Raw genomic sequence first — 55,979 nt, forward strand, 5'->3', positions numbered from 1 at the left:
CCTCGGCGAGACCCACGACCCCCGCTACCGCGACCTCAGCCGGAGCGAGCTCGTCGCCGAGGTGAACCGGGCCGCGGCGTTCGTCACGACGGCCGGCCAGCACTACACCGCACCTGTCTGGTTCAGCGAGTTCGGCATCGGCCACGCCGCCGACACCGGAGCGCTCGACAAGGCGTGGTGGGTGAACTTCACCGACATCCTCGCGGCCAACGACAGCGACTTCGCCGCGTGGCCGCTCGTCGCCCAGGCCGATGCCGCCGGCAACTTCGCCGACGGCTACGCGCTGCTCGCCTACAAGCCCGACGGCACGAAGCTCAGCATCGCCGACGACTGGCGCTACCCGCAGTGGGTGAAGCTCGTCAACGCGAACGGCAAGACCGGCCCCGTGGCCTCCGTGCCGCGCTGGAACATGATCGGCAGCGGCGGCTTCGTCGACAGCCAGTCGTCGCTGCGCATGCTGCAGGCGGGTGACTGGTCGCCGGGTCAGTGGAAGGGCACCTGCCCCGACAGCCAGCGGCTCCAGGGCATCGCGCGGAGCACGAACCGCGGCCTCTGCACCGACGTCGGCGGCATCGCCACGTCGAACCCGCGCGTGCAGAGCGGGCAGGGCAACATCACGAACGACTGGGCCTCGGGCTACGACAAGCTGCAGTGCAACCCCGGCGAGGTCGCGGTCGGCTACAGCCTGGGCACCGGCACGGGCACCAAGGCCGCGATGTGGAAGCTCGTCTGCGCGACGAGCACGACGGCCCTGCCCGCGAGCCAGGGCCGCCTGGTCTGGTTCGACCAGGGCGACAATCGCCCGGCGGGCGCCGGTTCGACCGCCAGCGACTGGGCACCCGGGTATTACAAGGGCCAGTGCAAGGACACCGAGTACATCGCCGGGGTGGCGTACACCTACCGCTGGATGCACGGCGGAGTGCCCGACGCGCTGCTCTGCAAGCCGCTGAGCTGAACCGCCGCGCTCGCCGTGCATGACGGAGGGCCGGGTCGCCATGGCGACCCGGCCCTCCGGCCTTCGGGCTCGCTCAGCCGAGCGGCGTCAGGCGCACCTCCTGCAGCACCGCGCCGCCGAGGTCGCGGAGCGTGAGCACGAGCTCCTCGGCGCTCGCCTCGCCGTCGATCCACGCCGCTGCCTCGTCGGAGTCGACCTCGACGTCGGGGCCGCCGCCGATGAGCTGCCCGTAGGGGAACTCCTCGGTCGCCGGCATCCACGTCTGGTAGTGCGTGTGACCCGACACGACGATCTGCGCGCCCCAGGCGACGAGCGCGTCGTGCCATGCGTCGCGGCTCATCCGGCTGAACCAGTCGTAGCCCTCGGCGTCGTAGTCGACGACCGCCTCGTCGATCCAGCGCAGCGGGATGTGGCAGAAGACGACCCGATACGGGGCATCCCGGAACTCGGGGCGCGCGGTGACCTCGCCGATCCACTCGGCCTGCTCGGCGCGCAGCGGCTCGAACGCGACCCGCCCCTCGAAGGTCGGGTGGGCGTCGGGCTTGTCCTCGCCGGTGTGCAGCACGAGGCACGCGACCGGGCCGATGCGGAACGCCGTGAACGGCCGCCCCTCGGGCGTCGCCACGAAGTCCTCGAGCTGGTAGGCCCACGTGCCGCGGACGTCGTGGTTGCCGACGACGATCGCGAGCGGGCGCCCCGCACTGACGTCGAGACCGGCCGGGTTCAGCACCGTCGTGGTGAACCACGACGGGTCCTTCCAGTCGTTGCAGAGGTCGCCGTTCCAGACGAGCACGTCGACCTCGGGGGTCGCCTCGTGCAGCGCGCGCAGGGTGTCGTCGCGCTGGTGCGTGTCGTTCCAGACGGCGAAGCGAGCGCGGTCGGATGCCCCGTCGAGCGTGCGCACCGGCTTCCACTCGCTCTCGTGCCGCTCGAGGGGCGCCCCGACCGCCTCGGTCACGGCCCGGACGCGCAGCGCGGTGCCCGCGGCCCATCCGGCGGTGCGCACGCGCAGCACCCGGTCGCCCTGCGGCACCATGCCGAAGGCGTCGGCCGTCGCCGTTCCGCGAGTGCCGTCGGCCGCCTCCCATTCGATCCATCCGCGGCTGAGCCGGCTCACGCCCCACACGACCTCGAACCCGTCGGCGCGCGGCGCCATCACGACCGGCGGGCTCGTGACGAGCGCGGCGGTCATCGGGCAGCTCCGAGGTCGAGCACGAAGCGGAACCGGAGGTCGTCGTCGAACCACATCGTGAAGTTGGTGCCCCAGACGTTGTTGTGCAGGTTCACGTGCATGCCCTCGCCGGGGTCGGGCACGGTGTTGTCGAAGCGGTAGAGCGCCGGGCGGCCGACGGCGACGAGGGCCGCGTCGACGGGCTCGAGCGAGAACGTGCGCGCCGCGGTGTGCGTGACCCCGGCGACGGCGTGCAGGCTGCGGTTGCCGTTGCGCACGACCGACTGCGGGTCGACCGCGGTGCCGAGCTTGTCCAGCCGCCAGTCGCCGGGCTCGACGCGCGGGCGGAAGCCGAGCCATCCGGCCTCGGGCAGCCGCGACGCGTCCTTGTCGCGGAGGTCGAGGGTGATGCCGATCGGGCCCGGTTCCGCGGGGAGGCGATAGGCGAGACGGATGTCCCGCGGCCCGCCCCAGTCCTCGCACGCGGCCTCGGGCAGCGCCAGGCGCAGCGACACGATCGTGTCGCTGCCGTCGGCCACGCGCTCGGCGGCCACGACGGTCGGGGCGAACGTCGTCGCCGGCAGCGTCTCGGCGATCGCGAGGCCGGGCTTGGCCTGGTCGGGCACCGCCCAGAACGCGGTCTCGTCGAGGTCGCGGCAGTACTCCTGCACCCATCGGGCCTCGTCGCGCTCGTCGAAGGTCTCGTAGCGGTAGGCGGCGAGCGGATGCTCCGGGCCCGCCCACTCCGTTCCGCCGGCGTCGACCAGCGAGACGAGCGAGCCGTCGGTGCCGAACCGCACCCGGTAGGCGCCGGCCCGCAGCTCGGCGTCGAGAGCGATCGGCTCGCCGGGCGTCGGCACGGCCGTGTCGTCGGCGGGGCGGGTCTCGGCGATCGCGGCCTCGGCCTCGGCGCGGCGCTCGGGCGAGAGCGCGGCGAGCGCACGGTCGAGGTGCGCGCGCTGCTCGGCCCACGAGCCCTCGAACGCCGAGTAGCGGAGGCCGTCGGGGTTCGGGTGCTCGGTGTACGCCCAGGCGTAGACGTCGAACTCGGCGGGATTCAGTGCGGGATCGACGACGTCGGCCGCGCGGGCACGCTGGAAGTCGGCCTTCTCGTAGTGCACGTAGTCGGCCAGGTGGGTCTTGAGGTCCTTGCCCCAGGTGTGCTCGGGCACCAGCAGCAGGCCGTCGCTGAACGCGTCGCACTCCTCGGTGCCGGGGACGAGCGCGCCGTCGGCGAGCCACGCCGCGCGGAGGCGGAGCAGGGCCCGGAACCGGGCCGTCTGCACGGGATCGCTCGCCACGCCGTGGATCCACGAGTCGCCGATCTCCTGGTCGAGCACGGGCAGGCTCGCTCGGTTCGCCACCGCTTCCGCGCTGAAGGCGTCGAGCGTCGAGGCGATCACCCGCGCATCGGGGTACTCCGCCTCGAGCTGGGCGAACAGCTCCTCGACCTCGTCGACGGAGGGCGGGCCGAAGTTGTCGCCGGTGTGGGCGAGGTGCAGCGCGTCGGAGCCGCCCGGCATCACGGCCACGCCGAGCTCGGTGGCGCCGTAGCTCTGCGCGTAGTTCACGACCACCTCGCTGCCGTCGGGCGCGCGCCACACGAAGAACTCGGGCACCTCGGGCACCGCGGAGGCGCCGTTGACGCCGAGGTGCAGGAAGTCGAGGCCGCCGCGGGCGAGGAAGGGCACGAGGCCGATGGTGTGCCCCGGGACATCCGTCATCTTGGCCGCCGTGGTGCGCCGGCCGAACCGTGCGTCGAGCCCGCGGCCGATCGCGATGCCGTGCTCGACGAGGCCCGCGTCCATGAGCTCGGTGTGCGTGGTCATCGGCAGGCCGTGCCAGGCCACGTGCCCGGCGCGGATCGCGCGCTCGAGCGCGGCGCGCTCGTCGGGACTGCCGAGCCGGAGTGCCTCGTGGATGAGCCAGGACCCGGTCGTCCAGATGAACCTGGCCCGGCCGCCGCGGCGCTCGAGCTCCTCGGCGAGCGCGATCGCACGGGGGAGGTACTCGTGCACGTAGCGGTCGGTGACGTTCGCGGCGGTGTCGGTGAAGCCCAGGTCGAGGTGGGTCTTGAACACGACGTGGAGGGTGGTGATCATGCGTGCATCCAAACGGCGTTGTCGAGGGGTGGGGACATGGTCGGCCCCGAGGGCCCGATGAGCGGCGGGCCACTCGTCATTCAAGCGCAGTCCGATCGATCGGATGCACCTCCGGACCACCGGGATCACGCGGAATCCGTGGTGCGTGATGCCATCGTGACCTTCGGATCATCCGAACGTGTTTGCGCAAACATCATCCTCGCCTATACTGCGATGGGAACGCAAACATTCACGAAGGAGTGCGGAAGCGCATGACGAAGACGTCGCCAGCCCGAGGCGCGGGAGCGGGTCGCGGATGACCGCGGCGCAGGTTCATCCGCAGCAGCCCGCCGGGGTCTCGACCGAGACCTACGCGAGCATCGCCGTGACCGGCGGCGCGTCCGGTGGCGCGTCGGGCGGCCGCCCCAGGCGTGCGCGGCGCGACTGGTCGGGCTGGTGGTTCGTCGGTCCGTTCATGCTCGTCTTCGGACTCGTCTTCATCGCACCGCTCGTCTACGCGATCTACCTGTCGCTCTTCCGCGAGACGCTCATGGGCGGCAACTCCTTCGTCGGGCTCGAGAACTACGCCCAGGCTCTCGTCGACCCGAAGTTCTGGGAGGCCATGGGCCGTGTCTCGATCTTCCTCCTCGTGCAGGTGCCGATCATGCTCGGCCTCGCGCTGTTCGCGGCCCTCGCGCTCGACAGCGCCCGACTCCGCTGGGTGCCGTTCTACCGGCTCTCGATCTTCCTGCCGTACGCGGTGCCCGGTGTCGTCGCGGTCATGATCTGGGGCTACATGTACGGCTCGCAGTTCGGGCTCGTCGCCGACCTCAACCGCTTCTTCGGCGTCGACCTGCCCTCCCCGCTCGCCGAGAACCACATCCTGCTGTCGATCGGCAACATCGTGACGTGGGAGTTCGTCGGCTACAACATGCTGATCTTCTTCTCGGCCCTGAAAGCGGTGCCGCAGGAGCTCTACGAAGCGGCCGAGATCGACGGCGCCGGCACGTTCCGCACCATCTTCTCGATCAAGCTCCCGTCGATCCGCGGCGCGATCGTCATCGCCACGATCTTCTCGGTGATCGGCAGCTTCCAGCTCTTCAACGAGCCGTCGATCCTGCAGACGATCGCCCCGAACTCGATCACCACCTACTTCACGCCCAACCTCTACGCCTTCAACCTGTCGTTCGCCGGCTCGCAGTTCAACTACGCCGCCGCGATCGCGATCGTCTCGGGAGTCATCACCATGGTGGTCGCCTACCTCGTCCAGCTCGCCGGCGAGAAGAAGGGGGCGAAGGCATGAGCGCCGTCGAGACGGGCGCCGTGACCGGCCGTGCCCCGAGCCGGCTCGCGAGCGGCAAGGTCCCGCGCACCGAGCCCAAGCGGGCGAAGACGACGCCTCGCCACAAGCGCGCCTCGATCACGCTCGGCATCCTCATGACGCTGATGCTGCTGTACTGCCTCGTGCCGCTGTGGTGGCTCATCGTCAACTCGACCAAGACGATGGACTCGCTCTACAACTCCTTCGCCTTCTGGTTCAGCGGAGAGTTCTCCCTCTTCCAGAACATCGTCGACACGTTCACCTACCAGGACGGCATCTTCCTGCGCTGGCTCGGCAACACGCTGGTCTACGTCGTCATCGGCGCAGGCGGCGCCACGTTGCTCGCGACCCTCGCCGGGTACGGTCTGGCGAAGTACGACTTCCCGGGACGCAAATGGGTGTTCGCGATCATCCTCGGCGCGATGGCCATCCCTGCGTCGGCGCTCGCGGTGCCGCAGTTCCTGCTCTTTAGCGGGCTCGGGCTCACGAACACGCCGTGGTCGGTGATCATCCCGTCGATGGTGAGCGCGTTCGGCCTCTATCTCGTCTGGGTGTACGCCGCCGAGGCGATCCCCGACGAGCTGCTCGAGGCCGCCCGACTCGACGGCGCCGGTGAGATCCGCATCTTCTTCGTCATCGCGCTGCGCCAGCTCGCGCCCGCACTGATCACGGTGCTGATGTTCACGGTCGTCGCGACCTGGAACAACTACTTCCTGCCCCTGATCATGCTGAGCGACCCCCTGTGGTACCCGCTGCCGGTCGGCCTCGCCCAGTGGTCGGCGCAGTCGAGCGCGATCGGCGGCCAGGCCATCCCGAACCTCGTGATCACGGGCTCACTGCTCACCGTCATCCCGATCTCGGCGGCATTCCTCTACCTGCAGCGCTACTGGCAGTCGGGACTGACCGCCGGGAGCGTCAAGTAGTCCGGCTCGCCCGGCAGAACCACCCAAACACCATGAAGGGAACCACAGCAATGGAACGAAACACCACGCGCCGATGGGCGCGTCTCGGTGCCGCACTCGGCACCGGTGCGCTGCTCGTCGGAGTGCTCGCGGGCTGCAGTGGCGCAGCGCCGGGCGCCGACAGCGGGTCGACCGACACCGACGCGGCGCTCGAGGAAGACGTCACGCTCACCTGGTGGACCTGGAGCGACAACACCCAGGAGCAGGCCGACGCGATCTCGAAGAAGTACCCGAACGTCACGTTCGACGTCGTCAAGCTCGAGAACCCCGACGCCGTCGTCACGAAGCTCCAGAACGCGATCAAGGCGGGCAAGGGCGCGCCCGACATCGTCCCGGTCGAGTACCAGACGATGCCGCAGCTCACCCTCGGCGGTGCGCTCGCCGACCTGACCCCGTACGGCCTCGCGGAGTACGAAGACGCCTTCACCGCGTCGACGTGGAACTCGGTCAACGTGGAGGACCAGCTCATCGGCCTGCCCGGCGACTCCGGCCCCATGGTCATGATCTACAACACGGCGCTCTACGAGAAGGCCGGCATCACCGAGGCCCCCACGACGTGGGACGAGTTCGCCGTGGCGTCGGCGGCGATCCACGCCGCCGACCCCGAGGCCTACATCGCGAACAGCGGTGACGCGGGCTTCTTCACGAGCATGATCTGGGCGTCGGGCGGCCAGCCGTTCAAGACCGACGGCGAGAACGTCACCATCGACCTGCAGGACGAGGGCACCAAGAAGTTCGCGGACTTCTGGGGCGCGCGCCTCGAAGCCGGCGAGCTCTCGGGTCTCGCGACCTGGTCGGACGAGTGGACCAAGGCGCTCACGCAGGACAAGCTCGGCACCCTGCTGATGGGCTCCTGGATGATCAGCGGCGGCATGGAGGACTACGGCCCCGCGGGTCGCTTCAAGGTCGCACCGATGCCGACGTGGGACGGTCAGCCCGCCTCGGCCGAGAACGGCGGCTCCGGCCTCTCCGTCACCTCGCAGAGCGAGCACAAGGCTGCTGCAGCCGGCGTCCTCAAGTACCTCGCCGAGGGTGAGGGCCGTGAGCTGCTGAACGCGAGCGGATTCCCCTCGACCGTCGCCGACCTCGAGAACCCCGAGTGGCTCGACTACCCCTTCCCCGGGTACAGCGACCAGCCCGCCAACCAGATCGGTGCGGCCTCGGCCGAGTCGGTCATCTCCGGCTGGCAGTACCTGCCCTACCAGGGCTACGCCAACAACGTCTTCTCCGACTCGGTCGGCAAGGCGCTCGGATCGGGCGGCGACCTCAACGAGGCGCTCCTCGAGTGGCAGGACACCCTCGTCCAGTTCGGCAACGAACAGGGCTTCTCGGTCAACGAGTAGCACCAACGCACCACTCCGCGGGGCAGTCGCCGTCACGGCGGCTGCCCCGCGGTCCATTTCTCGACCCAGGATCAGCGCATGCCCACCTTCTCCATCGGCGACACCGACTTCCTCCTCGACGGCACGCCGCACCGGGTGCTCTCCGGTGCGCTCCACTACTTCCGGGTGCACCCCGAGCAGTGGAGCGATCGCATCCGCAAGGCCCGGCTCATGGGGCTCAACACCATCGAGACGTACGTGCCGTGGAACGAGCACGCTCCGACGCGCGGCGAGTTCCGCACCGACGGACAGCTCGACCTCGCGCGGTTCCTCGACCTGGTGCACGCCGAGGGCATGCACGCGATCGTGCGCCCCGGCCCCTACATCTGCGCCGAATGGCACGACGGCGGCCTGCCGTCCTGGCTGATCTCCGACCCCTCGATCGTCCTGCGCTCGAACGACGAGGCCTACATCGAGGCCGTCGGCGAGTACCTCGACGCGGTCTACGCGATCGTTCGTCCGCGCCAGATCCAGCACGGCGGACCCGTCGTGCTCGTGCAGATCGAGAACGAGTACGGCGCGTACGGCGCCGACCAGGCGTACCTCCGGCGCCTCGTCGAGCTGACGCGCGGGCACGGCATCGACGTGCCGCTGACGACCGTCGACCAGCCCCTCGAGCACATGCTCGTGCGCGGCAGCCTCGACGGACTGCATCGGACGGCCTCGTTCGGCTCGCGCGCGGGGGAGCGGCTGGCCGCCCTCCGTCGCCACCAGCCGACCGGCCCGCTCATGTGCTCGGAGTTCTGGTGCGGCTGGTTCGACAGCTGGGGCGAGATCCACCACACGACCTCGGCCGACGACGCCGCCCGCGAGCTCGACGAGCTGCTCGCGGCCGGGGCATCCGTCAACGTCTACATGTTCCACGGCGGCACGAACTTCGGGTTCACCGCCGGGGCCAACGACAAGGGCACCTATCGCGCCATCGCGACGTCGTACGACTACGACGCGCCGCTCGCGGAGGACGGCACCCCCACCGAGAAATTCTGGCGCTTCCGCGAGGTCATCGCGAAGTACGCGCCCGTGCCCGACGAGGTTCCTGCTGAACGGCAGGATGCCCCCGTGCTCGACGTGCGGCTCGACCGCAGCGTGCCGCTGTGGTCGGTGCCGATCCTCGCCGCCGAGCAGTTCGACGAGCTTCCGGTCGCGGCCGAGTTCGGGGCGACGCGCGGCTTCGCCGTGTACTCGACCCGGATCGCGCACGGCGGCCTCCTGGCCTTCGGCGAGGTGCGCGACCGGGCGCAGGTGTTCCTCGACGGCGCGCTCGTCGGGGTCCTCGACCGCGAGCTCCACGAACGGGTGCTCCCGATTCCCGAAGGGCCAGGCGGCGAGCTGACCGTGCTCGTCGAGCTCCTCGGCGGGGTGAACTACGGGCCCCGGCTCGGCGAGGCCAAGGGGCTGATCGGCCCCGCGACGCTCGACGGCGTTCCGCTGCGGTCCTGGTCGGCCGGAGCGGTCTCGCTCGAGGCGCTCGACCGCGTGCGGGCCGCCCTCGCGACCGCACCCGCCATCGAGCCCGTCGCCGGCGCCCCCGCCCCGCTGTCGGGCCCGGTGTTCGCGCGGGGCAACTTCGTGCTCGACGAGGCGACCGACCTCCACCTGGGCCTGCCGGGGTGGAGCACGGGCGTCGCCTGGGTCAACGGCGTGAACCTCGGCCGGTACCGCAGCCGCGGGCCGCAGCGGACGTACTACGTGCCCGCACCGGTGCTGCGCGCGGGCGACAACGAGCTCCTGGTCTTCGAGACCGTCGGCGCGGCGTCGGCGAGCACGCGCTTCGTGACCCGCCCCGAGCTCGGGCAGACCGAGGCGTGAAGGTGCGTCTAGCGCCCGCCCCGAACCGGCCCCGAGCTGTCGCGCACGACGAGGCTCGTCGGGATGAGGAGCTTCTGCTTCGTCTCGGCCTCGCCGTCGATGAGCGAGAGCAGCAGCCTCGTGGCGTGCCGGCCGACCTGGTCGAAGTTCTGGTGCACGGTCGTGAGGGCGGGCCAGTACAGCGCCGCCTCTTCCGTGTCGTCGAAGCCGACCACGCTGAGATCGCCGGGAATGCTGAGCCCTCGCTCGTGGATCGCGTGCATCACGCCGAGCGCCATCTGGTCGTTGCTGGCGAAGATCGCGGTCGGCGGTTCGTCGGTCGCGAGCAGCTCGCGCGCCCGGGCGAGGCCGGATTCGGCGCTCCAGTCGCCGACGAGCACCGGCCGTGCCGGCAGGCCGGCCGCGGCCATCGTCTGCCGGTACGCGTCGGCGCGCCGGCGCGACGAGAACGAGTTCTCGGGGCCCGAGATGTGCGCGATGTCGCGGTGACCGAGCTCGAGCAGGTGCTGGAGTGCGATCTGCGCGCCCTGCTCCTGGTCGGTGTCGACGATCGTGTACGGGAGCTGCGCGTCGGAGTCGACGATCACGAGCGGCAGGCCCGCGGTGAGGCCCCACTCGTCGAGCGCACCGACCTCGGCCGACATGACGAGGATGATGCCGTCGACCGCCTGCTCTTCGAGGCGACCGAACGCGCCGGCGACGTCGAGCTGCGTCGGGTCCATGACGGGCAGCAGCGTCGTCGTGTACCCGGCCGCTTCGGAGGCCTCGGCGACGGCGTTGAGCGTGCGCTCGTTGCCGAGCGTCGCGAGGTTGAAGGTGACGAAGCCGATGCTGCGGAAGCGGCCCGACTTGAGGTTGCGCGCCGCGCTGTTCGGACGGTACCCGAGCGCCTGCATCGAGGCGAGCACCCGATCGCGGGTGGCGGGGCGCACGTTCGTCTGGCCGTTCGCGACGCGCGAGACGGTCTGGGCGGAGACCCCGGCATGCACGGCCACATCGTTGATGGATGCGCGCGCCTTCGGCGACGACGCCGGCCCGGACGAACTGTTCGATTCACGCGACATGGTGACGTAAACACTACCCTGCAGGCCGCTGCGAGAGGAAACCTGAAATGACCCGAACCTCCGATTTCGGCGTGGTGATGCGCGCCGCCGGCGTGGCCCTCGTCCTCGACCTCGGCGACGGCACTCTCCCGTCCGTGGTGCACTGGGGCGCCGACTGCGGCCCGCTCGACGAACGCGGGTACGCCGCGCTGCGCGAGGCCGGTGTGCTGCCGGTCGCCGCGAGCGAGGTCGACGTCCCGGTGCGCCTCTCCCTCCTCCCCGAGCACGCACGCGGCTGGATGGGCCGCCCCGGCGTCAGCGGCTCGCGCGAGGGCGCCGCGTGGTCGCCGTTGTGGCGCGTGAGGTCGGCGACGCTCGACGGCACGGTGCTCGCCGGGGCATCCGATGCGCTCGTCGTGAACCATGGCGCCGGGTCGCTCGTGGTGACCGCGGTCGATGATGCCGCCGAGCTCGGGCTGACGCTCACCGTCGAACTGAGCGAGGCCGGTGTCGTGCGCGCGCGCGCCGAGATCGAGAACCTCGGCGATGCGACGTACCAGCTCGACGACCTCCTGCTCTGCCTGCCGACGCCCGCGATCGCGAGCGAGGTGCTCGACTTCGCCGGGCGCTGGTCCGGGGAGCGCGCCCCGCAGCGCCGGGCGATGACCGTCGGCACGCACCGGCGCGAAGGTCGCAGGGGGCGCACCGGGCTCGACTCGGCCATGGTCCTCTCGGTCGGCACGCCGGGCTTCGGCTTCGCGCACGGCGAGGTCTGGGGCATCCACACCGCCTGGTCGGGCAATCACGTGCACCAGGTCGAACGCGTCCTCACCGGCGAGCAGCTGCTCGGCGGCGGCGAGCTGCTGCTGCCCGGCGAGGTGCGCCTCGCGCAGGGGGAGCGCTACGAGAGCCCGTGGGTGTACGGCATCTACGGCGCGGGGCTCGACGATGCCGCGAGACGGATGCACCGGCACCTCCGTGCGCGCCCGCAGCACCCCCGCTCGGCCAGGCCGGTGACGCTCAACGTGTGGGAGGCGGTCTACTTCGACCACGACGCCGACACGCTCGTCGAGCTCGCCGAGCGGGCCGCCGAGCTCGGCATCGAACGTTTCGTGCTCGACGACGGATGGTTCGGCGGGCGCCGCAACGATCGTGCGGGTCTCGGCGACTGGACGGTCTCGAGCGAGGTCTGGCCGGACGGCCTGCACCCGCTCGTCGACCGCGTGCGCGCGCTCGGCATGGAGTTCGGCCTCTGGTTCGAACCGGAGATGGTGAACCTCGACTCCGACCTCGCGCGGGCCCATCCCGAGTGGATCATGTCGACGGGCGACCGCCTGCCGGTGGAGTCGCGGCACCAGCAGGTGCTCGACCTCGGGATCCCCGAGGCGTACGCGCACGTGCGCGACGCCATGTGCGCCATCCTCGACGAGTACGACATCGCCTACCTCAAGTGGGATCACAACCGCGACCTCGTCGACGCGGGCGGATCATCGGGCCGGCCCGGGGTGCACGAGCAGACCCTCGCGTACTACCGCCTCGTCGACGAACTGAAGTCGCGGTACCCGGGGCTCGAGATCGAGTCGTGCTCCTCGGGCGGCGGCAGGGTCGACCTCGGCGCCCTCGACCGCACCGACCGGGTCTGGGTCTCCGACAACAACGACCCGATCGACCGCCAGCAGAGCAACCGCTGGACGACCCAGCTCGTGCCGCCCGAGCTCATGGGCGCGCACGTCGCCTCGGGTGCCTCGCACATCACGAACCGCCTCCACGCCCTGTCGTTCCGGGCCGTCACGGCGCTCTTCGGGCACCTCGGGGTCGAGTGGGACCTCCGCACCGCGAGCGACGCCGAGCTCGCCGAGCTCCGCGAGTGGATCGAGCTGCACAAGGCCCACCGCGAGCTCCTCCACGGCGGCGAGGTCGTGCGGCTCGATCACCCCGACGCCTCGCTCTCGCTCAACGGCGTCGTCGCCCGCGACGGCTCGGCGGCGCTCTACGCGTACGTCTCGCTCGCGCGATCGAGCGTCGCGAGCCCCGGACGAGTCCGGCTGCCCGGCCTCGACGGCGAGTCCGTCTACCGGGTGGAGCCCGTGCTCATCGGGGGAGTGCCGCACGGCGCCGAGCCTGCGCCGTGGTGGCAGCAGGGGCCGCTCGAGACGAGCGGACGCGCGCTCGGCGCCGTCGGCGTCGTGATGCCGGCGCTTCGGCCCGAGCAGGCCGTGCTGCTGCGCGTGGCTCGCCTCACGTGAGCGGCCTCGTCCTCGCCGCGGTGCTCGGCGCCGCCGTGCTGCACGGCACGTGGAACGCGCTCGCCAAGGCGATCCCCGCGCGCCTCGTCTCCTCGGCGCTCATCGGCCTGGTCTACCTGTTGGTGGGGGCGGTGGGATGCCTCGTCCTCCCGTTCCCGCCGGCAGCGGTGTGGCCCTACCTCCTCGTCTCGGCCGCGGTGCAGACCCTCTACCTCGTGCTGCTCACGGCCGCCTACGCGCGGTCGGAGTTCAGCCGCGCCTACCCGCTGACGCGCGGCGTCGCCGTGCTCGGCATCACGCTCATCTCGACGACCTTCCTCGGCGAGCGGATGACGCCGGCGCAGCTCATCGGCGTCGCCGTCGTCGCCGCGGCGCTCTTCGCGCTCTCGTGGTCGCCGAAGGGCCGCGGCGGCGCGACCGGCACGCTGATGACGGTCGCCGTCGGCGTGACGGTGACCGCCTACTCGGTGATCGACGGCATGGGCGTGCGGCTCTCGGGCGAGCCGTTCGCGTACGCGTCCTGGCTCTTCCTCCTCCAGGGGCTGACGCTGCCGATCGTCTGCCTCGTGCTGGCCCGCGACCGCCGCGAGATGCTGCGCGGGATGCGCCGGCACGCGCCGGTCGGCGCGCTCGGCGGCGTGCTCTCGCTCGTCGCCTACACGATCGTCGTGTGGGCTCAGTCGCTGGCGCCGCTCGCGGTGGTCTCCGCCCTGCGGGAGACCGGCGTCCTCGCGGCCGGTGCGATCGGCTACTTCGTCTTCCGCGAGCCGTTCAGCAGGTGGCGGATGGCGGCGACGGTGTTCGCCGTCTCGGGGATCGTGGCGATCCGGCTCGGCGGCTGAGGCGCCTCGGATCGATCGGTCAGGATCTGAGAAGCGACCCCGACCGGCCCCGAAATAGCGTGATCGACATGAACACGATCACCGCTTCCACCGCCATCGACTCCATCGTCATCGAGGCCGACGACCCGGCCGCGACCGAGCGCTTCTACGCCGACGCATTCGGCCTCGGGTCGCGCATCCGCGTGCGCGCCGCCACCTCGCCGTCCACCGGATTCCGGGGTCACGTCGCCTCCCTCGTCGTCTCCCAGCCCGCCGCCGTCCGCCGGATCGTCGAGGCGGCCGTCGCCGCCGGCGCGACCGTCGTGAAGCCCGTCGCGAAGTCGATGTGGGGCGTCGGCGGTGTCGTGCAGGCGCCCGACGGCAGCATCTGGAAGATCGCGACCTCCGCCAAGAAGGACACCGCACCCGACTCCGGCGAGATCGACCGGATCGTGCTGCTGCTCGGCGCCGACGACATCCTCGCGAGCAAGCGCTTCTACGTCGACCGCGGATTCAGCGTCGGCAAGAGCTTCGGCCGCAGCTACGTCGAGTTCGAGAGCCAGGGCGGGGCGATCCAGCTCGGCCTCTATCGTCGGGGACCCCTCGCGAAGGACGCCGGCGTGCCCGAGGAGGGCTCGGGCTCGCACCGCCTGGTCCTCATCGGTGGCGGATCGGCCGTCGCCGACCCGGACGGGTTCGAGTGGGAGCCGGCCGGCCGCTGATCCGCAGACCCCGATCCCGACGCGCGGTGCCGCTTCACGACGGCACCGCGCGTCGCGCGCGCCTGCACGCGATCCAGCGGCCCTCGACCGCTATCGTGGTCTCACCCGCGGCGCCGCGACGTGCGAACGGGACCGAGGAGGCGACGATGATCCGCAGCACCCCCGATCGCGACGGAGCACGCTCGTGAACCTCGATCCGGCCGTGTTCTGGACGATCGTGCTCGTCCTCGCCGACTGGACGATCCGCATCATCGCGCTCTTCATCGTGCCGAAGGACCGCAAGCCCACCGCCGCGATGGCGTGGCTGCTCGCGATCTTCCTCATCCCGTTCATCGGCGTGCTGCTGTTCCTCATCATCGGCAACGCGAGGCTGCCCGAGAAGCGACGCAAGCGCCAGCAGGAGGTCGACGCGATCATCGCGCAGAACGTCGACGCCCACGACTACACCGTCGACCGCGCGACGTGGCCGGCGTGGTTCGCCTCGATCGTGCAGCAGAACCGCACGCTCGGCGCCCTGCCCGCCTCTGGCGGCAACCGGGCCGAGCTCATCGGCGACTACCAGGCGTCGATCGACCGCATGGCCGCCGAGATCGACACGGCGCGGTCGTGGGTGAACATCGAGTTCTTCATCGTCGCGTGGGACGACACCACGCGCGAGTTCTTCGCCGCGATGGAGCGGGCGGTGCAGCGCGGCGTGAAGGTGCGCCTGATGATGGACTACATCGCCTCGGCGAAGGTGCCGATCCACAAGCAGACCATCGCCGAGCTCGACCGCATCGGTGTGGAGTGGAAGTACCTCCTGCCGGTGAAGCCGTTCAAGGGGCAGTTCCAGCGCCCCGACCTGCGCAACCACCGCAAGCTCGTCGTCGTCGACGGGCACGTCGGATACACCGGTTCGCAGAACCTCATCTCGCGCGACTACGACTCGCCGAAGAACCAGAAGCGCGGCCTCAAGTGGCAGGAGCTCGTGACGCGGGTCACCGGGCCGACGGTCGCGGCGATCAACACGGTCTTCCTCTCCGACTGGTACGCCGAGACGGGCGAGAACCTCATGGACACGGCCCACGTGAAGGTCGGCGAGCTCGAGTTCGACGAGTCATCCGAGGCGCTGGTCTGCCAGGTGGTGCCGAGCGGCCCGTCGTTCGACGAGGAGAACAACCTGCGCATGTTCCTCGGCCTCGTGAACGCGGCCCAGGAGAAGGTCATCATCACGAGCCCGTACTTCGTGCCCGACGAGGCGATGATGTACGCCATCACCTCGGCGAAGTTCCGCGGCCTCGAGGTGCAGCTGTTCGTCTCGGAGATCGGCGACCAGGGCATGGTGTGGCATGCGCAGCGCTCGTACTACGAGCCGCTGCTGCGCGCGGGCGTGCGCATCTTCATGTACCCGGGGCCGTTCATCCTGCACTCGAAGCACATGACGATCGACGACGACATCGCGTTCATCGGCTCGAGCAACATGGACATCCGCTCGTTCCTGCTGAACTTCGAGATCTCGATGCTCGTGCGCGGCGAGTCGTTCGTGCGCGACATGCGCGAGGTCGAGGAGGGCTACCGGGCGATCAGCCGCGAGCTCACCCTCGAGGACTGGCTGCGCGAGCCGACGAGGGCGAAGTTCCTCGACGGGGTGGCCCGGCTGACGTCGGCGCTCGAGTAGTTCGGGCATGGATCCCGAGGATCTGCCGCAGATCGGACCGATCGCCGTGGCGCCCGCAGCGCTCGCCGAGCGCGGCGAGCCCCTGAGTGCGGTGCTCGCCCGCTTCGAGGTGGCGGCTCCGACCTCGGATGCGACGACCGAGGGCGTGGCGGCACTGCCCGCCGAGGGATGGCGCGTACTCCACCGCGACCGCGGCATCGTCATCGGCGCACCCGCCGACGGCACCGGGCGCTCCTGGCGCATCGTCAGAGTCGAACCGGTGTCGGCCGAGCGCCCGGTGGGCCGCGTCGACATCGTGCCCGACGAACTGCCGCTGCGGCCGAGCCAGGCAGACCGGCGCAGGGGCCTGCGGCTGCGATGGCCCGAGGTCACGGCGTCGGCGCCCGATCTCGAGCGGCTCTGGATCGACGTCGTCAACGACGGCGGCGAACGCTGGGTTCCGAACGGCGACGGATTCCACGTCGCCGCCGCGATAGTACGGCCGGGGCACGACGGCGTCGGCTTCGCCTTCGTCGCCGGGCGCGACGCTGCCTGCCCCCTCGGCCCGGGCGACTACGCGCGGGTCCGCGCCCATCTCGACCTGAACGGGCTCGATCGGCTCGAGCCCGGCGAGTACGAGGTGCACGCCTGGCTCGTCGACCTCTCCGTCCGAACCGAGGATCCGCTGCTGATCCTCGTCTCGCCCGACATGATCGCCCGTCGCCGTGCGGCGATCGCCGCCCGCCCCGCACCGCCCGCTCCGCACGACCAGGCCGCGCGAGTACGAACACGGATCTCGATGCTGAGCGCGCTCGTGGCCGCGCGCGACCGCCTGCCCGAACTCGCGGAGCTCGTGCTCGAGCATTCCGGGGACTCCGAGCAGCTCACCGTCCGCATCGCCGAACTGCTCGGAATCACGAAGGTCGATGCGGCGGGCATCACCGCGGTGCCGCTCAGCCGCTTCGCCCAGCCGCTCGCCGGTCGCACCGAGACCGAGCTGCGTGAACTCGAACAGATGCTCGGCGAGCTGGAGAGATGAGGGCCCGGGGTTCGTCGATCTCGAACGCCCGGGCCCGCTTCAGTCGAGCCCCCACTCGTTCGAAGCCCGTCGTCGCGAACGACGACCACCTCATCACACCGCACCGGGATGCGATCCGGTAGGGATTGACAGCGACCGCCCCAGCTGCTGGTGGCGGCGGTCCGGTGAATCGGGCCGCGCCGGCGGCTCACTCGTCGCCCGGCTCGAGCAGCGCGAGACCGAGCCGCGAGCAGATCGCGGGTCCGGAGGACGGCACGACCGCCGTGCTGCCGTCGCCCATGCGGCAGAGCACGAACGACTCGGGCACGACGCCCGAGGGATTCGTGAGCGACGTCGGGTCGAAGCCCGACTCGAGCGACCCCTGCTCCCACATCATCGTGCACACCTCGACGGCGTGCTCCGCCCGTTCCGCGCCGTCCGAGAACGCGATGTAGGCCATGGCGTCGGGCCGGTCGCCGTCGGGGAGCGCCTCGGCCCTGAAGCAGTGGATGAGCTGATCGTTGGAGACGAGCTGCGACTGCAGCCAGACCACCGCGGCCGTCGCGGCGATGCCCGACACGACCAGGCCGCCCCCGCCCCAGGCGAACCAGCGGTGTCGGCGTCGGCGCGCGTCCCGCTCCCGCGACTCCTCGACGTGCCCGAGCACGAGCCCGCGGATCGCCGCCTCACGCTCGGGTCGCGCCTCGGAGCGGGTCTCGTTCACCGCATCGCCCACGCCCCGACGGCCTCGCAGCCCGGCGTGCATCGCTCGAGTTCCACCTGTGGTTCCTCCGCGCTCGGACAGTGTCGCGCTCACCGTACCGACCGCAGGGTCGCGGGCGCCAGCCCTTCCGGAGGGTCATCGATCTCCACCCGGCGAGTGGTGGCCGGTGCCTCGGACGACACCCGGCCACGCCGACGCGTGCGCTCAGTGCATGTTGTCGTTGCCGGTGACGTGCGTGGCGTAGCCGGCGCAGCCGGCCTCCTCCCACCGATAGGCGGACCCGGTGCCGGTGTCGCCGTACATCGCGAGCTCCCACGTCATCGTGCCGTCGCCCGTGCCGTCGGCGTTGAAGCCCTTCTCGGCCATGCAGGCGTCGACGGCCGCCCAGTATCCCGCGATCTCCTCCTTCTCGGTCGGTGCATCGGGGTCGAGCTCGGGCAACGGCGCCGAAAGCGGGGTGCCGGCTGCCCGGGCGACGGCGACCGCGTGATCGCCGACCCCGACGCATCCTCGCCGTTCCCATTCGGAGGACGGCACCGACCAGCTCTCGCGCATCTCACCGTAGAGGGCGTTGAGCCAGATGATCGACTGCTCGTAGCTGAGGCCCTTGGGCTGCGCGTCCTGGTTCAGCCAGGGCGCGGAAGGCAGGTACTCGACGTTCTGCTCGGCCATGCACTCGGCGATGACCTGCTCACGGCCCATGTACTCCATGCGGTCCTGGTCCGACTCGAGCCCCGTGCCGAACGGGTCGACGACCACGACGCCGTCGTCGGACGTCGCGCTCGCCGAGCCCGCCGCACCCGCGACGGGCGCGTCGCCGCCGGTCACGGCCGTCGCGGTCTCCGCCTCGCGCGGCAATTCGAACGGCGTGACCCCGTACGCGCCGGCCACGGTGAGCCCGGCGGCGACGGCGCACACGACGAGCCCGCCGACCGCGATCGGCGCGGTGAGTCGCCTGAGATTCATCGCGGCGCCTCCTTCGACGGCTCGGATGCCTCGGGCGATGATGCCGGGCCCGCCCACCACAGGCTCATCGAGAGGAAGAAGAGCACCGCCGCGCCCGTCGCCAGACGATTCAGCAGCACCATCTGCGCCGTCGATGAGGCGTAGAACTCCGTGAAGGTCGTGCTCGTGTCGACGAGTGCGTAGGTGCCGAAGCGGATGAGCAGGTAGGCCGCGACCGCGAGCACCAGCCCGGCCATGCCTCGGCGCCGGGCGACGAGGAGCAGCCACGACCCGACGACCGCGAGCGCGAGCCCCACGACCGTGAGCTCGGCCACGTCGGCCGCACCGTGCCAGGTGCCGAGGAGCATGCTGTTCGCGACCCGCCAGATGACGAACGCGCCCCAGGCGACGAGCGAGATCGCCGCGAGGTGGGCGAGCGCGGGCATCGCGAGCGGCAGCGTGCCGCGCGGCGCCCCGAGCGAGGCGCGACGCAGCCGGGCCCCGCGCCAGGCGAGGTCTGCGGGTACGCCGCGGATGGCGCGCCAGATGATGGACCCGCTCGCGCCCGCGCCCGAGTGCGCGCGCTCCTCGAAGAGGTCGGAGGCGAGTTCGGCGCGGCGTTCGGCGGCGACGTCGTCGGGCAGGTCGGCGGTGTACCAGCGGCCCCACGCGAGCACCGCGGCGTCGACGCGCCCGGCAGCGGTGTGCTGTCGACGAGCGGATGCCTCGAGCTCGAGCACTTCGTCGGATTCGAGCGTGACGGCGGTCATGCGAAGGCCGACCGGGGCTTCGGGACGGCGGCGGACGCCGTGCGCAGCTCGGTCTCCGCGCGGCACGCGGCGGCGCCGACACCGGTCACCCGGTAGAGGCGGCGGCGCGGCCGCCCTTCGGTCGCGGCGATCTCGGGATCCTCCCACTCGGATTCGACCATGCCGCGTTCGGCCAGGCGGCCGAGCGCCTTGTAGAGCGTGCCGTGCGCGGTGAGCGACGAGGCGCCGGATCGGTCGGCGATGCGCTTCGCGAGCGCGAAGCCGTAGAAGTCGCCGTCCTCGGCCTGGAGCTCGATACCCGCGCCGAGGATGTCGACCTCGAGGTCGACCAGTCGGCCTTCTCGTCTGCGTGGCATGGGGCCAGTATAGGAAGATATCTACTGGCTGTATAGGAAGATATCCATTTCGCTATAGGAAGATATCTGCCCATATGCTAGCGTCCCCTTCGAGCCGCCCGATCGGGCGGCGCAGAAGGGAACGACATGAACACCAAGAGGGTGATGTTCCAAGCCGCCGTCGGGGTCGCGCTGACGGTGACGCTCACCGGGGGATCCGCGCTCGTCGCCGGGGCGCTCGATGCCGGCGTGACGCCCGTGGCTGAGGCATCTGCACCCGTCGCCGCGCTCGCCGCCGACGTCGTGACGCTCGAGGCTCGCGCGACCACCGCCGCGCTGGCGGCCGCGGAGGCCGCCCCGGTGCAGGCTGCCGGCGACACGCACCGGAAGGACCGCGCCAAGCCGGTCGGCCCCGTCCACTGCGAGGACGCGCAGCTCACCATGGACTACGTCGAGCGACCCGACCGCTCGACGGACGCGACGAACGCCTTCGACCTCGTCTTCACGAACACCGCGTCGCAGCCGTGCTCGTTCGACGGGTGGCCCGGCCTCGTCGCGGAGGACGCCGACGGTGCGCTGCTGACCTGGGCGCTCACGTCGGGCGCGACCAGCACGCTGGCCGTGCTGCCGCCGAACGGCGGCCGTGCGGTCGCCGAGGGAACGGCCGACGTTCCCGCGGCGGTCGGATGCGCCGAGGCGACCACCGACCGCCTGCGCGCCTACATCTCGTCGGACGGCGCGGGCGGCGGCATCGTCGACGACGTGCAGATCCCGGTCTGCATCGACGGCACCTGGTCGCTGTGGCTCGGGCCGTTGACCCCGCTCCACGGCGCGCCCGGCGACGTGACGCAGCCCGCCGAGCCGCAGCCCGAGCCCGAGCCGCTGCCCGCCAAGTGCCAGGACGAGCAGCTGGGTCTCGAGTTCGTCGCGCGGCCCGACCGCTCGGCTGACGGTGCGGAGGCCTTCGAACTCGTCTTCACGAACGTGAGCGACGCGTCGTGCGCGATGTGGGGATGGCCCGGACTGGTCGTCGAGGCGGCCGACGGAACCCGGATCGGATGGTCGTCGGTGGTCGGAACGGACGGGGAGCCGTTCGTACTCGCGAACGGCGATGTCGCGACCGTGTTCGGCACGGCGCTCACCCCGAAGTCGCTGGGCTGCGAGGCGATCACCGCTGATCACGTGCGGGCGTACGTCACCTCCGACGGCGCCGGACCGGGCGTCGTCGCGCCGGCACCGTTCGAAGTCTGCGCCGACGGCTCGAGCGTGCTCGAGATCGGGGCGCTGACCGCGGCCTGAGCTGAGCCTGCACCCTGCCTGAACGGCGTCGCGAGCCCGCTCGCGGCGCCGTTCGGCGCGGTGCAGACGGAACGCGCCGACGACAATGGGGGTATGCCTGCCGAGCTGCTGGTGACCAAGATCGCGAACGCGCGTTGATCGAAGACGTGAAGGTCAACGTGCGCTCGCCGGTACTCGGCGCGTTCCGGTCGGCCTGGGGTGGACTGTGGGTCGGCGGTCGGGTCAGGCTCACGACGGAGGCCGTCAGCTTCGCCGCGAACGGGCTCAACCGCATGGTGCAATCGGGAACGCTCGACGTCAGCGTTCCGCTCGCGGACATCATCGGCGTCGACGTGCTCCCGGGATTCATCACCAGGATCGTCGCCATCACGACGCCCGATGTCACCCTGAAGGTGCGCTGCTACGGGGCGGCCCGCTTCGCGGAGGCGGTGCTGGCTGCTCGGGGCCGGCTCGGGTGAGCAGGTGCATCAGCTCGAACGCACGACGTCATCGTCGCTGGGGCGCCTGAGCACGTCCCGTTGTGTCCATTCGTAGCCGGTGGCGTTGGGCCCGGCCCAATTCAGCCCGACGAAGAAGCCGTCGTGTTCCAGGCCTGCGAGCCATCGCTCGGCGAACTCTTCGCGGCTCAGCCCGCGACATCGACCGACGACGCTCGGCTCCGACGGATGGAGGGGCACCGCCGTCGTCCTCGATCGCTGGCCGTCACGGACTGAAGTTCGCGCAGGGGTGCCAGCGACATGCCCGCACAGCGCTACTGACCGGCCGCGCGATCACGTACGCGTCCCCAGAACGCCGACTCCCATTGCGCAGGGTCGGCGTCATAGCTGAGTGCCTCGGCTTGGTACTCCGCGAATCCGGCCTGCGCGGTCTCGGCGTCCCACGGTCTGATGGCTGCGTCGTTCAGGAGCTGCGCTCCGTAGTGGACGATCTCGTCGCGGTAGGAGGCGAGCGCCGCTGCGACCCATTGCTCGTGGTCATCAGCGGGTCGGCCCGTCGACAGGTACGCCGCCCACCTGGCGTCCAACTGATCGCGGAACGGATCGGCCGACTCGTCGGTACTGCTGTCCATGGCTGGAGCGTATCGTCCTCCCGCCGGCGGCTTCTCGGAAGAACCCCCTGAAATAGAAGACCCCCGGCGGCCTGGGCGGTTCTCACTCAATTATTCTCGTTGTGATATCGCTCTGATCAGGGATTCTTCAGAACGGTCACATTGGGTTCAGATGGTTTTCGCGCATCTAATGGCACATTCTTAATGGCACAAGACCGAGCGGCAGCGAGCTTCAGGCAAGGCGTCGGGTGACCAAAGCATGACAAACGTACGCCAGCGGAGCTGGACCGATGGACGTAGTGCCCAGCCAGATTGGATCATCAGCTTCACGTCAGCTGATCACTAAGCCACCTGGAATTTGAACTTGGCGGGGCGCCATATCACCGGGCATCTCTTCAGTGTCTGCCAGACGGGAATCGAGCGCATGAGCAGCTTCACCGCCACAGTTCGGCGACTCAGCGCGCCGACCGAACCGCCTATCAGGCAATCATCGACCATCCAGAAGACCTATCTCGCTCGCGAGGATGGGGCTATCGTTGGCCGCCGCCGCCCCCATCAGCTCAGAACTAATCTGATCGCTGCAGCAGCGATCCGTCATCGCCTACATAGCGCCGCCCAAGTCTGCGCCCGACCTCCAGGAGGACTTGGATCATGGCTCGCCGCTCGGTGCCACTAGTCATAGAAAACTGCGGAAGCAGTCGGCTTTCAACCAAGTCTTCTGTTGCAAGCCGCGAAATTAGCGGACCACGCCAGTCATCCGTCGGCACTATGGCTTGAGCGAGAAGCCACTCTAGCGACGCATCATCGAAGTCTTCCGGTCCGAGGCTGGGAATGCTCGGCAGTACGAACTCGTGGAGAAGCTGTCGATCATGGGGCGTAGCCGAGAACAGGTTGATCAATGCGACGCGAGTGCCATTGTCGGTTCGGCGCGCGAGGAAATCCCCGATGCCGCTTGCGTAAAACCACTCGTGCTTGGACGCTCGACGCAACCAATCGACCCATGCGCCCAGATCGACGATCTCGACCGCCATCTCAGTCGCATCGTCGGTGCGCAGGGATTCCAATATCGGTCGTGCAAGTGCGTCATCTTGCAGATCCAGAAGTGCCAGGAGAGACTCTGGATTCCAACCCTCGATCGCTTCCAGAGCCGCGACCGGTTCTTTGCTCCAATCTCGGTCAGCGGACGCCATGGCGACGAGCATCTCGTTGAATGCGGTTTCGTCTCCGACGGCGTACAGCAGCAGGGCCCGTTCAAGGCCTTGTGCGTCGGCCGCTCTAAGGGCATCTGCGACGACCGGGTGAACATCCGTCATCAACTTGAGCGTCGACAGAGACCATCGGCCAACCGAATCGTTTTCGAGGAATGAGCGGAGCGATTCGATAACCCGTGAACTAGGCGGTTCCAGTAGCCCGAGTTCGGGTTTGCCGAACTGGAGTTGAAAGTACTGTGTCACAACGGCAAAGCCGCTTCCATGCTCGATTTCTTTGCGCACGTAGTCGACTGCAACTTGATTTCGCCGATATCGGAGTGCGGAACAGATGACGACGCGCTCGAGCGTTGAACCGGCCTTCCTCGCAAGACCGACGAGCGTTTCGTCGTCGATCTGGTAGAGGACTTCCTCGCTCGCACTCACGACAGCGGTCAGTTCTCCGAACTCACGCCCACCGAGCAGCGCGGCTTCTTGCGCGCGGTCGATGGGTCGCTCGCCGAGTTGATGAAGGAGTCTGACTGCGACGCCGGGGTCAGCGTCTTTGCCCAACTGGCGCCCAAGTTCGGTCAAGTAGTTGTAGCCTCGCTCGCCGTCAGCGAGTTGGTCAATCGCCCGGGTCAGGTAGGCGTTGTCGAGCTGGGTCAGTATGCCGAGAGCTTGGCCGCCGAGACTGTCCGGCAAGTTGGAGAGAATCTCCAACTCCGGCATGTGGGCAGGTCCCACCGGCAGGTCATCAATGGAGAACCAGTGCACGCGGGACTCGGAGCTGCTCACGATCGTGGGTAACGCGGCTAGCGATCGCTTTACCCAGAGGTCTCGGTCGTCGTCAACGAAATGAAGGCCGCGTAGCCCCATGCCTGGATCCACCCGCATGATTGTGTCGTGCACTTGGACTGCGAGCGATTCAGGTAGAAAGCCGAGCGTCAACAAGAGGGCGTGGTCCCAGTCGTGCCGCTCGAGATATCCGAGAACCGCGTCCTGGTCGTTCTCGATTCGCGTGGCGAGGTGACGCGCGGCGACATACTCTGCGACCGAGTGATGATAAAACGCGAGCCTACGCGTTGAGGTCGGCACGAGAAGGTTCTCATCGAGTGCAAAGTCGCAGAACGCGGAGGGGTCGATCCCACGGGGCAAGTTCGCCGCCAGCGCCAGCAATATGTCGTCGTGCTCGGCCGTCAGGCCGCCGCGATCGATCATCTGTGCTGCCACCTCGCCCATCACGGCGGCGACATCTATCGCTCGCCCAAACTGCGCGTGCGCGGCGCGATCGAAGCGACTGAGGATCTGGAGATACGTCGCATGCACGGACGTCAGTGTGGTCGGGTTGAGTGTGCCGTCGAGCCAAGCGCGGAAAAACAGGGGCCGTCGCAGTAGATCGCGAGCCGCTGGGTTCAGGCTGCCCGCGTCCATCCCGAGCGCCGCCATCTGGCTCAGAACGGCTCCTTCCTCGACTGCATCGAGTGTTGCCTTCGGAAGTCGTAGGTTGCTGAATGGTGCCGCCGAGCGCGTCGTCGCAATGACCGTATTCTCATGGGCGACCTGCAGGAAAGCGTCCAACTGATCGGTCAGCGCTTGCTGGAAACGATCGTCTTCAGGCGCCTCATTCAGACCGTCGAGGATGATGAAAGCGCTCTTCGCTTGGAGCAGCGACTCAAGAGTCACGCCGGGCGGGAGTCGCTTGCCCACCGTGCCGGCAAGATCTCCTTGGTAGTCGCGCATCTGAACAAGAATTGGCACCCGCATGCTCTCGATGGCAGGAGCCTCGGATGCTAGGCAGTCGGTTAGCAAGCGCTCAGCCAACGCACCGACCGCTCGTTCAACGATGTGACTCTTCCCCGCTCCGGGAGCACCCTCAATGAGAAGATGGCCTCGATATGCTGAGATCGCGGCTACAGCCTCGCCTCGCAGCGAGGCTCCGAGAACCCAGCCGCGATCGTCGGGCGTCCGGTTGGCTTCCAACCGCAACGAGATGTCATTCACATCCCGCGCCGGATGCTCGAGCATCAGACCTTGGGCGTACCGCGCAAAAGCGAGGGAAGTGGTCTCGGGCGAGGCTTGAGTCGTGATCTGCTCGATCGCTGACTTGACGGACCGAAGAAAATCCAGCAAAGGAGCGTGGCGATTGCCATTCGATCCGTCCTTGCGGGTTTCGTACGAAATCAGGTCGATGCCGTGATGTCGTCGCCAATAGCTCCGTGCCTCTTCGGGCACGTCTGGCATGATCGCGAGGTGGTCGCTCGGATTGCCCTGGAAGGTATTGAATAGGGAGTCCCGCAGCTGAAGGAAGTCAGGGTCGCGAAGCCCAAATCCGACAAAGACGACGGGCCGGCTGGCGAATAGCATTCGCATCGCTTCGAAGCTCGCGCGGTGGTCGCCACCTTGTCGGCGATAATCCTCGCGGGAAAGGACGATCGTATCGCAATTGGAGATGTCGCCGTGCGGCTTGAAAACGAAATTTGTCGACCGTGCCTGGAGGATCGAAGGGATTTCTAGCGTGTTTGCAGGCGTCACGACGTCCGTGCGCCCACCTGCTCCGCTCAATGCACGTTCGATCAGGTGATCGTAGTTGGTCGTCACGAAGCACGTGGGTCCGAGCCTGACCAGCGCGTCGTGAAGATCCGATGGCACCTTCGTCGTGTCGATTACTCGTCGTAGGAAGCTGCATCTCTCTTGAGGAGTCATCTGATCGATTCCGTAACTCGCTGCGAGCAACAAGTCACCTGCTTTGAGTTCCTGATCGACAGCTTGATGACGTAGGCCGAGAGCTTGCAGTTCGCAGCTAAGTTCCTCGATCAGGCCGCTCCAAGACGGCAGACCAGACCACATCGAAGCACCTGAGCCAACGAATACAACGGCATCCTCTCTGGCGAGGACCTCTGCGACACGCTTCGCTCCCTCCATCGGTATCCTCCACTTGAGCTGAAACAGCATTGACAACTCGAACGTACCGGGTGGGTGAGGTTGCGAGGCGATCGGCCGCCCCCGACCTCCGCATACACGACCTACGCCACGCGTTCGCCACGATCCTGTTCGACGCCGGCGCCACCGCACCAGACGTGAAGGCGACCCTCGGCCACTCGAGCCTCCAGGTCACCGAGTGCTACTCACGTGCTCGCGAGGGCGTAGCGCTCCAAGCCGGCGCAGCACTGAACGATGCGCTCAAGCGAGCCGACGAAAGCCCCGACAAGAGAGCCGGTCAGAACGTCGACAAGGACGCTGCCAAGACATCCCATCCAGAACCAGAAGTGGCACAACGCCGAACCAGGCGAATCGTTAATGGCACATTAATGGCACAGCCTCATCGGCCGCCCCGCGGAATCACCCGCTGACACGAAAAAACCCCCGGTAAACCGGGGGTTTTGACTGTGGCTCCGACCGGCATCGATCCGGTGACCTTTCGATTTTCAGTCGAACGCTCTACCAACTGAGCTACAGAGCCTCAGGCACTCGGTGAAGAATGCCCGAATAAGGAGAAAGCCCCTTCTCTCGTAAGGGAAAGGGCTTGTCGCCTGAGCGACCCTGACGGGACTTGAACCCGCGACCTCCGCCGTGACAGGGCGGCACGCTAACCAACTGCGCTACAGGGCCTCGTGATGAAGCTGTTCAATTATATACGCCTTGCAAAGTGACCCCAACGGGATTCGAACCCGTGCTGCCGCCGTGAAAGGGCGGTGTCCTAGGCCACTAAACGATGGGGCCGGAGGCCTCGCTCTGCAGCGCGACCGCCGAGAAGCAAGCATACGTGCTGATTCGCTTCTGCGCAAAACGAGCGTCGGCGACGTGTGGAACGCGCGCGGGGGAGGCCTCGCAGCCGGTGCGACGCATCCGCGGACATGCCCGGCAAATCCCCGGAAACGGTTACCGGCCTGCCTATCGTGAAGGCTGCCAGTGCCCGGAAACGAGAGCGAGGAGCGCGGGGACCCGAAGCCCGCGTGGACGGGGAACCATGGACCGCACCACACGACGATCGCAGACCGCCCGAGCTCGGACGAGCCCGCCGGCGCCACCGAGCATCGCGCGCCGTGTACTCGCCGGCGCCGCGCTCGTCGCGCTGGCCCTCGTCGGATCGGTGGCCGCGCCGCAGAGCGCGCTCGCCGCCGACTACCCCACGTGGGACGAGGTCGAGCAGGCGAAGGCCGACACCGCCGCGGGCGCCGCGGCGGTCGAGGAGATCACCGGGCTCATCGCCGAGCTCGAGGCGAACGTCGAACGCACGCGTCTCGAGGCGCAGCGCCGCACCGACGAGCTGCTCGTCGCGCAGCAGAAGTACGACGACGCGGTGCGCAAGGCCGACCAGATCCAGGCCGAGGCCGACGCCTCCGCCGCGGAGGCGGCCGAGGCCGAGCAGAACGCCGGGCAGGTCGCTGCGCAGCTCTACCGCACGGGTACCGGCGACCTCAGCGTGAGCCTCTTCCTCGAGGCGGGCAACGCGAAGTCGACCGATGCGCTGCTCTCGAAGCTCGGCAACATGAGCCAGATGGTCGAGCGCAGCTCCGAGGTGTACCGCACCGCACAGGAGAAGGCGAACTCGGCGCAGTCGCTCGGCGATCAGGCCGAGGTCGCCCAGGGCGAGCGCGAGAAGCTGCGGGTCGCCGCCGAGGCGGCGCTCCAGGCGGCGCAGGAGGCGCAGGCCGCCGCCGAGGCCGCCCTCGCCGAGTCGCAGGCGAAGAAGATCGAGCTCGAGGCGCAGCTGAAGTTCCTGAAGGACACCGAGGCGAAGACCACGGCGGCCTACGAGGAGGGCGAGCGCAAGCGCAAGGAGGAAGAGGAGCGTCGCCGCAAGGAGGAGGAGCGCCGTCGCCGCGAGGCGATGGAGAACGGCTCGCCCGGCGGCGTCGCGACCTCGGGCTGGGCGCTGCCCGCCTCGGGATGGATCTCGGGGAACTACGGCCCCCGCGAGGTCATCTGCGGCGGCGGCTACTGCTCGAACCCGTTCCACTACGCGACCGACCTCGCGACCGGGTGCTGGTCGCCCATCTACGCGGCGAACAGCGGCACCGTCACCTATTCGGGCTGGTCGGGCAGCTACGGCAACTTCGTCAAGATCAACCACGGCGGCGGCATCTCGACGGGTTACGCGCACATCGTCGACGGCGGCCTGCTCGTCGGCTCGGGGCAGTGGGTCTCGTCGGGCCAGCAGATCGCCTGGTCGGGCACGACCGGAGCATCGACGGGCTGTCACCTGCACTTCGAGGTCTACGACGGCTGGAACCGCATCGATCCCGTGCCGTTCATGGCGAACCGGGGTGTCTACCTTGGCTGAGAACCGCACCAGGCCCGTCTCGCGGGTGAAGCCCGCGACCGTCTTCTCCGCGGTGGCGGTCGGCGCGGTCACCGCCTCGATCGGGCTCGTCGGCCCGCCCGCCGCGGCCGAGCCCGACTACCCGTCGTGGGCCGAGATCGAGCAGGCCAAGCAGAACGAGACCACGAAGCAGGCCGAGATCGGCCGGCTGGGTGCGCTGCTCGCCGGCTTGCAGCAGACGGCGGATGCCGCGGTGCAGGTCTCGATGGTCGCCGACGAGGCCTACCGGGTCGCCGTCGACGCGCGCGATCGCGCCGCCGAGAAGGTGGAGACGCTGCGCAAGCAGGCCGAGGAGGCCGAGGCGGTCGCCGAGATCTCGAAGATGCGCGCCGGTCTGCTCGCGGCGCACCTCGCACGGACCGCCGGCAACGACCTGTCTGCTGAGCTCGTGTTCAGCGGCGACGACGTCGACGGGCTGCTGAAGCAGCTCGGCATCGCGTCGAAGCTCGGCGAGCAGTCGCAGGGCGTCTACGAGCAGGCGAGGAGCGACCGGAACGCGGCGGAGGCGCTGCGCGCCCAGGCGACGGAGGCGCGCACCGAGCACGAGCGGCTCGCCGCGCTCGCCGAGGCTCGCGCCGACGAAGCGCGAGCAGCCGCCGACGAGGCGCTCGCGGCGGTGGCGGCGGCCGAGCAGCGCTCGGCCGAGCTCTACGCGCAACTCGCCTCGCTGAAGGACACGACCGCGGCGCTCGAGCGCGAGCGTGTCGAGGGCCAGGCGCGCGAGGCGGCCGAGGCGGCGCTCGAGGAGGAGGCGTCGAACGGCGGCGAATCCGGCGGCGGCTCGAGCGGGGGCGGGAGCGGCAACGGCGGTGGTTCGAGCGGCGGCGGCTCAGGCGGCGGCAGCGGCGGCGGCCAGGCTCCGAACCCGAACCCGAAGCCCCCGAACCAGAACGCCGTCGAGACGGCGATCGCGTTCGCGCGGCAGCAGCTCGGCGAGCGGTACGTGCTCGGCGGCGCCGGCCCCGACGTGTGGGACTGCTCGGGCCTCACGCGCGAGGCGTACGGCTACGCGGGCATCGGCATCGGCACGCACTCCGCCACGAACCAGTACTACACGCTCGCGGGCCGCGGCAAGGCGGTCTCGCTCGGCAGCATCCAGCGCGGCGACCTGCTGTTCTGGGGCTCGGGCGGCGACTACTACCACGTCGCGATCTACCTCGGCGGGGGCCGCATCCTCGAGGCGCCGCGCGAGGGCGTGCCGGTGCGCGAGTACTTCATCTGGGGCAGCCCCTCGGCCGCGGCGCGGCCCGCGGGCTGAGCCCGGAGCACGACGAAGGGGGCGAGCCGTGCGGCTCGCCCCCTTCGGTGCTTCGGATGCCACGTGGCATCCGCTGGTCTCGATCGCTCAGTGACCGGGGAAGGCCTCGATCGCCTTCTGGATGAGCGCCTCGGCCTCGGCGGCGTTCGCCCAGCCCTCGGTCTTGACCCACTTGCCGGGCTCGAGGTCCTTGTAGTGCTCGAAGAAGTGCTCGATCTCCTTCTTGGTGAACTCGGGGATCGAGTCGACGTCCTGGATGTGGTTCCAGCGGGGGTCGCCCGCGGGCACCGCGATGACCTTGGCGTCGCCGCCGCCGTCGTCGGTCATGTGGAAGACGCCCACGGGGCGCACCTTCACGCCGACGCCCGGGAAGAGGGGGTACTCGAGCAGGACGAGCACGTCCAGCGGGTCGCCGTCGTCGCCGAGGGTGTTCTCGAAGAAGCCGTAGTCGGTCGGGTAGACGAACCCGGTGTAGAGCACGCGGTCGAGGAACACCCGGCCGGTCTCGTGGTCGACCTCGTACTTGTTGCGGCTCCCCTTGGGGATCTCGATGACGGCGTTGTACTCGCCCATGCTCTCTCCTTGTGATGAAGTCTCGCCGGGCACTCGGCACGCGGCGGAATAAGGTTACCCCGATGCCTTCTGACGAGCACACGGATGCCACGGAGCCCCGCCGACCGCGATTGACCCCGCCGATCGCCGACGTCCGACGCGCGGTGCGCGCCCACGTCGGTCGAGTAGCGGAGCGTATCGAGACCACCGTCGATGCCCCACTCGTGCTCGTGGCCCTCTCGGGCGGCGCCGACTCGCTCGCGCTCGCCGCGGCCGCCGCGTTCGAGGCGCCCCGCGCGGGCATCGCCGCCGGCGCGGTGATCGTCGACCACGGCCTTCAGCCCGGCTCCGCCGAGGTCGCCGAGCGCACGGCGCGCACCGCCCGCGAGCTCGGGCTCGACCCGGTGCTCGTGCGACGCGTGGAGGTCGGCGGCGAGGGCGGGCCCGAGGCATCCGCACGCGACGCGCGCTACGCCGCGCTCGACGCGGCCGCTCGCGAGACCGGCGCCGCACTGGTGCTCCTCGGCCACACCCTCGACGACCAGGCCGAGACCGTGCTGCTCGGACTCGCCCGCGGATCGGGCTCGGCGAGCCTCTCGGGCATGGCGCCCGTCGCCGGTCGATACGCGCGGCCGCTCCTCGGCATCCGCCGCGCGACCACCAGGCAGGCCTGCCTCGACGCCGGCCTCTCGCCGTGGGACGACCCGCACAACCTCGACCCGGCCTACGCACGAGTGCGGGTGCGCGAACGCGTGCTGCCGGTGCTCGAGGCCGAGCTCGGCCCGGGCATCGCCGAGGCGCTCGCGCGCACCGCCGAGCAGCTGCGCGAGGACGACGCCGCGTTCGCCGAGCAGATCGAGGAGTTCATCGAGGAGATCTGCGAACCGGCCGAGGCCGGCATCGCGGTGTCGGTCGCCGCGCTCGCCGCGAACCCCGCCGCGCTCAGGCAGCGCATCATCCGGCACGTCGTCGCGAGCGAGTTCGGGGTCTCGCTCAGTCGCGCCCAGACGCTCGAGGTGGCGCGACTCGTGACCGAGTGGCACGGCCAGGGGCCGCTCGACCTGCCGGGCGGTGCGCTGGTCACGCGCGCCGGCGCCCATCTCGTGTTCTCGACGACCGGGTCGACCGAGGTGCTCGAGCACGACCACTGACCGCGCAGTCGGACTCGTTTAGGATTTACCGCATGGATGCGCGCGAGATTCAGGCCGACCTCACCGAGACCCTCGTCACCGAAGCGGAGATCCACACGAAGCTCGCCGAGCTCGCGCGCCAGATCGAAGCCGACTACGACGGCAAGGACCTGCTGCTCGTCGGCGTGCTGAAGGGCGCGGTCATGGTCATGGCCGACCTCGCCCGCGAGCTCAAGTGCCACGTCAACATGGACTGGATGGCCGTCTCCTCGTACGGCGCCGGCACCCAGTCGAGCGGCGTCGTGCGCATCCTGAAGGACCTCGACGCCGACCTCACCGGCCGTCACGTGCTCATCGTCGAGGACATCATCGACTCGGGCCTCACGCTCAGCTGGCTGCTCGGCAACCTCGAGTCGCGCGGCGCCGAGTCGGTCGAGATCTGCGCGCTCTTCCGCAAGCCCGACGCGGCCAAGGTCGAGGTCGGCGTGAAGTACCTCGGCTTCGACATCCCGAACCAGTTCGTCGTCGGCTACGGGCTCGACTACGCCGAGCGCTACCGCAACCTCCGCGACGTCGCGATCCTCGCGCCGCACGTCTACAGCTGAGCCCGCGGGCCCTCGCCGGGTCACCCGGACTGGGGTGGACTCCCCGCCCTGCGGCGCCGCGACGGACGCCCTAGAGTCATGCCATGGGCGAGGGCGGCCGCCGAAGCAGACTGCGTGACGCTGCCGCCGCCTTCGCGAGCAACGTGCAGAACCCCGACCTGCGGCGGGCGCAGCTGAGCTTCCTCGGCGCGTGGACGGCCGAATGGGCGTTCACGGTGGCGCTCGGGATCGTCGCCTACCGCGACGGCGGCGCCGCGGCGCTCGGCCTCGTCGGGCTGCTGCGCATGGTCCCGTCGGCGATCTTCGCCCCGCTGCTCTCGCCGATCGCCGACCGGGGCCGACGCGAGCGGGTGCTCATCCTCGTGTCGGTCGTGCGCGGGATCGCGACCGCCGCCGCCGCGGCCGTGGTCGCCCTGGCCGGGCCGCCGACCGTCGTCTACGCCCTCGCCGTGCTCTCGACGATCGCGGCGACGCTCTACCGTCCCGCGCACTCGGCCCTCCTGCCCTCGCTCTGCCGCACCGGCTACGAGCTCGCGAGCGCCAACATGGTGCGCGGACTCCTCGACTCGGCCGCGACCCTCGTCGGTCCGCTCCTCGCGGCGGTGCTCCTGCAGGTCGCGGGCGTCGACGTCGTGTTCGCGGTCGCGGCGGCCGCCTCGTTCGGCGCGGCGGCGCTGCTCGTGGGGCTGCGCTACGAGGCGCCGCCGAGGCCGGCCGCGCCGGCACGCCGGAACCTCGCCGCCGAAGCCCTCGACGGCCTGCGGGCGGTCGGCCGGAGCCCCGGCCTGCTGCTCGTCCTCGGCCTCGCCTCGGCCCAGGCCCTCACCCGCGGCGCGCTGACCGTGCTCTCGGTCGTCGTCGCGATCGAGCTGCTCGGTACCGGCGAACCCGGCGTCGGAGCGCTCATGACCGCGGTCGGCGTCGGCGCGGTGCTCGGCTCGCTCGCCGCCTCGCTGCTCGTCGGAACCGGACGGCTGGGCGCGTGGTTCGCGGTCGGCGTCGGCCTCTGGGGCCTGCCGCTGACGCTCGTCGGCCTCGCACCGCAGGGCTCGACGGCCCTCGGCCTGCTCGCCTTCATCGGCGTCGGCAACGCGCTGATCGACGTCGCCGGCTTCACGCTGATCGGCCGGATGGCCCCCGACGACGTGCTCGCGCGCGTCTTCGGCGTGCTCGAGAGCCTCGTCGCCGTGTTCATCGGCATCGGCGCCGTGGTCGCGTCGACGATGGTCGAGCTGTTCGGCGTGCAGACCGCGCTCATCGCGATCGGGCTCGTCTGCCCTGTGCTCGCGGTGCTGACGTGGCATCCGCTGCGCCGCCTCGACCGCTCGGTAGGCGAGCTCGACGACGACGTTCGGCTCCTCCGCGGGGTCGCGATGTTCCGCCCCCTGCCGCTGCCCTCCGTCGAGCAACTCGCCCGCGGTCTCGATCCCGTCACCGTCGCGCGCGGCGACGCGGTGTTCCGGCAGGGCGACCTCGGCGATCGCTACTACCTCATCGAGTCCGGTCGCGCCGAGGTCGTGGGCGACGGCCGGGTGGTCGCGACGCTCGGCGAGGGGGAGGGCTTCGGCGAGATCGCCCTGCTACGCCGCACGCGCCGGACGGCGACGGTCACCGCCGCGACCGAGCTGCGGATGCGGGCGCTGGCCTCCGACCGGTTCCTCCCCGTCGTGCTCGGCTACACGCCGAGCGCGCAGCAGGCCGAGGCCGAGGTCGACGACCTCCTCGAGCGCTACGAACCGGGCGAGCACTCCGACGAGCCGCCGGCCACCCCCGATTCGCGGGGTTGAGGCACTCGGGCATCGATGGCACCCTGAGCGCATGGAGTCCGGCCGCGCGGTACTGCTGATCGCCGACATCGGCGGATACACCGACTACATGAGCTCCCACCGGTTCAGCCTCGCGCACGCCGAGGTCAACACCGCGCGCATGCTCGACAAGATGATCGACGCCGCGCCCGGGTACGACCTCATCGAGATCGAAGGCGACGCGGCCTTCCTCTCGAAGCAGGCCGACGGCCGCGATTCGGATGCCGCGGTCGCCGAGATCCTCACGACCGCCGCCGCGATGCACCGGGCGTTCCACCTCGAGCGCCAGAACGTCGCCGCGAACCTCTGCCCCTGCGCGGGGTGCAAGGAGGCCGCGGAGCTCAAGCTCAAGTTCGTCGCGCACGTCGGCGACGTGGCCACCCAGACGATCCGCGAGCGCATCAAGCTCGTCGGCATCGACGTCATCCACGTGCACCGCATGCTCAAGAACCCCGTCTCCATCCCCGAGTACGTGCTGCTCTCCGACGAGCTGCACCGCACCGGCGCCGGCGCGCTGCCCGCCGAGGTGCACGAGATCTCGCAGGACCTCGAGGGCATCGGCACCGTGCGGGCGTACTTCGTCGACGTCGGCGACCTCGACGCCGGGCTGCCGCCGCTGCCCGGGCCGTCCGTTCGCGGGCGCCTGGGGCGCACCTTCGCCGCGGCCGGCCTCGGCATGCCGTACCTGCTCGGACTGCGGCGGGGCCGGCGCGACGCGACGCCTTCGGCGGTCGAGTAGCGCGCGACGGAGGAGCACGCGGATCGAGACCCGGTCACCCGGTCTCGAGACGCTCCTTCGTCGCTCCTCGACCACCGTGGTCGTACGCGCTGCGCGCTTTCAGCGAACAGGCAGCCGCCGTCCAGTAGCGCCGGGGTAGCCTTGCAAGATCATGAACATGAAGAAGGTCTTCCGCGGGCCGATCATCTACATCCTGCTCGCGATCGTCGCCGTGTGGATCGGCTCGAGCCTCATCACCGCGTCCGGCTTCAAAGAGGTGTCGACGCAGGAGGGCCTCGAGCTGCTGAGCGACGGCAAGGTCGCCGCCGTGAAGATCGTCGACGGTGAGAACCGCGTCGACCTCACCCTCGCCAAGGAGGACGAGAAGCTCGGCAAGCAGGTGCAGTTCTACTACGTGACGCCCCGCGGCGCCGACGTGGTCGCCGCGGTCGACTCCGCCGACCCGAAGGACGGCTACAACGACGAGGTGCCGCAGCCGAACTGGTTCATGTCGATGCTCGGCATCCTCCTGCCGCTGCTGCTCATCGGCGTCTTCTTCTGGATCATGCTCTCGGGCATGCAGGGCGGCGGCAACCGCGTCATGCAGTTCGGCAAGTCGAAGGCGAAGCTCGTCTCGAAGGAGAGCCCGAAGGTCACCTTCGACGACGTCGCCGGCGCGAACGAGGCGATCGAGGAGCTCCACGAGATCAAGGAGTTCCTGAAGGAGCCCGCGAAGTTCCAGGCCGTCGGCGCCCGCATCCCCAAGGGTGTGCTGCTGTACGGCCCTCCCGGCACCGGCAAGACCCTGCTCGCGCGCGCCGTCGCCGGCGAGGCGGGCGTGCCCTTCTACTCGATCTCGGGTTCCGACTTCGTCGAGATGTTCGTCGGCGTCGGCGCCTCCCGCGTGCGCGACCTCTTCGACCAGGCCAAGCAGAACGCGCCGGCCATCATCTTCGTCGACGAGATCGACGCGGTCGGCCGCCACCGCGGCGCCGGCCTCGGCGGCGGTCACGACGAGCGCGAGCAGACGCTGAACCAGCTGCTCGTCGAGATGGACGGCTTCGACCCGAAGACCAACGTCATCCTGATCGCGGCGACCAACCGCCCCGACATCCTCGACCCCGCGCTGCTGCGCCCCGGCCGCTTCGACCGCCAGATCGGCGTCGACGCCCCCGACCTCAAGGGCCGCCAGAAGATCCTCGAGGTGCACTCGAAGGGCAAGCCGCTCGCGAACGGCGTCGACCTCGAGGTGCTCGCGCGCAAGACGCCGGGCTTCACGGGCGCCGACCTCGCCAACGTGCTCAACGAGGCCGCGCTGCTCACCGCGCGATCGAACGCGCAGCTCATCGACAACCGTGCGCTCGACGAGGCCGTCGACCGCGTGATCGCCGGCCCGCAGCGCCGCTCCCGCGTCATGAAGGACAAGGAGAAGCTCATCACCGCGTACCACGAGGGCGGCCACGCCCTCGCCGCGGCGGCGATGAACTACACCGACCCCGTGACGAAGATCACGATCCTGCCGCGCGGCCGCGCCCTCGGCTACACGATGGTCATGCCGCTCGAAGACAAGTACTCGGTCACCCGCAACGAGCTGCTCGACCAGCTCACGTACGCCATGGGCGGCCGCGTCGCTGAAGAGATCGTGTTCCACGACCCGTCGACCGGCGCCTCGAACGACATCGAGAAGGCCACCTCGACGGCCCGCAAGATGGTCACCGAGTACGGCATGTCGGCCAACGTCGGCGCCGTGAAGCTCGGCCAGTCGCAGGGCGAGGTCTTCCTCGGTCGCGACATGGGGCACCAGCGCGACTACTCGGAGGAGATCGCCGAGCGCGTCGACCTCGAGGTGCGCACCCTCATCGAGCAGGCGCACGACGAGGCCTGGCAGGTGCTCAACGACAACCGCGACATCCTCGACAAGCTCGCGGCCGAGCTCCTCGAGCACGAGACGCTCGACCACAACCAGATCGCCGAGATCTTCAAGGACGTGAAGAAGCTGCCCGAGCGCCCGCTGTGGCTCTCGAGCGACAAGCGCCCCGTCTCCGACATCCCGCCGATCTCGTTCCCGACCGAGAAGATGCCCATCGACCAGGGCGCCGTCGACGGCGGCGTCGACTCGGGCCAGGTGCCCGAGGAGGCCCCGGCCGCGCGCACGCCCCGGTCGAACCCCCGACCGGCGACGGCGTGATCCCGCCGAAGGGCTGACATGGCCGGAGTGGATGCCGAACGCATCGAGCGGGCCGTGCTCGAGATCCTCCTCGCCATCGGGGAGGATCCCGCGCGTCCCGGCCTCGAGCGCACGCCGCAGCGGGTCGCCGAGGCGTACGCTGACTTCTTCGGCGGGCTCGACGTCGACCCGCTGACCCACCTCGCCGACACCGTGCCGCTCGGCTCGACCGATGCCGGCGTGCCGGCGACGTCCGACGCCGTGATCCTGCGCGACCTCGCGTTCCGATCGGTGTGCGAGCACCACCTGCTGCCCTTCGTGGGCACCGCGCATGTGGCCTACCTGCCCGGCGACAAGGTGGTCGGCCTCGGCCGGATCCCCGCCGTCGTCGACACCCTGGCCCGCAGGCCGCAGCTGCAGGAGCGCCTCGCCGAGGAGATCGCCGACGCGCTCGTGACCGGACTCGACCCCAAGGGCGTGCTCGTCGTGCTCGACGCGCAGCACCGCTGCGTGACCACCCGCGGCTCGCGCCAGGAGCGCAGCTCGACCGTGACCATCGCGAGCCGGGGCGCGCTCGCCGAGCCCGCGGGCCGCGCCGAGATCATCGCCCTCATCGGGGTGCGCGATGCCTGAGACGCCGTCGACGCTGGTCATGGGCGTCGTCAACGTCACCCCCGACTCGTTCAGCGACGGCGGCCGCTGGTTCGATGCCGACGCCGCGATCGCCCACGGCGTCGAGCTCGTCGCGCAGGGCGCCGACCTCGTCGACGTCGGCGGGGAGTCGACGCGGCCGGGCGCGGCGCGCGTCGAGCCCGAGGAGGAGCTGCGCCGCGTCGTGCCGGTCATCCGCGAACTCGTCGCACAGGGCATCCGGGTGAGCGTCGACACGATGCGCGCCACGACCGCGCGCGCCGCGGTCGAGGCCGGCGCCGAGATCATCAACGACGTCTCGGCCGGGCTCGCCGACGCCGAGATGGCCGGGGTCGCCGCCGAGACGGGCGCGCACTACGTCGCGATGCACTGGCGCGGCCACTCCGACCGCATGGACCAGCTCGCCGAGTACGACGACGTGGCGATCGAGGTGCGCGACGAGCTCGCCGCCAGGGTCGAGGCGCTGCTCGGCGCCGGCATCGCCGCCGACCGGCTCATCCTCGACCCCGGCCTCGGGTTCTCCAAGCGCGGCGAGCAGAACTGGGAGCTCCTCGGCCGGCTCGACGTGCTCGCCGGGCTCGGGCTGCCGATCCTCGTGGGGGCGTCGCGCAAGCGGTTCCTCGGCGCACTGCTTCCCGACGGGGCATCCGTCGCCGAACGCGACCTGCCGACCGCCGTCGTGAGCGTGCTCTCGGCGCAGGCCGGCGCGTGGGGCGTGCGCGTGCACGACGTGGTCGGCACGCGCCGCGCCCTCGACGTCCTCGGGGCGTGGCAGAGTGGACGACGTGGCTGAACAGCACGGACTTCGGCGGGGCGACCGCATCACGCTCACCGGGCTGCGCGTGCGCGCCCATCACGGGGTGTTCGACTTCGAGCGCGCCGAGGGGCAGGAGTTCGTGATCGACGTCGTCGTCGCGGTCGACCTCGCCGCCGCGTCCTCGGGCGACGACCTCGCCCGCACCGTGCACTACGGCGAGCTCGCCGAGCAGGTGGTCGCCGCCGTCGAGCGCGACCCGGTCGACCTCATCGAGACCGTCGCCGAGCGGGTCGCCGCCGTTGCGCTCTCGTTCGACGCGGCCGACGAGGTCGAGGTCACGGTGCACAAGCCGCAGGCCCCCATCACGGTCCCCTTCGCGGATGTCTCGGTCACGATCGTCAGGCGCCGGGCATGAGCCGGGCCGTCGTCGCCTTCGGGGCGAACCTCGGCGACCGCGAGCAGACGATCGCCGCCGCCGCGCGCGCACTGGCCGATGCCGACGGCGTCGAGCTCGTCGCCGTGTCCCCGCTCTACGAGACGCCCGCGCTGAAGACGACCGGGGTCGACCACGACGCCCCCGGGTACCTCAACGGCGTGTTCCTCGTCGAGACCGCGCTCGAACCCCACGCGCTGCTCGACGTGCTGCAGTCCATCGAGACGGCCCAGGGCCGGGTGCGGGCCGAGCGCTGGGGCGATCGCACGCTCGACCTCGATCTCATCGACGTCGACGGGCTCGAGCTCGCCGACGCGCGACTCGAGCTGCCGCATCCGCGCGCGTGGCAGCGGGCCTTCGTGCTCGCGCCGTGGCTCGACGTCGAACCCGATGCCGTGCTGCCCGGGCGGGGCTCGGTGGCGGCGCTCCGCGCCGAGGCATCCGACGAGGTGGTCAGGCGATGAAGCGCACGCACTTCTCGACCCTGCTCGCCTTCGTGCTCGGCGGCGTCGTCATCGGCTACCTCGGCGACCTCGCGATCGTGAACACCGGCGCGAAGGCGCTCGTGCCGCCGCTCTCGCTGCCGATCACCCTGCTCGGCGTCGCCGTGATCGTCGTGCTGCTGGCCTGGCCGATCCGCCGTGCCGTGAAGGGCAGGGCGACGAAGCACCTCGACCCCTTCCGCGCGATGCGCGTCGCGGTGCTCGCGAAGGCGTGCAGCCTGAGCGGGGCCCTCGTGCTGGGCGTCGGGCTCGGCATCGGCCTGTTCCTGCTCACCCGCAGCGTGGTGGCACCGGCCGGCACGGTGTGGCTGGCGTTCGCGACCGCGATCGGCGCCGCGCTGCTGCTCGCCGGCGGACTCCTCGCCGAGTGGTTCTGCACGCTGCCCCCCGACGACCCCGACAGCGAGAAGGAAGAACACGCGCATGCCTGAGCACGACCGCGCCCCGATCGAGCACGACGGCGACGTCGCCGCCCCGGCCGAGACGCTCCGCTCCGACGAGTGGCGCCGGGTCTCGCCGAAGTACGTCGTCGTCGAGGTGGTCGGCTCGCTCATCGGCATGGCGGTCTTCGTCGGGGCCGCGCTCGTCGTGCACTTCCTCTGGCACCAGCAGTGGGCGCTGTGGGCGGCGATCGCGATCGGCGTCGTCTCGCTCGTCGGCATCGCCTTCGAGCCGCGTCGCGTGCGCTCCATCCAGTACCGGCTGCGCGCCGACGACCTCGTCTTCCGCCGCGGCATCATGTTCCAGCGGCAGGTCGCCGTGCCCTACGGCCGCATGCAGCTCGTCGACATCACCCGCGGCCCCGTCGCGCGGGCGCTCGGCCTCGCCGACCTCAAGTTCGTCACGGCCGCCGCGGCGACCGCGGTCACCGTGCCCGGGCTGCCGATGGAGGAGGCCGACCGACTGCGCGACGAGCTCGTGGCGCTCGCCGAGACCCGTCGGGCGGGGCTGTGAGCGCTCCGGCCCGTCCGGCACCGGCCGTCTCGCTCGCCGACGGCGAGTGGCACCGCCTGCATCCCGCGAGCCCGCTGCTGCGCGGCGGACTCGTGTTCATCGCCGTGCTCGGCTTCGTGATCGCCAACCTGCGCGAGCGGGCGGTCGACCTCTTCCTCACGGTGTTCTCGCCGTCGACCCGCGACGAGCTCGGCGACCGGTACGGCGCCTGGCAGGACGACTGGGCGAACGACCCCATCGGCGGCATCGTCAGCCACGGCCTCGTCGGGTGGGCGACGCTCGGCCTCGCGGTCCTGCTCGTCGTGGTCGTCTTCGCCTTCTGGCTGTCATGGCGCATGCACACCTTCCGCGTGACGCCCGAGGCGGTGGAGGTGCGCAGCGGCATCCTGTTCCGCTCGCATCGCAGCGCGCGCCTCGACCGCATCCAGGGCATCAACGTCACGCGCCCGCTCTTCGCCCGGCTGTTCGGCACCGCGAAGCTCGAGGTCTCGGTCGCCGGCCAGTCGGCGAACGTGCAGCTGGCGTACCTCGGCTCGGCGCTCGCCGACCGGCTGCGGGCCGACGTGCTGCGGCTCGCGTCCGGGGCCCGCGCCGAACGTGCCGCGGCGCGCGCTGAGGCGGCCCCGCCGGCGGGCGGGCCGGTCGGCGCGCCCTCGGTCGCCGCGGCCGCGCTGGCTGACGCAGCCGTGCACCCCGAGTCCGGTACCGCCGGCGATGCGGCCGCCGCACCGACCGCGGGGCAGCCCGTTCCGGGTCGCGCACCGGCGGCCTCGCGCGCCGGCGCCCTCGTGGGCCAGCGCGTCGACGAGTTCCTCGCCCCCGAGCTCGACCCCGACCTCGCCCCGCCCGAGTCGGTCGTGCACCTGCCGCTCGGCCGGGTGATCGGCTCGACCCTCCTCGGGGGTTCGACGATCTGGGCGATCATCCTCGTCGCCATCATCGTGGTCGGCGTCACCACCGGCCAGGCGTGGGTGCTGTTCAGCTTCGTGCCCGCGGCCATCGGTCTCGTGAGCTACATGTGGTCGCGCATCACCAAGTCGCTGCGCTACTCGATCGCCGGCACGCCCGACGGCGTGCGCATCGGCCACGGGCTCCTCTCGACCGGCAACCAGACGATCCCGCCCGGTCGCATCCACGCGGTCGAGGCGACGCAGTGGGTCTTCTGGCGGCCCTTCGGCTGGTGGTCCATCCGCATCAACGTCGCCGGCCAGTCGGTGACCGCCTCGAACGAGGCGGCGCAGCGCACCACCGTGCTGCCCGTCGGCACGGCGGCCGACGTGCACCGGGTGCTCGCCCTGCTGATCCCCGATGCCGCGGCCGACGTCGAGCCGCTCGTCGCCGCCGGGCTCACCGGCCGCGACGGCTCGGGCGGCTTCTCGCTCACGCCGCGTCGCGGGGCATGGCTCCGCCCCTTCTCGTGGCGACGCATCGGCTGGGCCGCGGCATCGGGCGTCGCACTCATCCGCCGCGGTGCGCTCGTGCGCAGCCTGACGCTCGTTCCGCTCGCCCGGATGCAGTCGGTCGCCCTCTCCGTCGGCCCGATCGACCGCTGGCTGCGGCTCGCCGGGGTGCGCCTGCACACCGTGACGGGCCCGGTGAGCGCAGTGCTGCCCATCGTCGACCGCGAGGAGGCCGAGCGGCTGTTCGAGCGGCTCGCCGAGGAGGCCGTCGATCGCGCAGCGAGCGACACCACGCACCACTGGGGCGCGGTCGCATCCGGCGGGGCCGAGGCATCCGCGTCGTTCGAGAGTCGGCCGGCCGAGGCAGGGACGACCGCGACCGCGACCGCGGCCGAGGCCGCGCCGCTCGCGCCGGTCGCGCCGGTCGCACCCGCCGCACCGTCCTCGCCCGAGGTCGTCGCCGACGAGACGGGCCGCGATCATGCCCGCTGAGCGCGCAGGGCGGCTCGGCGTCGGCACCATCGGCGCCGGACGGGTGGGCGCCGTGCTCGCCGCCGCGCTCGGTGGCGCGGGCCACGCCCTCACCGGGGTCGCCGCGGTCTCCGAGTCGAGTCGTGAACGCGCGTCGGTCATGCTGCCCGGGGTGCCGGTGCTCGCCGTGCCCGAGATCGTCGAGCGCAGCGAACTGGTGCTGCTGGCCCTGCCCGACGACGAGCTCGAGTCGCTCGTGGCGGGCCTCGCCGATGCGGGGGTCTGGCAGCCCGGTCAGCTCGTGCTGCACACCTCCGCGAAGTTCGGCGCCGGCGTGCTCGACCCCGCGCGGCGCTCGGGCGCGATCCCCCTCGCGGTGCACCCCGCGATGACGTTCACCGGCACGAGCGTCGACCTCGCCCGCCTGCCGGGCACGTGGTTCGCCGTGACCGCGCCCGCCCCCGTGCTCCCCATCGGACAGGCGCTCGTCGTCGAGATGGGCGGCGAGCCCTTCATCGTCGCCGAGGGCGACCGTGCCGCCTACGGCGACGCGGTCGACACCGTGGTCTCCTTCTCGAGTGCGATCGTCGACCAGGCGAGCGCGCAGCTCGACGCCATCGGCGTCCCGCGCCCGGGCGCCGTCCTGGCGTCGCTCGCGCGCAGCGCGGTCGAGAACGCGCTCGCCCGGCACGACACCGGGCCGATGCCCGACGGTGCCGGTACGATCGACGGGGCCGGATTCGATCGGCCGCTGGGAGGTGGCTCGTGAGCGAGGTCGTGGTCGAGCCGGCCGCCGGCATCCGGGTCGTGACGACGATCGCCGAATTGCGCGGGCTGCTCGCAGGGCGCCGCGCCGCGGGAGCCTCCGTCGCACTCGTGCCGACCATGGGTGCGCTGCACGACGGCCACTTCGCGCTGGTGCGCCGGGCGCGCGAGCTCGCCGACGTCGTCGTCGTCTCGATCTTCGTGAACCCGCTGCAGTTCGGCCCGACGGAGGATCTCGACCGGTACCCGCGCACGCTCGACGCCGACGTCGCCGCACTCGCCGAGCTCGGCGTCCAGTTCGTGTTCGCACCGACGGCGGCCGAGATGTACCCCGACGGCCCGAGCTCGACGCGCGTCGTCGCGGGCTCCGTCGGGGCGCTCTACGAGGGTGCCTCGCGACCGGGCCACTTCGACGGCATGCTCACCGTCGTCGCGAAGCTCTTCAACATCGTCGCGCCCGAGATCGCGGTCTTCGGCCAGAAGGACGCGCAGCAGGTGTTCCTCGTGCGCCGCATGGTGCGCGACCTCGACCTGCCGCTCGCGCTCGAGGTCGTCCCGACGGTGCGCGAGCACGACGGCCTCGCGCTGTCGAGCCGCAACCGGTTCCTCGGCACCGCCGAGCGCGAGACCGCGCTCGTGCTCTCCGAAGCGCTGGGCGCCGCGGCCGAGTCCGCGGGCGAGGGCCCCGCCGAGGCGCTCGCCGAGGCGGCCGCCGCCTTCGGCGACCACGACGGCGCCGAGCTCGACTACTTCGTCATCGTCGACCCCGAGACCCTGCTGCCGGTCGCCGGAGATGCGACGGGCCCCGCGCTCGCGCTCGTCGCGGCGCGCGTCGGGGCGACGCGGCTCATCGACAATCGGGTGATCGAGCTCGGCTAGCGAGCGGCACCGAGGCCGGGCGCGGCCGCGCTCTCGTCGTCACTGCGCGTTGCGCCGGCGCACCGCAGGCTCGGAGATCGCCGTAGCTTCGGAGCACGGAGCCCGATCGCTCCCGTCTTCGTGGTGATCGCCGAAGTTCTGGCGCAGCGACGGCGCAAGTAGGCTTGAGGGGCAAGATTCCGCCTGTGAGGCACCGACGAGAGAGAAACATGGCCGACGAGACGCCGAACCAGCCCGCCGAACCCACTGCCGAAGAGATCAGTGAGCAGAAGGCCGTGCGGCTCGCCAAGCGCGCGCGGCTCATCGACGAGGCATCCGACCTCGGTCTCGGCGCCTACCCGGTGCGTCTGCCGATCACCGCGACGATCCCCGAGGTGCGCGACCGCTTCGTGGGTCTCGGCGTCGACGAGGCCTCCGGCGAGACCGTGGGCCTCGCGGGGCGCGTCGTCTTCTCGCGCAACACCGGCAAGCTCTGCTTCGCGACCCTGCAGTCGGGCGACGGCAGCCGCATCCAGGCGATGGTCTCGCTCGCCGAGGTCGGCGAGGAGTCGCTCGCGGCCTGGAAGGAGCTCGTCGACCTGGGCGACCACGTCTTCGTCGCGGGCGAGGTCATCACGAGCCGCCGCGGCGAGCTCTCGATCATGGTGACCGAGTGGCGCATCGCCTCGAAGGCGATCCTGCCGCTGCCGAACTTGCACAACGAGCTCAGCGAGGAGAACCGGGTGCGCTCGCGCTACCTCGACCTCATCGCCCGCGAGCAGGCGCGCCGCAACGTGATCGACCGCGCGAAGGTCAACGCGAGCCTGCGGTCGACCTTCACGAGCCTCGGCTTCATCGAGGTCGAGACCCCGATGCTGCAGGTCATGCACGGCGGCGCCTCTGCGCGTCCGTTCGTCACGCACTCGAACGCGTTCGACACCGAGCTCTACCTGCGCATCGCGCCCGAGCTGTACCTCAAGCGCGCCGTCGTCGGCGGCATCGAGCGGGTGTACGAGATCAACCGCAACTTCCGCAACGAGGGCGCCGACTCGACCCACAGCCCCGAGTTCGCGATGCTCGAGGCCTACGAGGCCTACGGCGACTACACCACGATCGCCGACCTGACGCAGCAGCTCATCCAGGACGCGGCGCAGGCCGTGTCGGGCTCGCACGTCGTGACCTGGGCCGACGGAACCGAGTACGACCTCGGTGGCCAGTGGGATCGCATCTCGATGTACGGCTCGCTCTCCGAGGCCGTCGGCGAGGAGATCACGCCCGAGACGCCGATGTCGCGGCTGAAGGAGCTCGCCGACGAGGCGGGCATCGAGATCGACCACCCGATCCCCGGCAAGTTCGTCGAGGAGCTGTGGGAGCACCACATCAAGGGCGGCCTCGTGCGGCCCACCTTCGTCATGGACTTCCCCGAGGACACCTCGCCCCTCGTGCGCGGCCACCGCGAGGTCGCCGGCGTCGTCGAGAAGTGGGACCTCTACATCCGCGGCTTCGAGCTCGCCACCGGCTACTCCGAGCTCGTCGACCCGGTGATCCAGCGCGACCGCTTCGTGGAGCAGGCGAAGCTCGCCGCCGGCGGCGACCCCGAGGCCATGCGCCTCGACGAGGAGTTCCTGCGGGCGCTCGAGTTCGGCATGCCGCCCTCGGGCGGCATGGGCATGGGCATCGACCGGCTGCTCATGGCGATCACCGGTCTCGGCATCCGCGAGACGATCCTCTTCCCGCTGGTCAAGTAGCGAGAACGGCGGCCCGGCGATGAACGACTACCTCCCGAAGGACCAGCTCGAGCCCGAGCAGGATCCGAAGCGTCCGTCGAACACGCGGCTCGTGATCTGGATCGTGGTCGGGGCGATCGGGCTCTACCTCGTCGGCTCGGGCGTGTGGGGGTTGCTCACCCAGGGGTGACGGCCGGCGCACCCGTCGTGCATCGGCGCCGGGCACGCCCGAGCCCGGCGCCGTCGCACGGCCGGCGCCGTCGCACGGCCGGCGCCGTCGCACGGCCGGCACCGTCGCACGGCCCGCGGTCAGCGGCGCCCGACGAAGACGACGCCGCGGTAGCCGGCCTCGCCCCACGCCACCATGCGGTCGAGGTCGGCGTCCGCGATCGGCAGCTCGTGCGAGTCGACCCAGGTCTCGCCCTCGTCCGAGCTGATCCACGGGTCCTCGATCACGACGACGCCCTCGCCGGCCGCATGCGCGAGCACCCAGTGCGGACCCGTCTCGCCGTGCATCGGCGCCTCGTCGACGAGCAGCAGCGCGAGTTCGCCGCCGGCGATGCGCCGTGCCACCTCGTCGATCGAGATCCGGCGGCGGTGCACCGGCAGCCCGGCCGCCTCGGCCTGGCGCAGCGACTCGGCCTGGAGCTCCGCCCGGAAGTCGCGTTCGAACCCGGCGTACGCCTCGATCAGCACGGGCCCGTCGTGGTCGAGGTAGACCTCGACGGAGACCTCGTCGGGCAGCGTCTCGCGCATGACGACACCGAGGCCGACGGGCTCGATGGCGGGGTAGTTGCTCGCACGCCGCCAGAACGCGAGCTCGAGGTCGCGGTCGGCGAGCGACGGGGTGGGGTGACCGTCGATCGGGCCGTCCGACGACTCAACCGGCGCGGCATCCGATGCCTCGCCGAAGCCGACCGCTCCCGTCGCCTCGACGGCGAGCAGTCCGCTCACCGCGCCGCAGGTGTAGAGCGTCGTCTGGGCGTAGTACGGAGCTTCGTCGTGTGGCACGTCGCGCAGCCAGCGCACGTGACCGCGCGATGCGAGCGTGCCGGGCGCCGAGGGGTGCGGCGGCGCGAGCGGCACGAAGCCGCGCTCGAGCGCGAACCCCGGCAGCTCCTGGTCGAGCGGCACCTCCCACTTCACGGCGGCGTCGCCCGCCGCCTCGGCGCGGGCGAGGATCTCGTCGACGAGGTCCGCGGCGGCCGCGGCATCCGTCTCGTCGCGCCACCAGACGTCGACGATCTTCACCGCCGCGGTCGCCCCGCGTCGCGAGGTCAGCGCCGCCGCAGCCGGCCGGCCGTCGCGGTGCGCGAGGTCGATGCGCGGCGAGTACGGCGACCGCGGCGAGGCCCAGCGGGCCGCGCGGGCCTCGCCGAGGGCCGACCGCAGTTCGTCGTCGAGCAGGGGGTCGATGGTGGTCGTCATGCGACGTTCGTCCTTCCGGTGCTGTCGCGATGCGCTGCCGCGACCAAGAGCTTCGTGTAGTCCTCCGACGGGTCGTCGAGTACTCGTGCGCAGGAGCCGTGCTCGACGACGCGCCCCTGCCAGACGACCGTCACGGTGTCGGCGATCCGGCGTACGACGGCGAGGTCGTGCGAGATGAAGAGGATCGCGATGTCGAGCTCGTCGCGCAGCCGCCCGAGCAGGTCGAGGATCTGCGCCTGCACCTGCACGTCGAGCGCCGAGACCGACTCGTCGCAGATGAGCAGGCGCGGCCTCGGAGCGAGCGCGCGGGCGATCGCCACGCGCTGGCGCTGCCCGCCGGAGAGCTGGGCCGGCCGCTTCGCCGCGGCCTCGGGGGGCAGCCCCACCTGTTCGAGGAGGGCGGGGACCTCGTCGGGCCGGCGACCGCCGACCGCGAGTGCCTCGCGCAGGATCGCGCCGATCGTCATCATCGGATTGAGCGACGAGTACGGGTCCTGGAACACGATCTGCATCTGCTCGGGCGTGCGCGAGCGACGGCCCGGGGCGAGCGGCCGCCCGTCGAACGCGATCGAGCCGCCGTCCTCGCGCTCGAGGCCGGCGATGCAGCGAGCGAGCGTCGACTTGCCCGAACCCGACTCGCCGACCACGCCGGCGACCTGCCCGGGGGCGATCGAGAGGTCGACGCCGTCGAGCACGGTGCGCAGCCCGAAGCGCTTGACGATGCCCGTGGCGGCGACGAGGGGCGTGCGGGCCCCGAGCACGTCGCCGGCGCCCTCGGGGACGAGCACGTCACCGGCCAGCCCGGGCGGCTCGGTCTCCGGAGAGTCGGCCTCGAGCGAGAGCGCGGGGTCGGCCGCGATGAGCGCGCGGGTGTACGCGTGCTCGGGAGTCGAGAGCACGGTGGAGGTGCTCCCGCGCTCGACGACGGTGCCGTGCCGCATGACGAGCACCTCGTCGGTGCGACCGCGGACGAGTCCGAGGTCGTGCGAGATCAGGAGCATCGCCATGCCGCGCTCGTGCTGGAGCTCGCGGAGGAGGTCGAGGATCTCGGCCTGGTTCGACGCGTCGAGCGCGGTCGTCGGCTCGTCGGCGATGAGGAGGCGCGGATCGCTCGCGAGCGCGGCGGCGATCGCGACCCGCTGCCGCATGCCGCCCGACAGCTCGTGCGGGTAGGCGTGCGCGACGCGGGCCGGCAGATTGACCTCGGCCAGTCGTGCGGCGACGGCGTCGTCGAGCTCGCGCTTCGACAGCCGCCGGCCGGCCTTCGCCTCCAGCGTCCAGCCGATCTGGGGCCCGCAGCGGTGCACGGGGGAGAGGCTCGTGAACGGGTCCTGCAGGAGGAGCGAGACCTCGCGTCCGCGCACGCGGCGCCACGAGGCATCCGTCGCGTCGAGCCGGTGGGCGCGCCCGTCGACCTGCAGCACGCCGGCGGCGGCGAAGCCGCTCGGGAGGAGGCCCACGAGGCTCTTGGCCGTGAGCGTCTTGCCCGAGCCCGACTCGCCGATGAGCGCGAGCGACGATCCGGCTCCGATGCCGAATGCGACCGCCTCGACCATCGGGCCGGCCGGGCCGGTGATGCCCTCGATCGAGACCTCGACGCCGGTCATGCGACACCTCCCGCGCGGGTCAACCGCTGGCCGAGCCAGTCGCCGACGAGATTGACGGAGCAGGCCACGGCGATGATGAGCATCGCCGGCACGATCACCGCTGCCGGGTTGTCGAACATGATCGCCCGGTTGTCGGTGAGCTGGCGGCCCCAGTCGGCGGTGCCGGGCGGCACGCCGACCCCGAGGAACGACAGCGACGAGAAGGCCACGAGCGCGAACGCGACGTTGAGCATCGCGTTCGTGATGACGAGCGAGGAGACGTTCGGCAGGATGTGCCGGAACATCACCCGCCAGCGCGAGAGCGAGAGCATCTGCGCCGCCTCGATGTAGGGGCGCGCCGCCTGCTCGAGCACGCCGGCCCGCACGATGCGGATGTCGGACGGCGAGAAGAGCAGGATGAGGAGGGCGACCGTCGTCCAGTAGCCGCCGCCGAAGACGCCCGAGACGACGATGGCGGCGAGCAGCACCGGGAGGGCGAGCAGCAGGTCGGTCCACCGGCTGATCGCGAAGTCGAGCGGCCCGCGCTCGTACCCGGCGAGGGTGCCGAGCAGGATGCCGAGGAGCATCGAGCCCACCGCCACGCAGACCGGGCCGACGAGCGCCGACGCGGTGCCCGCGACGGTGAGGGCGAGGATGTCGCGCCCGAGCTCGTCCGTGCCGAGCGGGTGCCCCGGGGCGCCCGCGGGCATGAGGCTCGAGAGGATGTCCTGCTTGGTCGCGTCGGGGAAGAGCAGCGGGCCGAGGAGCACGGCGAGCAGGGCGACGGCGAGCACGACGAGGCAGGCGACGATGGTCGCCGGGATGCGGCGGCGCGAGCGGAAACCCACGCCGACGGCGCCGAGCGAGACGGTCATGCGGGAACTCCCTGGTCGCGGACGCGCGGATCGAGCATCAGGTAGGCGAGATCGGCGAGGAGCGCGATCACGGCGATCACGAGGGCGACGAGCAGCGTGAGTGCCTGCACGACGGCGAGGTCCTTGAACAGCACGGAGTCCTGCAGCAGCGTGCCGAGACCGGGGAGCGCGTAGGTCGTCTCGGCGAGCACGGTGCCGCCCACGAGGAAGGTGAGCAGCAGGCTCGCGCCGGTGACGATCGGGATCGCGGCGTTGCGCAGCGCGACCCGACGGGTGCGCGACTCGGGGATGCCGCGGGCGCGCGCGGAGGTGACGTAGTCGGCGTCGAGCTCGCGCAGCATGGCCGTGCGGGTGAGCTTCAGCACGATGGCGCCGAGGCCGGCCGCGAGCGTGATCGCCGGAAGCACGAGGTGGTAGAGCGTGTCGAGCGGGCCGCGCCCGCCGCCGTACACGGGGAAGATCGGCAGGTAGTACGCGAAGACGTAGAGCAGCAGCAGGCCGACGGCGAAGGTGGGGGCGCTGAGCCCGATGACGCCGAGCGTCGTGCCGGTGCGGTCGAGCAGGCCGCCGGCGCGCACGGCGCTCTGCACGCCGAGCGGGATGCCGACGGCGAGGGCGATCGCGAACGCGAGCCCGCACAGGGCGAGGGTCAGCCAGAGCCTCGACGCGATCGCGTCGGCGACCGAGGTCTGCAGGCGGATCGACTCGCCGAGGTCGCCCGTCAGCACGCCGCCGAGCCAGCGCAGGTACTGCACCGGCAGCGGGTCGTCGAGGTGGTACTGCTCGCGGATCGCAGCCACGGCCTCGGGCGAGGCGGGGCGCGTGCCGAGCAGCGTCTTGACGAGGTCGCCCGGGGCGAGGTGCAGCATCGAGAACACGACGATCGAGAGCACGAAGAGGATCGCCGCGGTGCCCAGCACGCGCACCGCGAGCATCCGGCCGATGGGCCGGAGTCGCGGTGCGCGTGCGGTCGGAGCGGATTCGGTCACGGCGCGGTGCGGTAGAGCTGGGTCGGCCACGAGGAGATGAAGGCGAACGAGCTGTAGTCGTCGAAGCCGAGGTCGTTCGCGAACGCGGTCGCCGACTGGCCCCACCAGAGCGGCACGTTCACGACGTCCTCCGCCTGGAGGGTCTCGGCCTGCACGAGCAGGTCGACTCGTGCGGCGGGGTCTGACTCGGTGCCGGCCTGCGCGAGCAGCTCGTCGATCTCGGGGTTCGAGTACGCCGAGGGGTTGCCGGCGCCGAGCAGGTAGCTCGGCACCTCCGCCGGGTCGCCGAGGGTCGAGAAGTACCACATCATGCCGACGCCGTAGCTCGACGAGGCGTCGAGGCTCGCGAGCCACTCCTCGATGGGCACCTCGCGCACGTTCAGCGTGATGCCGATCGTCGAGAGGTTCTCGGCGAGCGACTGGGCGGCCGTGCCGAGCTGCGGGCCGGTCGAGGGGGTGAGGAGCTCGGCCTCGAAGCCGTCGGGGTGCTCGGAGGCGGCGAGCGCCTCCTTCGCGGCGTCGAGGTCGAAGTCGTACTGGGGGATGCCGGAGAGGATCTCGCGGGCCTCGTCGCCGTCGTACGCCTTGCCGAGCGACTCGGGCGTCATGATCGCGGTCGCCGCCTCGCCGTGGCCGCGCAGCAGCTTCTCGACGACGGCGTCGCGGTCGACCGCGTGCGCGAAGGCCTCGCGCACCTTGGGGTCGTCGAAGGGAGCGAGCGAGGTGTTGAAGTAGAGCCCGACGTACGAGAGGTCGTTGACGTACTCGACGCGCATGGTCTGGAGCTGCTCCCACTGCGTCGACTGGGCGAGCGGCACGTTGAACGCGACGTCGACGTCGCCCGACTGGGTCGCGAGCAGGCGCGTCGACTCGTCGGGGATGAACTCGACGGTGATCGACTTCACCTTCGGCAGCTCGCCCCACCAGGTGTCGACCCGCTCGAGCTGCACGTGCGAGTCGGGCACGAACTCGGTCACCTGGTACGGCCCGGTGCCGAGCAGCAGCGCGTCGGCCGTGCCGACCTTGCCGCCGTGCTCCTCCCAGAAGGCCTGCGAGGTGATGAAGGCGGCTCCACCCGAGCTCATGTTCGCGGCGAAGGCGGCGTCGGGGGCGGCGAGGGTGATCGTCACCTCGTGCTCCTCGGTCTTCTCGATCGTGTCGACGCCGGCGAGGTAGTACGCGAGCCCCGGCGAGGCCGTCTCGTCGCGCGCCTGCTCGAGGCTGAACACGACGTCGTCGGCCGTGACGGGCGTGCCGTCCTGGAAGACGGCGTCCTCGCGGAGCTCGTAGACGTACGTGACGTCGTCGGTCTGCTCCCACGACTCGGCCAGGCCGGGCTGCACGCGGCCCTGGGCGTCGACCGAGACGAGGCCCTCCTGGGCGATCGAGGCGATGTAGTAGTTCAGGATGCCGGCCTCCTGGCCGACGTAGAGGTTCGAGAGCGACCCGGGCAGCGCGACGCTGATGTGGTCGATCTCCTCGCCGGTGTCGGTGCCGGAGCTCGACGCTGCGGTGCCGCTCGTGCAGGCGGCCAGCAGCAGCACGCCTGCTGCTGCGGCGCCGGCGCGCGCGATGCGGGAACGGGATGTTGCGGACACGAGGGGGTCCTCCTCTTGCAATCGGGGGAGTGTTGCGAGGGCGATCGGACGCGCGAAGCGCGCGCGGTGACTGTTCGAGCGGCGTCGGGCTTCGGCCAGGGCCTCCACCTCGTAGCCGCTCGGACGGCGCGCGGCGAGCATGCGGAGGCTCGCCGCGACGGCGGGGATCTCGCTCGCCTCGGCGAGCGTGACGGCGACGGTGCGCAGGCTCAGCGCCGGGCTCAGTCCGGCGACGCGAACTCCTGAGGGCGGCGCCGTCGCGAACGCGCTCTCGGGCAGGAATGCGGCACCGAACCCACCCGCGACGAGCGCGAGGGCGGCGTCGGGGCGGCTGATCTCGAGATCGGCGGGGCCGCTCGCCCGGCCCACGACCTCGGCGACCATTGCCGAGCGGGTGCCGTCGCCGAAGATCCAGGGCAGGTGGGCGAGGGAGGACGCCTCGATGCGGACCCCCGGCTCGGCCGACTCGTCGAACGGGAAGGCGGCGATGATCTCCTCGCCGTAGAGGAACGTCGGCCGGAGTCCGTCGCGTCGCAGGCGCTGGCCCCGCTCGCCGGCCGTGCCGGTGGTCACGGCGATGTCGGCGCGGCCCGAGCGCACGAGCTCGAGAGCCTCGTCGCTGTCGGCTTCGACGAAGCGCACCTCGATGCCGGGGATGTCGGCGCCGATGCGGGCGAGGGCCGGTGCGATCGTGCCGACGACGGCCTCGGCGGGGGCCGCGATGCGGACGGTGCCCACGCGGTGCCCGAGCGCCCTCGCGAGCTCGGTGGCCGCGGCCGTCAGGCTCGCGTCGATGCGGGGGGCGTGGGCCGCGAGCAGCTGCCCGATCGGGGTGAGGCTGGCCGATCGCGCGGTGCGGGCGACGAGCGGGGTGCCGAGGCGCGACTCGAGGCGCTGCACGTGCTGGGTGATGGTGGGCTGGCTGAACCCGAGCGAGCGTGCGGCCGCGCTGATCGAGCCCGTGCGGTCGATCGCCACGAGGATCCGCAGCGAGTGGACGTCGAGCACACGCGTGAGGGCATCGATCTCGATGAGTCCTGCGTTCTCCAGCTCCATAGGCACAGGCTATATATCTCAAGGTTTCGATGGTGTAACAATATGTATCCGGACGTCACATGACGTTGCGGAGGCGGAGGACGGGAGCACGGATGGAGCTGCGAGCAGAACACGAGCGCTGGATCGACGAGCGGGAGGCGCGCGTGTGGGGCGAATGGGGCGTCGCGACCCTCGCGGCCACCCACTGGCTCACGGCGGAGCCCACCTCGGTCGACGGGCTGCCGGGCAGCTGGAGCGCCGTGGACGGCGAGGTGCTCGGCGACGGCGTCCGGCTCGCACCGGGCGAGCAGCTCGAGGCCGCGGGCCTCCTGCTGCGCGCCTTCTCGCGCGACGGCTCGGTCGCGCTGCGGGTGCTCGACCCCGGGGCCGCGGCCGCCCGGGGCATCTCGTCGATCGAGCGATTCGAGTTCTCGGAGGCCGCGCGCCTGCGCGGGAGCATCCGCCCCTCGGCGAAGACCGAGGAGACGCGGTCGGTCGACGACCACGCCGCGACCCAGTCGTTCGACGCGATCGTCGACCTCGAGTGGGAGGGCGCGCCCTTCTCACTCACGGTGCAGGAGGACGACGGCTGGTACTTCGCCGCATTCGCCGACGCGACGGCGGGGGTCGAGAGCCACGCCTTCCGGTTCATCCGCTTCCCGGTGCCCGCAGACGGCGACGCCGTGGTCGACTTCAACCGCGCCTACCTCCCCCCGTGCGCGTTCTCCGACCACTACGTCTGCGTCATGCCGGTGCCAGGCAACCGGTGGCCGGTGCCGATCCGCGCCGGCGAGCGCCTCGTGCGCTGACGGGCTCCGCGCGCGGGCCGGTGGAACTCGCAGGGAAGCCGTATATCCTGAGAGCACTATGGACGACTACTGGGCGAATGCGATCTGGTCGCTCGCGCCGACCGTGCTCATCGGCCTCATCTTCTGGTTCGTGATGCGTGCGATCATCCGCGCCGATCGAACCGAGCGCAAGGCGTACTCGCGCATCGAAGCCGAGGAGCGCGCGAAGCTCGGTCGCGAACGGCCGACGGCCTAGTCCGGCATGGAGCCGGGGCTCTCGCAGACGACGCTCGTCGTCGGCGTGCTTCTCCTGATCCTCGACCTCATCGTCCGCGTCATCGCGGTGATCGTCGTGCCGCGCAACCGTCGTCCGACGGCGGGCATGGCGTGGCTGCTCGCGATCTTCTTCATCCCCTATCTCGGGGTGCTGTTCTTCGTGCTCATCGGCAACCCGAAGCTGCCGAAGCACCGCCGCGAGAAGCAGGCCGAGGTCGACCGCTACATCCGCGAGTCGACCCACGGCGTCGAACGGGTGAGCGACTCGAGCGCATGGCCGAGCTGGTTCGAGGGCGTGGTGCGCCTGAACCGCAACCTCGGCTCGATGCCGCTCATCGGCCAGAACAGCGCGAGCCTCATCGGCGACTACGCGGGCTCCCTCGCGGCGATGACCGACGCCATCCGCGATGCGAAGCGGTACGTGCACGTCGAGTTCTACATCTTCGCGCTCGACGCGACGACCGAGCCCTTCTTCGAGGCGCTCGGCGATGCGGTCGCCCGTGGCGTCGAGGTCAGGGTGCTGCTCGACCACATCGCCTCGCGCCGCGTCAGCGGCTACCGCAAGACCCTGGCGCGGCTCGACGCGATGCACGTGCGCTGGGAGCTCATGCTGCCGGTGAAGCCGCTCAAGGGCCAGTACCAGCGGCCCGACCTGCGCAACCACCGCAAGATCCTCGTCGTGGACGGCGAGGTCGGGTTCATGGGGTCGCAGAACGTCATCGACCGCAGCTACAACAAGCGCAGCAACCAGCGCCGCGGCCTCAAGTGGAAGGAGCTCGTCGCCCGGGTCGAGGGCCCCATCGTCGCCGGCCTCGACGCGATCTTCGCCACCGACTGGTACCTCGAGACGGGCGAGGAACCGACCCGCGACCTCGCCGAGTCGCTGACGCAGCCCGGCGAGGCGCAGGACCTCGACTGCCAGGTCGTGCCGAGCGGGCCGGGGTTCCGCAGCGAGAACAACCTCAAGCTCTTCCTCGCGCTGCTCTACGCGGCGCAGGAGAGGATCATCATCACGAGCCCGTACTTCGTGCCCGACGAGGCGATGCTCTACGCGATCAGCGGGGCGACGCAGCGCGGCATCCACGTCGAGCTCTTCGTCTCGGAGATCGGCGACCAGGCGCTCGTCTACCATGCGCAGCGCTCGTACTACGAGGCGCTGCTCCGGGCGGGCGTCAAGATCTACATGTACAAGGCCCCGTACATCCTGCACGCGAAGCACTTCACGATCGACGAGGACGTCGCGGTGATCGGTTCGAGCAACATGGACATCCGCTCCTTCGAGCTCAACATGGAGGTGTCGCTCCTCGTGCGCGGGCGCTCGTTCGTGCGCGAGATGCGCGCCGTCGAAGACGGCTACCGGCGCGACAGCCGCGAGCTCACCCTCGACGAGTGGCTGAAGCAGCCGCTCGGCGCGACCGTGCTCGACAACCTCGCGCGGCTCACCTCGGCGCTCCAGTAGTCGACGGGCCGGATGCCTCGCAGCCGGCCTCAGCCGCGGGGCTTCAGCCTGACGGTGGGCAGCTCGGGGGCGGGCAACGGCTCGCCCTCGTAGTCGACGCGGCCGAACCGGCCGTCGGAGTTGTCCCGGCCGATGACCTCGGACTGCCAGAGCCTCCGGGACTCGACGATCTCGTCGTGGTCGCGGCCGATGAAGTTCCACCACATGACCAGCTCTTCGCCGAACGGCACCCCGCCGAGCAGGACGACCCGCACCGGGCGGTCGCCCGCGGTCAGGCGCACGCCGTCGTGACCGGTCGGCAGGTAGCCGAGCTCGCTCCATTCGAGCGTCGCCGAGTGGCCCGACACGGTGAGCCCGTCGGCGTCGACGGGGGAGTCGTCGACCTCGTCG

50 protein-coding genes and 3 tRNA genes (2 of these 53 cut by a window edge) are annotated in these 55,979 nt (G+C 70.8%); 34 read left to right on the top strand and 19 right to left on the bottom strand.

What is annotated here, in order from left to right; all coding sequences use genetic code 11:
* Positions 1-955: the 3' portion of a glycoside hydrolase family 5 protein gene (locus tag ACFVSL_RS06310; protein WP_386939501.1), read on the top strand. The gene continues 971 nt to the left of window position 1, outside the view; only the last 955 of its 1,926 coding nucleotides appear in the window; its start codon lies beyond the left edge, outside the window; it ends in the stop codon at positions 953-955.
* A 73-nt stretch (positions 956-1,028) separates the two neighbouring features.
* On the opposite strand, the gene ACFVSL_RS06315 is transcribed toward ACFVSL_RS06310, so the two are convergent.
* Both ACFVSL_RS06315 and ACFVSL_RS06320 read right to left on the bottom strand, forming a co-directional pair.
* Positions 1,029-2,147 (bottom strand): metallophosphoesterase family protein, encoded by a 1,119-nt coding sequence (locus ACFVSL_RS06315; RefSeq protein ID WP_386939503.1) that lies wholly within the window; start codon positions 2,145-2,147, stop codon positions 1,029-1,031.
* A complete protein-coding gene (locus ACFVSL_RS06320; RefSeq protein WP_386939504.1) occupies positions 2,144-4,228 on the bottom strand; it encodes a DUF5054 domain-containing protein in 2,085 nt (694 codons plus the stop codon). Before ACFVSL_RS06320 ends, ACFVSL_RS06315 begins: the two co-directional genes overlap by 4 nt.
* 454 nt (positions 4,229-4,682) lie before the next feature.
* Here ACFVSL_RS06320 and ACFVSL_RS06325 point away from each other — a divergent pair, with 454 nt between their 5' ends.
* The 4 genes from ACFVSL_RS06325 (at position 4,683) to ACFVSL_RS06340 (ending at position 9,681) form a co-directional block, all read left to right on the top strand.
* The gene (locus ACFVSL_RS06325; RefSeq protein ID WP_386941117.1) at positions 4,683-5,510 is read left to right on the top strand and encodes a carbohydrate ABC transporter permease; all 828 of its coding nucleotides are present in this window, start codon (positions 4,683-4,685) and stop codon (positions 5,508-5,510) included.
* On the top strand, positions 5,507-6,451 hold the full coding sequence (locus ACFVSL_RS06330; protein ID WP_386939505.1) for a carbohydrate ABC transporter permease: 945 nt from the start codon (positions 5,507-5,509) through the stop codon (positions 6,449-6,451). Before ACFVSL_RS06325 ends, ACFVSL_RS06330 begins: the two co-directional genes overlap by 4 nt.
* 50 nt (positions 6,452-6,501) lie before the next feature.
* Positions 6,502-7,833: an ABC transporter substrate-binding protein gene (locus tag ACFVSL_RS06335; RefSeq protein ID WP_386939506.1), complete on the top strand. Its 1,332-nt coding sequence runs from the start codon at positions 6,502-6,504 to the stop codon at positions 7,831-7,833.
* A gap of 78 nt (positions 7,834-7,911) precedes the next feature.
* Complete coding sequence (locus ACFVSL_RS06340; protein ID WP_386939507.1) at positions 7,912-9,681, top strand: beta-galactosidase; 1,770 nt, start codon at positions 7,912-7,914, stop codon at positions 9,679-9,681.
* Positions 9,682-9,689: 8 nt separating this feature from the next.
* Here ACFVSL_RS06340 and ACFVSL_RS06345 read toward each other — a convergent pair whose 3' ends face one another.
* On the bottom strand, positions 9,690-10,745 hold the full coding sequence (locus ACFVSL_RS06345; RefSeq protein WP_386939509.1) for a LacI family DNA-binding transcriptional regulator: 1,056 nt from the start codon (positions 10,743-10,745) through the stop codon (positions 9,690-9,692).
* A gap of 47 nt (positions 10,746-10,792) precedes the next feature.
* Between ACFVSL_RS06345 and ACFVSL_RS06350 the strand changes: the two genes are divergently transcribed.
* From ACFVSL_RS06350 to ACFVSL_RS06370, 5 genes are all read left to right on the top strand, one after another.
* Positions 10,793-12,970 carry an alpha-galactosidase gene (locus ACFVSL_RS06350; protein WP_386939511.1) on the top strand — a complete coding sequence of 726 codons (2,178 nt, stop codon included), beginning with the start codon at positions 10,793-10,795 and terminating at the stop codon, positions 12,968-12,970.
* Positions 12,967-13,812, top strand: a complete 846-nt coding sequence (locus ACFVSL_RS06355; protein ID WP_386939512.1) for an EamA family transporter — start codon at positions 12,967-12,969, stop codon at positions 13,810-13,812. The genes ACFVSL_RS06350 and ACFVSL_RS06355 overlap by 4 nt, the downstream gene beginning before the upstream one ends.
* A gap of 68 nt (positions 13,813-13,880) precedes the next feature.
* A complete protein-coding gene (locus tag ACFVSL_RS06360) occupies positions 13,881-14,513 on the top strand; it encodes a glyoxalase (RefSeq protein WP_386939514.1) in 633 nt (210 codons plus the stop codon).
* A 184-nt stretch (positions 14,514-14,697) separates the two neighbouring features.
* A complete protein-coding gene (gene cls, locus ACFVSL_RS06365; RefSeq protein WP_386939516.1) occupies positions 14,698-16,170 on the top strand; it encodes a cardiolipin synthase in 1,473 nt (490 codons plus the stop codon).
* 7 nt (positions 16,171-16,177) lie between these two features.
* A complete protein-coding gene (locus tag ACFVSL_RS06370) occupies positions 16,178-17,188 on the top strand; it encodes a hypothetical protein (RefSeq protein ID WP_386939517.1) in 1,011 nt (336 codons plus the stop codon).
* A gap of 187 nt (positions 17,189-17,375) precedes the next feature.
* Here the strand turns inward: ACFVSL_RS06370 and ACFVSL_RS06375 are convergent, their stop codons facing one another.
* The 4 genes from ACFVSL_RS06375 to ACFVSL_RS06390 form a co-directional block, all read right to left on the bottom strand.
* Positions 17,376-17,903 carry a hypothetical protein gene (locus tag ACFVSL_RS06375; protein ID WP_386939519.1) on the bottom strand — a complete coding sequence of 176 codons (528 nt, stop codon included), beginning with the start codon at positions 17,901-17,903 and terminating at the stop codon, positions 17,376-17,378.
* Positions 17,904-18,095: 192 nt separating this feature from the next.
* Entirely contained in the window at positions 18,096-18,857 is a 762-nt protein-coding gene (locus tag ACFVSL_RS06380; protein WP_386939520.1) for a hypothetical protein, read from the bottom strand.
* On the bottom strand, positions 18,854-19,606 hold the full coding sequence (locus tag ACFVSL_RS06385) for a hypothetical protein (protein WP_386939521.1): 753 nt from the start codon (positions 19,604-19,606) through the stop codon (positions 18,854-18,856). The genes ACFVSL_RS06380 and ACFVSL_RS06385 overlap by 4 nt, the downstream gene beginning before the upstream one ends.
* On the bottom strand, positions 19,603-19,962 hold the full coding sequence (locus tag ACFVSL_RS06390) for a PadR family transcriptional regulator (RefSeq protein ID WP_386939523.1): 360 nt from the start codon (positions 19,960-19,962) through the stop codon (positions 19,603-19,605). Before ACFVSL_RS06390 ends, ACFVSL_RS06385 begins: the two co-directional genes overlap by 4 nt.
* A gap of 126 nt (positions 19,963-20,088) precedes the next feature.
* Between ACFVSL_RS06390 and ACFVSL_RS06395 the strand changes: the two genes are divergently transcribed.
* Entirely contained in the window at positions 20,089-21,240 is a 1,152-nt protein-coding gene (locus tag ACFVSL_RS06395) for a DUF4232 domain-containing protein (RefSeq protein ID WP_386939524.1), read from the top strand.
* A gap of 134 nt (positions 21,241-21,374) precedes the next feature.
* Positions 21,375-21,698, top strand: coding sequence for a hypothetical protein (locus tag ACFVSL_RS06400; protein ID WP_386939526.1), 324 nt, complete (start codon positions 21,375-21,377; stop codon positions 21,696-21,698).
* A gap of 293 nt (positions 21,699-21,991) precedes the next feature.
* On the opposite strand, the gene ACFVSL_RS06405 is transcribed toward ACFVSL_RS06400, so the two are convergent.
* Together ACFVSL_RS06405 and ACFVSL_RS06410 are read right to left on the bottom strand one after the other, a co-directional pair.
* Complete coding sequence (locus tag ACFVSL_RS06405) at positions 21,992-22,309, bottom strand: hypothetical protein (RefSeq protein ID WP_386939527.1); 318 nt, start codon at positions 22,307-22,309, stop codon at positions 21,992-21,994.
* Between the two features lie 545 nt (positions 22,310-22,854).
* Positions 22,855-26,400: an SIR2 family protein gene (locus tag ACFVSL_RS06410; RefSeq protein WP_386939529.1), complete on the bottom strand. Its 3,546-nt coding sequence runs from the start codon at positions 26,398-26,400 to the stop codon at positions 22,855-22,857.
* 50 nt (positions 26,401-26,450) lie between these two features.
* On the opposite strand from ACFVSL_RS06410, the gene ACFVSL_RS06415 reads away from it, so the two are divergent.
* On the top strand, positions 26,451-26,828 hold the full coding sequence (locus ACFVSL_RS06415; RefSeq protein WP_386939531.1) for a tyrosine-type recombinase/integrase: 378 nt from the start codon (positions 26,451-26,453) through the stop codon (positions 26,826-26,828).
* Positions 26,829-26,865: 37 nt separating this feature from the next.
* Here ACFVSL_RS06415 and ACFVSL_RS06420 read toward each other — a convergent pair.
* The 3 genes from ACFVSL_RS06420 to ACFVSL_RS06430 form a co-directional block, all read right to left on the bottom strand.
* Positions 26,866-26,938: transfer RNA gene (locus ACFVSL_RS06420), tRNA-Phe, on the bottom strand.
* Between the two features lie 75 nt (positions 26,939-27,013).
* Positions 27,014-27,087 (bottom strand) — tRNA-Asp (locus tag ACFVSL_RS06425).
* 38 nt (positions 27,088-27,125) lie between these two features.
* Positions 27,126-27,198: transfer RNA gene (locus ACFVSL_RS06430), tRNA-Glu, on the bottom strand.
* A 247-nt stretch (positions 27,199-27,445) separates the two neighbouring features.
* Here ACFVSL_RS06430 and ACFVSL_RS06435 point away from each other — a divergent pair.
* Both ACFVSL_RS06435 and ACFVSL_RS06440 read left to right on the top strand, forming a co-directional pair.
* Complete coding sequence (locus ACFVSL_RS06435; RefSeq protein ID WP_386939533.1) at positions 27,446-28,762, top strand: peptidoglycan DD-metalloendopeptidase family protein; 1,317 nt, start codon at positions 27,446-27,448, stop codon at positions 28,760-28,762.
* On the top strand, positions 28,755-30,059 hold the full coding sequence (locus ACFVSL_RS06440) for a C40 family peptidase (protein ID WP_386939534.1): 1,305 nt from the start codon (positions 28,755-28,757) through the stop codon (positions 30,057-30,059). The genes ACFVSL_RS06435 and ACFVSL_RS06440 overlap by 8 nt, the downstream gene beginning before the upstream one ends.
* A gap of 87 nt (positions 30,060-30,146) precedes the next feature.
* Here ACFVSL_RS06440 and ppa read toward each other — a convergent pair whose 3' ends face one another.
* Positions 30,147-30,632, bottom strand: a complete 486-nt coding sequence (gene ppa / locus ACFVSL_RS06445) for an inorganic diphosphatase (RefSeq protein WP_386939536.1) — start codon at positions 30,630-30,632, stop codon at positions 30,147-30,149.
* Between the two features lie 62 nt (positions 30,633-30,694).
* Here ppa and tilS point away from each other — a divergent pair, with 62 nt between their 5' ends.
* The 16 genes from tilS to ACFVSL_RS06525 all read left to right on the top strand — a co-directional run bounded on the left by tilS (position 30,695) and on the right by ACFVSL_RS06525 (position 45,745).
* Positions 30,695-31,762 (top strand): tRNA lysidine(34) synthetase TilS, encoded by a 1,068-nt coding sequence (gene tilS, locus ACFVSL_RS06450; RefSeq protein WP_386939538.1) that lies wholly within the window; start codon positions 30,695-30,697, stop codon positions 31,760-31,762.
* 32 nt (positions 31,763-31,794) lie between these two features.
* Entirely contained in the window at positions 31,795-32,346 is a 552-nt protein-coding gene (hpt, locus tag ACFVSL_RS06455; RefSeq protein WP_386939540.1) for a hypoxanthine phosphoribosyltransferase, read from the top strand.
* 83 nt (positions 32,347-32,429) lie between these two features.
* Positions 32,430-34,133, top strand: coding sequence for an MFS transporter (locus tag ACFVSL_RS06460; RefSeq protein ID WP_386939541.1), 1,704 nt, complete (start codon positions 32,430-32,432; stop codon positions 34,131-34,133).
* A gap of 31 nt (positions 34,134-34,164) precedes the next feature.
* On the top strand, positions 34,165-34,890 hold the full coding sequence (locus ACFVSL_RS06465) for a DUF2652 domain-containing protein (protein WP_386939543.1): 726 nt from the start codon (positions 34,165-34,167) through the stop codon (positions 34,888-34,890).
* A gap of 151 nt (positions 34,891-35,041) precedes the next feature.
* Positions 35,042-37,057, top strand: a complete 2,016-nt coding sequence (gene ftsH, locus ACFVSL_RS06470) for an ATP-dependent zinc metalloprotease FtsH (RefSeq protein ID WP_386939545.1) — start codon at positions 35,042-35,044, stop codon at positions 37,055-37,057.
* Between the two features lie 18 nt (positions 37,058-37,075).
* Positions 37,076-37,669 (top strand): GTP cyclohydrolase I, encoded by a 594-nt coding sequence (gene folE, locus ACFVSL_RS06475; RefSeq protein WP_386939547.1) that lies wholly within the window; start codon positions 37,076-37,078, stop codon positions 37,667-37,669.
* The gene (folP, locus tag ACFVSL_RS06480) at positions 37,662-38,480 is read left to right on the top strand and encodes a dihydropteroate synthase (RefSeq protein ID WP_386939548.1); all 819 of its coding nucleotides are present in this window, start codon (positions 37,662-37,664) and stop codon (positions 38,478-38,480) included. The genes folE and folP overlap by 8 nt, the downstream gene beginning before the upstream one ends.
* Complete coding sequence (folB, locus tag ACFVSL_RS06485) at positions 38,473-38,859, top strand: dihydroneopterin aldolase (RefSeq protein WP_386939550.1); 387 nt, start codon at positions 38,473-38,475, stop codon at positions 38,857-38,859. The genes folP and folB overlap by 8 nt, the downstream gene beginning before the upstream one ends.
* On the top strand, positions 38,856-39,341 hold the full coding sequence (folK, locus tag ACFVSL_RS06490; RefSeq protein ID WP_386939552.1) for a 2-amino-4-hydroxy-6-hydroxymethyldihydropteridine diphosphokinase: 486 nt from the start codon (positions 38,856-38,858) through the stop codon (positions 39,339-39,341). Before folB ends, folK begins: the two co-directional genes overlap by 4 nt.
* Complete coding sequence (locus ACFVSL_RS06495) at positions 39,338-39,811, top strand: DUF3180 domain-containing protein (RefSeq protein ID WP_386939554.1); 474 nt, start codon at positions 39,338-39,340, stop codon at positions 39,809-39,811. The genes folK and ACFVSL_RS06495 overlap by 4 nt, the downstream gene beginning before the upstream one ends.
* Positions 39,804-40,334 (top strand): PH domain-containing protein, encoded by a 531-nt coding sequence (locus tag ACFVSL_RS06500; protein WP_386939555.1) that lies wholly within the window; start codon positions 39,804-39,806, stop codon positions 40,332-40,334. Before ACFVSL_RS06495 ends, ACFVSL_RS06500 begins: the two co-directional genes overlap by 8 nt.
* Complete coding sequence (locus ACFVSL_RS06505; RefSeq protein ID WP_386939556.1) at positions 40,331-42,226, top strand: PH domain-containing protein; 1,896 nt, start codon at positions 40,331-40,333, stop codon at positions 42,224-42,226. The genes ACFVSL_RS06500 and ACFVSL_RS06505 overlap by 4 nt, the downstream gene beginning before the upstream one ends.
* Positions 42,216-42,974: a Rossmann-like and DUF2520 domain-containing protein gene (locus ACFVSL_RS06510; RefSeq protein ID WP_386939557.1), complete on the top strand. Its 759-nt coding sequence runs from the start codon at positions 42,216-42,218 to the stop codon at positions 42,972-42,974. Before ACFVSL_RS06505 ends, ACFVSL_RS06510 begins: the two co-directional genes overlap by 11 nt.
* On the top strand, positions 42,971-43,849 hold the full coding sequence (gene panC, locus ACFVSL_RS06515) for a pantoate--beta-alanine ligase (RefSeq protein ID WP_386939559.1): 879 nt from the start codon (positions 42,971-42,973) through the stop codon (positions 43,847-43,849). The genes ACFVSL_RS06510 and panC overlap by 4 nt, the downstream gene beginning before the upstream one ends.
* Before the next feature lie 209 nt (positions 43,850-44,058).
* The gene (gene lysS, locus ACFVSL_RS06520) at positions 44,059-45,576 is read left to right on the top strand and encodes a lysine--tRNA ligase (RefSeq protein ID WP_386939561.1); all 1,518 of its coding nucleotides are present in this window, start codon (positions 44,059-44,061) and stop codon (positions 45,574-45,576) included.
* Positions 45,577-45,595: 19 nt separating this feature from the next.
* On the top strand, positions 45,596-45,745 hold the full coding sequence (locus ACFVSL_RS06525; RefSeq protein ID WP_386939562.1) for a hypothetical protein: 150 nt from the start codon (positions 45,596-45,598) through the stop codon (positions 45,743-45,745).
* Between the two features lie 119 nt (positions 45,746-45,864).
* On the opposite strand, the gene ACFVSL_RS06530 is transcribed toward ACFVSL_RS06525, so the two are convergent.
* From ACFVSL_RS06530 to ACFVSL_RS06550, 5 genes are read right to left on the bottom strand one after another with little or no spacing between them, the layout of a single operon-like run.
* Positions 45,865-46,983: a peptidase C39 family protein gene (locus ACFVSL_RS06530; RefSeq protein ID WP_386939564.1), complete on the bottom strand. Its 1,119-nt coding sequence runs from the start codon at positions 46,981-46,983 to the stop codon at positions 45,865-45,867.
* Complete coding sequence (locus ACFVSL_RS06535) at positions 46,980-48,590, bottom strand: dipeptide ABC transporter ATP-binding protein (RefSeq protein WP_386939566.1); 1,611 nt, start codon at positions 48,588-48,590, stop codon at positions 46,980-46,982. The genes ACFVSL_RS06530 and ACFVSL_RS06535 overlap by 4 nt, the downstream gene beginning before the upstream one ends.
* Positions 48,587-49,444 (bottom strand): ABC transporter permease, encoded by an 858-nt coding sequence (locus ACFVSL_RS06540; RefSeq protein WP_386939568.1) that lies wholly within the window; start codon positions 49,442-49,444, stop codon positions 48,587-48,589. Before ACFVSL_RS06540 ends, ACFVSL_RS06535 begins: the two co-directional genes overlap by 4 nt.
* Positions 49,441-50,433 (bottom strand): ABC transporter permease, encoded by a 993-nt coding sequence (locus ACFVSL_RS06545; protein ID WP_386939570.1) that lies wholly within the window; start codon positions 50,431-50,433, stop codon positions 49,441-49,443. The genes ACFVSL_RS06540 and ACFVSL_RS06545 overlap by 4 nt, the downstream gene beginning before the upstream one ends.
* On the bottom strand, positions 50,430-53,087 hold the full coding sequence (locus ACFVSL_RS06550) for an ABC transporter substrate-binding protein (RefSeq protein WP_386939571.1): 2,658 nt from the start codon (positions 53,085-53,087) through the stop codon (positions 50,430-50,432). Before ACFVSL_RS06550 ends, ACFVSL_RS06545 begins: the two co-directional genes overlap by 4 nt.
* Positions 53,088-53,179: 92 nt before the next feature.
* Here ACFVSL_RS06550 and ACFVSL_RS06555 point away from each other — a divergent pair, with 92 nt between their 5' ends.
* The 3 genes from ACFVSL_RS06555 to cls (ACFVSL_RS06565) are packed head-to-tail and all read left to right on the top strand — an operon-like array spanning position 53,180 to position 55,589.
* The gene (locus ACFVSL_RS06555; RefSeq protein WP_386939573.1) at positions 53,180-53,875 is read left to right on the top strand and encodes a DUF1684 domain-containing protein; all 696 of its coding nucleotides are present in this window, start codon (positions 53,180-53,182) and stop codon (positions 53,873-53,875) included.
* A 58-nt stretch (positions 53,876-53,933) separates the two neighbouring features.
* A complete protein-coding gene (locus ACFVSL_RS06560; protein ID WP_386898416.1) occupies positions 53,934-54,110 on the top strand; it encodes a hypothetical protein in 177 nt (58 codons plus the stop codon).
* Positions 54,111-54,116: 6 nt separating this feature from the next.
* Entirely contained in the window at positions 54,117-55,589 is a 1,473-nt protein-coding gene (cls, locus tag ACFVSL_RS06565) for a cardiolipin synthase (protein WP_386939575.1), read from the top strand.
* Positions 55,590-55,618: 29 nt separating this feature from the next.
* Here the strand turns inward: cls (ACFVSL_RS06565) and ACFVSL_RS06570 are convergent, their stop codons facing one another.
* On the bottom strand, positions 55,619-55,979 hold the end of the coding sequence (locus ACFVSL_RS06570) for a pirin family protein (protein ID WP_386939577.1). The gene runs 689 nt beyond the window's last position; 361 of the gene's 1,050 nt are visible here — the last part of the coding sequence; its start codon lies beyond the right edge, outside the window; its stop codon occupies positions 55,619-55,621.

Source organism: Agromyces sp. NPDC058064 (genome assembly GCF_042885275.1).
Lineage (GTDB): Bacteria > Actinomycetota > Actinomycetes > Actinomycetales > Microbacteriaceae > Agromyces.

What these genes read in the sequence shown, in the direction of transcription:
- ACFVSL_RS06315 (WP_386939503.1), bottom strand. Translation starts at nt 2,147, where the DNA reads ATGACCGCCGCGCTCGTCACGAGCCCGCCGGTCGTGATGGCGCCGCGC.
- ACFVSL_RS06320 (WP_386939504.1), bottom strand. Translation starts at nt 4,228, where the DNA reads ATGATCACCACCCTCCACGTCGTGTTCAAGACCCACCTCGACCTGGGC.
- ACFVSL_RS06325 (WP_386941117.1), top strand. Translation starts at nt 4,683, where the DNA reads ATGCTCGTCTTCGGACTCGTCTTCATCGCACCGCTCGTCTACGCGATC.
- ACFVSL_RS06330 (WP_386939505.1), top strand. Translation starts at nt 5,507, where the DNA reads ATGAGCGCCGTCGAGACGGGCGCCGTGACCGGCCGTGCCCCGAGCCGG.
- ACFVSL_RS06335 (WP_386939506.1), top strand. Translation starts at nt 6,502, where the DNA reads ATGGAACGAAACACCACGCGCCGATGGGCGCGTCTCGGTGCCGCACTC.
- ACFVSL_RS06340 (WP_386939507.1), top strand. Translation starts at nt 7,912, where the DNA reads ATGCCCACCTTCTCCATCGGCGACACCGACTTCCTCCTCGACGGCACG.
- ACFVSL_RS06345 (WP_386939509.1), bottom strand. Translation starts at nt 10,745, where the DNA reads ATGTCGCGTGAATCGAACAGTTCGTCCGGGCCGGCGTCGTCGCCGAAG.
- ACFVSL_RS06350 (WP_386939511.1), top strand. Translation starts at nt 10,793, where the DNA reads ATGACCCGAACCTCCGATTTCGGCGTGGTGATGCGCGCCGCCGGCGTG.
- ACFVSL_RS06360 (WP_386939514.1), top strand. Translation starts at nt 13,881, where the DNA reads ATGAACACGATCACCGCTTCCACCGCCATCGACTCCATCGTCATCGAG.
- ACFVSL_RS06370 (WP_386939517.1), top strand. Translation starts at nt 16,178, where the DNA reads ATGGATCCCGAGGATCTGCCGCAGATCGGACCGATCGCCGTGGCGCCC.
- ACFVSL_RS06380 (WP_386939520.1), bottom strand. Translation starts at nt 18,857, where the DNA reads ATGAATCTCAGGCGACTCACCGCGCCGATCGCGGTCGGCGGGCTCGTC.
- ACFVSL_RS06385 (WP_386939521.1), bottom strand. Translation starts at nt 19,606, where the DNA reads ATGACCGCCGTCACGCTCGAATCCGACGAAGTGCTCGAGCTCGAGGCA.
- ACFVSL_RS06390 (WP_386939523.1), bottom strand. Translation starts at nt 19,962, where the DNA reads ATGCCACGCAGACGAGAAGGCCGACTGGTCGACCTCGAGGTCGACATC.
- ACFVSL_RS06395 (WP_386939524.1), top strand. Translation starts at nt 20,089, where the DNA reads ATGAACACCAAGAGGGTGATGTTCCAAGCCGCCGTCGGGGTCGCGCTG.
- ACFVSL_RS06405 (WP_386939527.1), bottom strand. Translation starts at nt 22,309, where the DNA reads ATGGACAGCAGTACCGACGAGTCGGCCGATCCGTTCCGCGATCAGTTG.
- ACFVSL_RS06410 (WP_386939529.1), bottom strand. Translation starts at nt 26,400, where the DNA reads ATGGAGGGAGCGAAGCGTGTCGCAGAGGTCCTCGCCAGAGAGGATGCC.
- ACFVSL_RS06435 (WP_386939533.1), top strand. Translation starts at nt 27,446, where the DNA reads ATGGACCGCACCACACGACGATCGCAGACCGCCCGAGCTCGGACGAGC.
- ppa (WP_386939536.1), bottom strand. Translation starts at nt 30,632, where the DNA reads ATGGGCGAGTACAACGCCGTCATCGAGATCCCCAAGGGGAGCCGCAAC.
- tilS (WP_386939538.1), top strand. Translation starts at nt 30,695, where the DNA reads ATGCCTTCTGACGAGCACACGGATGCCACGGAGCCCCGCCGACCGCGA.
- hpt (WP_386939540.1), top strand. Translation starts at nt 31,795, where the DNA reads ATGGATGCGCGCGAGATTCAGGCCGACCTCACCGAGACCCTCGTCACC.
- ACFVSL_RS06460 (WP_386939541.1), top strand. Translation starts at nt 32,430, where the DNA reads ATGGGCGAGGGCGGCCGCCGAAGCAGACTGCGTGACGCTGCCGCCGCC.
- ACFVSL_RS06465 (WP_386939543.1), top strand. Translation starts at nt 34,165, where the DNA reads ATGGAGTCCGGCCGCGCGGTACTGCTGATCGCCGACATCGGCGGATAC.
- ftsH (WP_386939545.1), top strand. Translation starts at nt 35,042, where the DNA reads ATGAACATGAAGAAGGTCTTCCGCGGGCCGATCATCTACATCCTGCTC.
- folE (WP_386939547.1), top strand. Translation starts at nt 37,076, where the DNA reads ATGGCCGGAGTGGATGCCGAACGCATCGAGCGGGCCGTGCTCGAGATC.
- folP (WP_386939548.1), top strand. Translation starts at nt 37,662, where the DNA reads ATGCCTGAGACGCCGTCGACGCTGGTCATGGGCGTCGTCAACGTCACC.
- folK (WP_386939552.1), top strand. Translation starts at nt 38,856, where the DNA reads ATGAGCCGGGCCGTCGTCGCCTTCGGGGCGAACCTCGGCGACCGCGAG.
- ACFVSL_RS06495 (WP_386939554.1), top strand. Translation starts at nt 39,338, where the DNA reads ATGAAGCGCACGCACTTCTCGACCCTGCTCGCCTTCGTGCTCGGCGGC.
- ACFVSL_RS06500 (WP_386939555.1), top strand. Translation starts at nt 39,804, where the DNA reads ATGCCTGAGCACGACCGCGCCCCGATCGAGCACGACGGCGACGTCGCC.
- ACFVSL_RS06510 (WP_386939557.1), top strand. Translation starts at nt 42,216, where the DNA reads ATGCCCGCTGAGCGCGCAGGGCGGCTCGGCGTCGGCACCATCGGCGCC.
- lysS (WP_386939561.1), top strand. Translation starts at nt 44,059, where the DNA reads ATGGCCGACGAGACGCCGAACCAGCCCGCCGAACCCACTGCCGAAGAG.
- ACFVSL_RS06525 (WP_386939562.1), top strand. Translation starts at nt 45,596, where the DNA reads ATGAACGACTACCTCCCGAAGGACCAGCTCGAGCCCGAGCAGGATCCG.
- ACFVSL_RS06530 (WP_386939564.1), bottom strand. Translation starts at nt 46,983, where the DNA reads ATGACGACCACCATCGACCCCCTGCTCGACGACGAACTGCGGTCGGCC.
- ACFVSL_RS06535 (WP_386939566.1), bottom strand. Translation starts at nt 48,590, where the DNA reads ATGACCGGCGTCGAGGTCTCGATCGAGGGCATCACCGGCCCGGCCGGC.
- ACFVSL_RS06540 (WP_386939568.1), bottom strand. Translation starts at nt 49,444, where the DNA reads ATGACCGTCTCGCTCGGCGCCGTCGGCGTGGGTTTCCGCTCGCGCCGC.
- ACFVSL_RS06550 (WP_386939571.1), bottom strand. Translation starts at nt 53,087, where the DNA reads ATGGAGCTGGAGAACGCAGGACTCATCGAGATCGATGCCCTCACGCGT.
- ACFVSL_RS06555 (WP_386939573.1), top strand. Translation starts at nt 53,180, where the DNA reads ATGGAGCTGCGAGCAGAACACGAGCGCTGGATCGACGAGCGGGAGGCG.
- ACFVSL_RS06560 (WP_386898416.1), top strand. Translation starts at nt 53,934, where the DNA reads ATGGACGACTACTGGGCGAATGCGATCTGGTCGCTCGCGCCGACCGTG.
- cls (WP_386939575.1), top strand. Translation starts at nt 54,117, where the DNA reads ATGGAGCCGGGGCTCTCGCAGACGACGCTCGTCGTCGGCGTGCTTCTC.